Source organism: Paenibacillus tyrphae (assembly GCF_027925525.1).
Classification (GTDB): Bacteria; Bacillota; Bacilli; order Paenibacillales; family NBRC-103111; genus Paenibacillus_G; species Paenibacillus_G tyrfis_B.
The window spans coordinates 1-55,508 of the sequence record NZ_BSDJ01000007.1 but is presented as its reverse complement, the minus strand read 5'-3'; the positions used below and the strand labels follow the sequence as shown (position 1 = coordinate 55,508).

The window sequence follows — 55,508 nt, the reverse complement described above, 5'->3', positions numbered from 1 at the left end:
TAGGAACAAATATTGAAAGCGGTATTCCTATGCAGTATGCTACTATATAAACAACAACGGAAAGGGGAAACGCAATGACGAACGAGCAGGCGCAGCCGTTATTCCGCAAGAAGCTGAAGGCTGCCGAGCTGCCCGATTTTTTGCGTATGATTCGAACGCGCGGCCTGACGGCGGAAGATTTGGTGTTTCTGTGCATCGGCACAGACCGCTCCACGGGCGACGCTCTCGGACCGCTGGCCGGCACGATGCTGCAGGAGGCGGGGTATCCGCATGTGGTCGGTACGCTTGCCCATCCGTTCGATGCAAGCAACATGCGGGAGCGGCTGAATGAAATTCCGCAGGGGAAAACCGTGATTGCGATCGACGCTTGTCTCGGTCAGGCCGCCTCCTTAGCCTGGTACCAGGTGTCCAACCGGCCGTTGGAGCCGGGCAAGTCGGTCGGCAAGCAGCTTCCGCACGTCGGCGACTATTCGATTGCCGGGATCGTCAATGTGGATGCCGGGCAAAAATACGCCATTCTGCAAAGCACTTCCTTATTCCGGGTCATGAACATGGCCAGAGAAGTCGTGTCGGCCATCCGCAGCGTATTCCCGCCGAAGGAAGCGGCTTGTTCCCAGATCAGGGAAGAAGCATGAAAAGACCGGCCCCCGTCCGCACGGCCATTGTGCCATGCGCCGCCGAATTCCGTCCTGAAGCAATAGAGCCGCCGCTCCGTTCTTGGAGCAGCGGCTCTTTGCCGTTTGGCGTACGTCGTATGAGATTAGGCCGTTACCTTCAATCCCACGATGCCGCCGACGATGCACAGCAGGAAGAGTACACGCAGCAGATCGCGCGGCTCGCCCAGAAAAAACATCCCCACAAGTACCGTACCTAACGCGCCGATGCCGGTCCATATCGCGTAAGCCGTGCCGATCGGCAGCGTCTTGAGCGCTTGAGACAGAAAATAAAAGCTGACAATCATCCCTACGATCGTCACGACGCTCGGCCAAAGCCGAGTCCAGCCTTGCGTATATTTTAAGCCGATCGCCCATACGACCTCCATAACCCCTGCAATCGTCAAATAAACCCATGCCATACTCATCCACTCCCCTCTAGGATGTTCTGTCTTCCGCAATACCTTTCCAGTAGATTCCCCAAACGGCTGCCAGTCGATGCTCCCAGTCGTCTGGCCGGTAATAGAACTGCTGCAGGAACGAACCGTCCAGCAGGCAATAGAACGAGGCGATCAAATCCTCGGAACGCTCGCGTCGCAGTACGCCTGAAGCCATACCCTCCTCGAAAACCTTCTGCAGCAGCCCGGTAAGCTGCTCCTCCGATGCGGTAAACCGTTCGCGCAGCACCTCCTGCAGCGCATTCGGCGGGAACAGCATCGTCCGCTTAAGAAAGGTCGAGTATTCCTCGCTCAGCAAGTAGGTGCGGCACACGTCATACAGAATCGTCCGCAGCTTTTGCTCCGTGTCGAGCCCGGTCAGCTTCTCGGTCAATTGCCGGACACGGGAGGCGTGCTCGGCCAGGCAATCGTCGTAGACGGCCAGGAACAACTCTTCCTTGCTCTTGAAATGCGCGTAGAGCGAAGGTGTCTTGATCCCGACCTCCTTGGCGATTTCCGATAGCGGCACCGCATCGTAGCTGTTCTGCGCGAAGAGCCGCAGTGCGGAGGCCTTGATTTTGTGAACTGTCATAAACAAGCACCTTCCTAACTAACGATAATTAGGTTGAATTCATTATAGACCAACATTCCTCCCGGATCAACCTACTTTTTTAAAAAAATTACACATATCCCGGTTCGTCCGAATATATAATGGGTATTACCTTTTTAACGTTCAACGGAAAGGAGCATGCACATGAGAGAAGTGAGACATATCAATCTGAGTGATTCGGACGGCCGGGTGTACTGCTGTCTGCGGAATAGAGTCGTGAAGCTGGATGATGAGCAAAAACAAAATTTTTGCAGCGGCTGCCGCATGTATGCGGGGGAAGCGAGCGGGAAAGGCGTGGAATGTGTATGGGAGGACCTTCGTCCGGTGAGCGATCCGCATGTGGTCCGCGATCCGTACGCCGAGCTGACTAGCAATCAGAAGAGGCAAATTTGGCCGACGGATCATCTGTCCACCTGCATGGTGTTTGGCGGATGAGAAAAAGAGGGATTGGAAGGAAAATGTCGAATGCTATGCAGAGAGGTCGCAAGCCTGTTTTCCTCAGGCGTAACGACCTCTCTGCGGCGTTTATAGCATATCCCAGATTTGCTTTCCGATCAGGATGGCGGTAATTCCGATAAACAGCGGCTTCACGTACTTGGAGCCTTTACGGATGGCAACCTGCGAGCCGACAAGTGAGCCGGCGATCATGGCTAGGCCCATCGGCAGACCGTAGCCGAGATGCACCGACTTTAACCAGAAAAACGACGCCAAGGAAGCGACGTTGCTGGCAAAGTTGAGCACCTTGGCATTGGCCGAAGCGCCCACAAAATCAAAGCCCAGCATCAGAAACAGAAAAAGCAGGAACGAGCCGGCGCCAGGGCCGAAAAATCCGTCGTAAAAACCCAAAGCGAACGCGCATACCGCCGTCGCGAGTCCGCGGGCGAACGTGAACCGGACCTGCTGTCCCGAGCCGTCCCAGTTTTTTTTCAGCAGCGTATAGATGAGAATGACGATCAGCAGACCGACCACCAGCGGCTTCAGGAAGGTGGACGGCACCAGATGGATCGTATACGTGCCGAGAGCCGATCCGATGAAGGATAAAGGAAACAGGAGCAGCACTAGCTTGCCGTTAATTTTGCCGGAAAATAAAAAGGAGGCCGTGCTGGTTAACGAGGATAGCGTTCCCCCCAGCTTGTTCGTTCCGAGCACCATATTGGTCGGAAGTCCGGTGAACATCAGCGCGGGAACGGCGATGAGCCCCCCTCCTCCGACGACGGAATCGATGAAGGCTGCGGCGAACCCGACAATAACAAGAAACAAAATCATATCAAATGAGGGCAGTTCCACGAGCAATTTCTCCTTACGACGTCAAGTTAAATACTGGCGGACCGAAACAAATAATGCATTCTAAAGTATAAAAAAAAATACAGGTTTGTACAATGTTAATTTGTTGGGGACATTCCTTGGGAGAGAGGAGAGGGTCCATGATTCGCTTCATGCGGCCCCAGACGGTGAAGCAGCGTTTTCGTCTGTGGATTGCGCTGGCCATTCTCATGCTCGGGCTTTCGATCAACATCGCCTTTTATATATTGTATCAGCAGGAAGCTCAGGCAGAGGCGCTGCGCAATTTGTCGGACAAGCTGAATCTGCAGACGTTGTTCATCGACCGGTGGGTGCAGGAGCGAGAGCTGGATATGCGTCTGCTTACCGAGGATGAGGCCGTCAGAACGCTGAACAAGCCCTTGATGGAGGCAATTTTCCGCGATTTCACCATATTGCAGCGAGACTTTGCTTCGCTATCCTATGTGAACGCTGACGGTGTCACGGAAGTGGATACCTATTCGGCTATGGGCCTTCAGGTCAACGAGCGTGATTACTATTGGGCGGCGAAACAGGGCAAATCGTCGATGTCCAATGTCATCATCGGCAAAGCATCCGGCGAGCCGGTCATTATTTTCTCCGCCCCGACCTATGACGAAGGGGGACGATGGACGGGGCTGCTGCTCGGTTCGGTCAAGCTGGAGACGATTCAGCGAGTGGTAGGTTCCCTGCATTCCGGGGAGACGGCGGACTTTTACCTCCTCGACCGGGTCGGCGTACCGATGACGAAGCCGCGCTTTATCGACGACGTACGCCAGAACGCGCAGCCGATCTCGACGGACATTACGCGCCGGGCCTCGGTACAGGCGGTCTCGAAGGAGGCGTATGCCAACTACAAGGGAGACATCGTATTCGGTTCTTACCAGTGGATAGCCGGCCACCGCTGGCTGCTGATAGGCGAAGTGAGCAAGAAGGAACTGTATTCGAATTTGTACGGGCTGATGCTCGTTTTTATCGCCATAACGCTGGCCACGCTGATGCTAAGCTTCAGCGGCATCGTTATTCTTACGCGGCGGATCGAACGTCCGCTCGAATTTTTGCTGCAGGGCACTCGCATCATCAAGGAGGGTCAATACGGATACCGCATCGACCCGGCCGTCTTCAGGCACGCCCCTGCCGAGCTCCAGGAGCTGTGCGATACGTACAACCTGATGAGCCGTAAGCTGAAAACGACAGTCAAGCTGCTTGAGGAGTCGGCTATGATCGATCCGCTCACCGAACTGTACAACCGCCGGTATATGATGCAGAACGGCAACCAGCGTCTGCTTCGGGCCTTGGAAGCGGGGTATCCCTGCTCGGTGCTGCTAATCGACATCGATTATTTCAAGCAGGTCAACGACACGCATGGCCATTTGGTCGGAGACCGGGTGCTGCGGCATGTGGCGGGAGTGCTGCAGAGGCAGACGGGAGGCGACGAATTAGCTGCCCGGTATGGCGGAGAGGAATTTATGGTGCTTGCGCTGCGTTTGGACACCGTGCAGGCCAGAGCCTTGGCGGAGACAATCCGCCGGGCCGTCGCCGCGGAGCCCTATGAGGCAGACGGCATACGTATCGAGCTGACGGTTAGCATCGGCGGCGCAGTGTGCACAGATTTGGCCGAAGGGGCGGACGCGAAACTGCCGCTGGAGCAAATGATCGAAGAAGGGGACAAAGCGCTATACCGGGCCAAGCAGTTCGGCCGCAACCGGGTCGAATGGGAATCCGGCTCGCTGGGAGACGGCTGATCTGACGCCATGCGTTCAGGAGCGGGACCTGCCTTTTCACCTCCGGGCGAAAGCCTGCATATACTGGGTTCATCGGCCTTGAGGCGCTTAAGGAGGCAGGGACGCAGTGGAATGGGAGGAATATGAACGGGCAAGACGGGAGCGCATCGTGACCCGCCGGTTGACGAAGCCCCGACTTGACGTGAAATATCCGCAGGTGCTGGGACTTCAAAACCGGCTTGTCCAGCGAATCGTCAATCATTCGATTCTGGATGCCATCTACAAGCTGGTCCGCAAGCAGGACTACGTACAGGATCAGACCAGAACGGTATCGGGCAGCTATAAGGTCAAACTGCATAAAAACGGCCTGCTCAGCTTGCTGTACGACGTCTACGGATACTCTCAGGGAGCGGCGCACGGCCTCGCCTACCAGAGCTCGCAGACGTTTAATTTGCGGGACGGAAGGGAGTATCAATTAAAGGACTTGTTCAAGCCGGGAAGCGACTATGTCCGCCGGCTGTCGGCGATTATCCGCCGAAGGTTCAAAGAGCAGGACATTCCGATGATCGCGGAATTCCGTTCGATCCGTCCCGATCAAGATTTTTATTTGACGGACCGCGCCATTGGCATCTATTTTCAACTATACGAATATACGCCGTATGCCTACGGTTTTCCGACGTTTGAAATCCCTTTTACGGAAGTCGCGGACATTCTCGATCCGAACGGTCCGGTCGCTTTGCTGGCCTACCGTTGAACGGTTTTTAGGTCGCCGGCGCCGCTTCCGGGGGGTCGCCGGCTTTGTTGCTGCAATTCGATAACCTTAGGAAGGCGAGGCGAAACTATGGCCAAGCATGCCATCGTCGCAGGGAGCACAGGTCTTGTCGGACGCGAGCTGGTAAGCTTGCTTCTGGAGCATTCCGCTTACGACCGGGTGATCACATTGGTACGAACCGACTCGGGAATCCGGCATCCGAAGCTCGAACAACGCGTCATTTCCTTCGATCGTCTGGCTGACGAGGCGGCTGGCGGCTTCGAGGGCGCCGACGTGTTCTGTGCTCTCGGGACGACGATCAAGAAAGCGAAGACGCAGGAGCAGTTCCGCAAGGTCGATTACGGCTATCCGATGGAGCTCGGCCGGCTGGCGTCCGTGTCAGGCGCCGCGCAATTTCTCGTCGTTACGGCTATCGGATCGGACAAGCAGTCGGCCTTTTTTTATAGCCGGGTCAAAGGCGAAACCGAAGAGGGGCTCCGAGCGCTCGGGCTGCCGTCGCTGCATATTTTCCGTCCTTCGCTGCTGCTCGGCGAGCGGGAAGAGGTCCGCTTCGGGGAGCGCATGGCTGCGCTTCTGTCCCGAGTCGCAGGCTTTGCCATGCGTGGGCCGCTGCGGCCGTACAAGCCGATCGCCGCGCGAACGGTGGCTAAGGGCATGCTTGAAGCTGCGCTTCGCGGCACCCCGGGCACTCATGTGTACCCGTCGGACCGGATCGAAGCGCTGGCTTTCGAATTATGAAAAAGGCCGCGGATCGCGGCCTGAAAGGACTACTGGCCCGGCAGCTTCTTAGGCTTGCTGCCGAACCACTTCACGTATAACGCTTCGTACGTTCCGTCTTTGCCGAGAGCCTCGATTGCGCCGTTGATTCTCCCGAGATGCTTGTTTTTCTTTTTCGTGACAACGGCGTAGCTTTCTTTGTTCAACACTTCCCCGACCATCTTCACTTTGCCTTCCCCGTCGTTCTGCAGGAAATGGTGGACGTTGCGCTCGTCGAAAATGACCGCGTCCAGCTTTTTATTTTTCAAATCGGTGTAAGCATCCGAGATATCGGGATAGCCCCGGACCTCTTGGGTGCCTTGGATTCCGCCGGCATAAATATAAGAGGTCGAGCCGCTCTTGGTTCCGATGATTTTTCCTTTCAGATCGTCCTTGCTCTTGATCTCTTCGTTGTCCGAAGCGGTAAGCAGGACCAGTCCGGTCTGAAAATACGGATCGGAAAACGCAAAATTATCCTTGCGGGCTTTGTTGACGGTCATCCCCGCGATCGCCATGTCCACTTGGCCGGATTTCACGGCTTTGTTCAGCTCCCCTTGCGTCATCGGAACAAGCTCGTATGGCAAGTTCGCTTTTTGCGCGATCGCTCTCCACAGCTCCACTTCGAACCCTTTGCTCTCTCCGTTCTCGGTATACGTGAACGGGCGGAAATTGCTTTCTATCCCGACTTTGACAGGTTTTTCCCCGCCGCATCCCGCGATCAGGAGCGTCAAGAGGACGGCCAGCAGTCCGATTCCCCGTCCGCTGCGAATTGCGACATCCATTCCCTTCGTACCTCCTTTTCAGGTAAACAAAGGTATTGTTTGTCTTCCGAGGGACGGTTATGCAATCCGGCTGCCGGGCGCATAAAAAAAGAGGGGCCCGATTGGCATCAGCCCCCGAACGAGTCCCGGAACGCTTTGGCCAAAGCGTCCGATTCCACTTCCCACAAGGCGGCCACTTCGCCGCAGACGTTCTCGTCGAACCAATCGGCCAGCACCTTGCGATTATCCGCGTGTTCCGCAATATAAGGCAGGTTTAGCAGCACCTTTTTATAATACAGCTCCTCCGCCTGCGTTACCGCTTGCTGGGGGATGTAACGTCCCAGCTTTTTGCGGGCGCGGTAAAGCTCCCGGCTGCAGGTGCGGCGAATTTGCCGGGCGGACGGGTAAGGCCGACTGTGCTTCATTTGATTTGCTGGATTCATCGATGGCGGCATCTCCTTCCTGCCATTATGCTATGCGGAAGAAGGGCGGGCGGGTACTGCCGACAGCGGTTTTTGAACGTTACAGAAAGTTTAAGTTCGCTAAAGCATTAAAGCGGACTGCGACTTTCTGTACCAAGAAAAACTTCCGCTAAAAACGGTCTGGCTTCTTTGAATGGACTCCGATAAGGAGTTTTTCTTAAAAAGGGGCGGCGTCTACTCGTCGATGACCAGGTAGCCGACCATCGGTCCGTTGTGCGCCATGTCGGGATGGGTCAGGCAGATGATCCGGTAGACGCCCGGTTTGGAGGCGCGGAACGAAATGACGGTTTCTTTTCCTTTTTTTACCTCCCCCTTCATGTTAAGGCCTTCGATGATAAAAGGATGGCTGGCGCCGTTGACGCCGTAAATGCTGAGCCGGATGCGCTCGCCTTTCTTCATATAGATCGTTCCCGGGTCCCAGCGGTAAGCTTCGATCGTTTTGCCGTCCGATGTCGTCGATTTGAACTCGCCGGTCACGAGCTGGATCGTCCGTTCGGGTCCGACAGGGCTCATCGCGGCCCGAATCGTTTCGCGTTCCCAGAAGAGCAGTGCGGCACCGGCCAACAGTACGGCGGCGGCTCCGATTTTCAATCCCTTCAGTCCCTTTTGGCTCAGCACATATACCTTCGTCATCGGCATCCCCTTCGGTTTCGGATCGTTTGTACGAGTATATTCGGGTGCTTGTCTGAACATGCCGGATCGGTTTCAAACCGGGAAGCGCCGGGTAAAGGTTCTTAACTCGAACACCGGGGGAGGACGATCCATGATGCGCTTAAAAGGTAAGCTGGCCCTGCTGGGGCTGTGCCTCGTTCTGCTCATGCCGTACACAGCAGGAGCGCAGGCCGTGTCGACGCGGGAGGCCGCGGCAGAGCTGCGGGTCCGACTGGACGCTTTGTTTGGCGAGCATGCGCTGCTGGCTGTTTTTGCGATGCAAAAACGATACGACGGCGCGGCCGATCGCGAACAGGCCGCTGAGGAGCTCGGGAAAAATACCGAACGGCTGGCAGCCACGCTGCGGTCGACATACGGGGAAGAGGCCGCCAAAACCTTCGAGCCGCTTTGGTCGTCGTATGTCGAGGCTTTGCTCAACTATGCGCAAGCCGCTGCGGCAGGCAACGAGACGGCACGGACGCAGGCGGCGAACGGCTTGGAGGCCTACGCCAAGGAGCTGGCTTTGTTTTGGGCGCGGCTCCTTCCGGATCTGGGTGCAGCGGGGCTGGAGGAAGGAGCGAAGCGGCATACCGATCTGATGCTTCAGGCGTTCGATGCTTACGCGGACAAAAATTACGCGGCAGCGTATAAATCGATGCGCGAAGCTTACGCCCACGCAGTGGCAAGCTCCGATCTGCTGGCGGCGGGCATGGCTGCGCAATCGCCGGACCGGTTCGACGCATCTGGCATGAAGACCCGCAAGGCAGATCTGCGCACGGCACTCGGCCGCTTGCTTGGCGAGCATGCGCTGACAGCCGCATTTGCGATGCAGAAAAGCATCGACGGCGCAAGCGACTTCGATCAGGCGGCTGCGGCGCTGAATGAGAATGCGGAGGATCTGGCGGCCGCCGTCGCTTCCGTTTACGGGGAGCCATCAGGCGCCACGTTTCGAACGGCATGGACCTCCCGTACCGGCTATCTCTTGGATTACGCGAAGGCGGCAGCATCCAAAGACGAGTTGGCGCGGACAACCGCGGCAGGCAATCTGGAGAAGGCTCAGGCGGAGCTGGCGCAATTTTTCGCGGATGCGAACCCGCAGCACGGGAGCAAGCCGGAGCTGATGAACGGTCTGAACACGCAGATCGGGCAAGTGACCCTAGCCCTTGACCATGAGGTGCGGGGCGAGTACGCTGCCGCCTATGCCAATATGGAGACGGCCTATACCCAAATGCTCCCGATAGCCGACCTGCTTGCGCAAGGAATCTCGGACCAGTACCCCGACCGGTTCCCGGACGCTCCGGCCTCCGTACGGAAAACCGTAACGATGCAAGTCGGCGAAACGGAGCTGACCGTAAACGGCCAGACGGTCCGAATGGACGTTTCTCCCTCGCTTCAAGAGGGCGTCATCTATATTCCGCTGCGGGTCGTCGCAGAAGCTGTCGGCGCCACGGTGACATGGGACGCGGCGACGAATACGACGCAGTTAGCTTGGGACGGCAATCAGGCGTCTTTCCCGATCGGCTCGGATCAAGCGGAAGTCAACGGCAGGAAGAAATCGGGCGGAGGGGCTTCGACCATCATGCAGGACGGGCGAGTTATGGTGCCGATTGACGTTCTCTGCCAAATGACAGGCTGGAAAGCGGAGCTTGGAAAAGACGACGGGTCGATTCGCTTGACGACGACCGTTGAGGAACGTTCCTAGCCATCCGGCAAGCATGGATAAAAGAAGGATCGCCCTCCCGGCTTTCGGCCGAATAGAAGGCGATCCTTTTGGTGCAGGCAGCTGAACTGCGGCACACTATTATTTGCGCAGTGCGGCGGCTTGGGGCTTCTTGCCTTTGACCAGCGTACCCGAGACGTAGATGGCCAGAAACAGAAGCATCGCCAGCGCCGACAGCAGATACATCATGGAATAGCTTGTCCCCGAAGCGATGCCGCCGAGCAGCAGGGAGCCGAGCGCGATCCCGAGATCGATCGAGTTGTAGAACGTTCCGTTCGCCGTACCGCGCATTTCCGGGCTTACCTGCTTCACGGTCCAGGCTTGCAGCGAAGGCTGCAAAATGCCGTAGCCGATGCCGTAGCACAACGCCGAGGCAAGAAGTCCGGTCATGCTGGATGTATACGACAGCAAGACGAGTCCGACGGCCACCATGAGCGCTCCGGGAGGCAGGACGGCGAAATGGCCTTTTTTATCGAATATTTTACCGGCGACTGGGCGAACAAGCAGTACCGCCCCGGCATTGCATAGGAAGAACCAGCCGACGTTCCCGATATGCACTTCTTTGCCGAACAGCGCGAGGTAGCTGATCAAGCCGCCGTACGTAATCGAGAGCAGCATGTTCAGAAAACAGGGCAGCGCCACCTGTTTGTACGTCCCGCGCGTATCCGGAGCGGCGGCCGGTGAAGGGGCGGTCGCCGGCTTCGGAACCGACGGGGTGCTGCGGATCAGCAGCGACAGCGGGATGATCAGGATCGCGAGCAGCGTCGAGACGAGGATCAGCGTATCGAACCCGTAGCTGCCGAGCAGCCACAGCCCGATGACCGGCGCGGCCGACATCGACAGGCTCGTCGACAGGCCGAAGTAGCCCATCCCTTCGCCCATCCGCCGGATCGGAATGATATCGGACACCATCGTGCCGAACGCTGTGCTGGACACGCCGAAGCCGATGCCGTACAAGATGCGGATGAGCAGAAATAAAGCCAGCGTGCCGGCGGCGTAATAGCTGGCCGTTGCCAGCATATAGACGGTAAGGCCGACCAGCAGGATGAGAGCGGTTCGACCGCGTTTAAGCCAGGAGCCGGCGAAGAAGCGAGTGACGATGGCCGATAAAGCGAACAGGCTGATGACCAGACTGACCGTCCACTGGCCCGCCCCGAACCGTTCGGTGACATAGGCGGGCAGCGACGGAGTGATCATTTGCAGATTCAAATACAAAAATAAATTGCTGACCGTAAGCAGGACGAAGTCCCGGGTCCATAATTTGGAAGCAGGTATGTCTTGTTGTTCTTTCATGAAGCGATTCTCCTAGTCTTAAGGTTTCAGTAGAGTATCCAGATGGGCGATCAGCCGTAGATGAGTCTGTCGGAAAGCTTCGAGCTCCGATTCGGGCATCCAAGAGAAAATGTCTTCGATCGTTTGCCTTTCGATTGGCATCAGCACTTGGAGCTTATGCCGGCCTTGCTCCGTCAGATAGACGAGAAACGATCTCCGGTCCGTCTCGCTCGTTTGCTTGCGCACCAGTTCTTTGCGGATCAGACAGTCCAGGATACGTGCGGTCGTAGGCTGATCTTTCACCGTACGGTCGGCGATTTCTTTCTGACTGATGCCGTCCGATTCGTGCAGGCGGCACAGCACCGAAAATTGCTCCGGCGTCATGTCGTGCTCTTTCAGCCGCGAGGTCAAGACGTTCAGCATCTTCCGGTGCGTTTGGCCGATAATGAAGCCGATCGACCATTCGTGCAGGTTAGGATTCAATCGCAGCACTTCCTTTATTACGAATTAATTGTCACAACAATTATAAGTCTGACATGTAAAAAAGTAAACAGGTTTCGACAGCGGACGCAGAGGTCCGTGTCGAAACCTGTTTTTGTTTGTCGCCGCATCGGGTTTACAGCCAGCGCTGCGGATACGTGCGGCGGCATACCCGGTGGTAGCCCCAAGCGACAGCAACGATCAGCAGGGAGCCGAGCAGCACCGGGCTCCATAAGAAGCTCCAGGCGGAGCCGGCCGTCATGACGAGGAGCGGATCGGCGCCGGCAGGCGGATGCAGCGTACGCGTCCACTGCATCGCCACGATGGACAGCCCCAGGGCAAGCGCGGCGGACCAGGCGTGAAAGCCTGCCGTGTGCAGCACGACGAGCCCGATGGCGGTGCTTAGCAGATGGCCGCCGACGATGCTGCGTGGCTGGGCAAGCGGGCTATCGGGAATCGCGAAAGCGAGCACGCATGAGGCGCCGAAGGGAGCCATCAGGAGAGCGACCTCGCTCCATTGCCCGAGCAGCAGAGCGGCAAGCACGGCAAGGAACGCGCCGGCTCCCTGCAGCCCGTAGGCGATTCCTTTACGCAGCGCCGACAGCGTTGTTGAGGATGGGTTCATGGGGCATTCTCCTTTATCCAAATCGTATTGGCAAAATGATTAACGTTATGCTAGCATGAAAGCAATCCATTTGTGAAACGAATGTTATCGATGGTATTGATTTCATTTATCGATGCCTAAAATTCATTTGCCGTATTTTTCGTCCATCCATGAAACCTTGGGAAAAAGGAGCTCGTATAACGTATGATCGAGAAATTGGAAGGCCGTTTTTTAGTGACGTTTCTGGCCGTGCTGGAAGAGAAAAGCTTCAGTAAAGCCGCCGAGCGGCTCGGTTATGTGCAGTCCACGGTAACCTCGCAAATGCGTCAGCTGGAGGAAGCGGCAGGGCAGAAGCTGTTCGACCGGCTTCCCCGCGGTGTGGAGCTTACCGGAGCGGGCCGCAGGCTGGAGGTTTACGCACGCCGGTTTATGCAGCTCGGACGGGAGTTGGAGGAAGAAATGAACGAGGAAGGTGCTCCCCGGGGAATCGTACGGCTGCGGGTGCTGGAATCGTTCGCCGCGGCTGTCTTGTGGGGCCCGCTCCGGTCGTTCATGGAGACGTATCCGGACATCGATGTGCAGGTCGAAGCCGGCTTTCAAGCGGAAACGCTGGAAGCCGTCCGGTCGCGGCGGGCCGATATGGGGCTTGTTCCCGCAGACCCCTGCGCCGCGGATCTTACGTTCGATCCGCTGCTCGAAGACGAGATGCTGTGGATCGCCGCGCCGCGCGAGGCGGAGGCCGTCGGCCGAGAGGGCTGGAGCGCGATCCGTCGGATGCGCATCGCCGGCTTCGGCGAACGCTGCATGTACTCGCAGGCCGCCGAGGCTCAGCTTGCCGCGCAGCGTATGACTCCGGCCGGGCGGGCTGAATTCGCCTCGATGGACATGATCAAGCGCGCCGCCGGCAGCGGTTGGGCGCTTGCGCTTGTTCCACGTTCCGCCGTAGCGGCGGAGCTGTCGGCCGGCGTGCTGGCGGAGTGCGCGCCGCTCGGCAGGCAGCCGATCTGCCACGGCTTAATCCGCCACAAGTCGCGCGAGGCAAGCCGGGCGGCGCAGCTGCTGCACCGATATTTGCTGGGGTGCGGCATGGAAGAGGTTATGATAGAATAGGATAGGTTGAGAGAGAACGGACCAATACGTATTCGGAGAGGAAGAGGGCTGAGCAATGCTGCATGACTTGATTCAATCGGCGCTTCTATTTATCGAAGGGCTGGGCGTATGGGGAATTTTGCTGGGCTTGATGCTCGAAGTGATTCCGAGCGAAATTGTCCTCGCTTTCGGAGGGTACCTGGTTTCCCGCGGCGAAGTATCCATGATCGGCGCCATCGTGTTCGGCACGATCGGCTGCATGTTTCAACAAGTGATCTTGTATTGGATCGGGCGTTACGGCGGCCGGCCGGCCTTGAACAAATTTGGCAAGTTTCTCCATATAAAGAGCAAGCATTTCGATATTGCGGAGGGCTGGTTCAACAAGTACGGTCCCGGCATGGTGTTTCTGGCCCGATTCGTCCCCGTCCTGCGGCAGGCGATTTCCATCCCTGCGGGTATGGCGCGGATGCCCATGTGGAAGTTTTTGTTCTATACGCTTCTTGGCACAATTCCTTGGGCGATTCTGTTCGTTTACCTTGGACGGGCGCTTGGGGACAACTGGGAGCAGATTGACGAAGTGGCGGCTCCTTACACGAAGCCTGCTCTGATCGCGGTTGCGGTCATTACGGTGCTGTATGTGCTGTGGAAAGTGCTTACCCGCAAAAAGTCCGGTGGCAAAAAAGGCCACCGCGCCGACACGAACAACGGCTACGGCGTGGAAGGCGAGAAAAGCACAGCCCACCAGCTCAAATATATAGGCGCAGAATACCGCGTCCTGCATGGACGCCGCGTACATGCGGGCGGCGGCACGCAGGAATTCGACCATATCGTGGTCGGGCCTAACGGAGTGTTTCATATCGACTCGAAGCATTGGTCGGGGGACATCCATTTTACCGGCCAAGGGGTCGAACGTGTCAAATCGCGGTCCGACCGCGGAAAGCAGGAAGAGCCGCACAGCCAGGATCCGACGGCGCAGCTGTACCGGCACGAATACGTGCTGAAGGAGCTATTCAAGCAGCACCGGATACAGGCCGATTTGATCGGCATCGTATGTTTCACCCACCCGAACTGCCGTCTTGTCGGGACGAGCCCGGCTTTTGCGACGCTCAAGCTGGATCGCCTCGTCCATCACATCAAGACGTACAAGCCGAAGCGGACGTTAAGCGCCGCCGAGGTAGCGTCCATCGAAAAACTGATCAAAGACAACAGCAAATAGCGTGCCCGGTCCGTCTCCTTTTGATTGGAGCGGACTCTTTTTTTTGGTACAATGAACCATAGTGTGAACATTTCGAAGGAGGAGAAACGTTATGAGCAAAAACTTGAGCGCCAAGCTGCGCCAAGGCTTGTCCCCGCAGCAGTTTACGGACGGCATGACGAAAAATCAGGAGAAATTCAAAGAGTGGTACGATCTGTTCGTATGGGAAAGCGAAGAGGACAAGGAGTTTTTCGAATCGCTCAATAACCGCGACGATCTTCGCTGCCTGATCCTTGCGGCGGACTGGTGCGGCGACGTGGTGCGCAACGTTCCTGCCGTGTTCCGCGCGCTCGAAATCTCCGGCATCCCGACGGAGGTACTGATCAAGGAAGAGCACCCGGACGTGATGGCCCAGTTCCTGACCGGCGGCGGAGAAGCGATTCCGATCGTGATTTTTACCGATTTCAGCGGTTTCGTCCTCGGCCATTGGGGGCCGCGCCCGGCGAACGTGCAGGCGGTCATGACGAAGTTCAAACAGGAGAACCCGGACCGCGAAGCGCCGGATTATAACGATAAAATCCAGATCGCCCGCCAGGAAATGGTCAAGCAGTACGGCGAAGGAGCCGGCTACCAGACGGTGATCGTGAAAGAACTGCGCGAGCTGCTGTCCTCATTCTAGTCCGACACCCGACGTATTATGTAAAGGAGCTCGTCTACCGTATGGAAACGAAGCAAATCAAAATCGAAACCTTCTCGCTCGGGCCGCTGCAAACAAACGCTTATCTCGTCTCTCTGCCAGAGGAGAACCGCGGCTTCGTCATTGACCCCGGGATGGACCCGCAGCCGCTGCTCAAGCGGATCGCAGGTATGGAGATCGAAGCGATCGTCCTGACGCATGCTCATTTCGATCATATCGGAGGCGTGGACGCCGTGCGCCGTCTGAAGGGCTGTCCTGTGTACCTGCACGATGCGGAAGCGGACTGGCTGACGAATCCGAAGCGCAACGGCTCCGTGATGTGGCCGGAGCTGTGCGGACCGATCACGACCGACCCGGCGGAGTATGCGCTGGACGACGGTCAGGAGCTTAAGCTGCTCGACATCGTCTTCAAAGTGCTGCATACGCCTGGCCATTCTCCCGGAAGCGTCAGCTTGCTCTACGGAAATCATCTGTTCGGCGGCGACGTGCTGTTCCGGCTGTCGGTCGGGCGCACCGATCTGCCCGGCGGAGATGAGCAGGATCTGCTGGACTCGATTCATGACAAGCTGTTCAAGCTGCCGGATGAGACGATCGTCTACCCGGGGCACGGAAGCCGGACGACGATCGGCTACGAACGCGAGCACAACCCGTATCTATAAACCACAACGAAACGACTGTCCCGTTCCGGGCGGTCGTTTTTTTATTCTCTTCCGGACAAGCCTCGGTCAATGCCTTTGCGCGAATGGCAGCGGTCGGGGCAAGCGTCTAATTTTGCAAGGCTAGGTGAATACCGTGTTCCCTATGGGTGCTACACCATAGACTGATGGTGTGTTCGATAGGAACACGTAACCAGTCCAAGCGACTGCAAGTTGCAGGTACGGCGACGCTGCCGGCTTTGCAATTTGGGTAAATTTCACGGAGGTGTTCATCTGTATGGAAAAGTTTCAACCGAATGCGTTCCCTAAACAGAGCATGGTGTCGCCATTGTCGTCGAATTTTCCGCCTTCTCCAAGCGTATCGCCGTTTTCGGCGCCAGGGCCGAATATTGCTCCCTACTCGGCGCCGGGGCCGAATATCGCTCCCTACTCGGCTCCGATGCCGAATATAGCGCCGATGTCGAATATGCCTCCGATGCCGACATCCATCTCGCCTGCATACGTAGCTCCTACGTCGAACTATCCAGCGGCAAATGTTCACAACCTTAATGAGATCAACGTTTTCTTCCCGAAGAAGAAGAAAAAACACCACCATTTCTATCCTTGGTTCGGGTGCGGGACATCGACAGGCATTATTCTCGTCTTGTTTATTTTGTTGGTCATCGTCCTGCGCAGCAAGCACCGTCACCATTGCTGACGCGTAGCGCAGGCGGTCATGCTCGGTAGTTTTCTGCCGGCTCCACCGCCGCTATGCCAAGGCTCCCTGCAGTAACGCCCGGTCGTCCTCCGATCCGAGCACAGCTCGTTGATTGCCGCGCGTTACGACGGTTCGATCGCAATCGGCGAAACCGTCCCATCCCGCAAAGAGTGCAGGGAGCCTTGCGAGGGTGGAAAAAGATATTGACAGGACGAAATTTAGCGTGCTATTGTGTTAAACAAACGTTTAATTTAAATAAATGTTTAATTAAAATACATAACTAGAGGAGAGAACACACAATGCTTCAAGCTTTGCGCGCGTATTTGAAAAAGCCCGCGACGATCATCGGGATCGTTACGGCGATGATGTTCCAAATTATTTTCAGTCTCGTTTGGATGTCCGGTTATCGAGGAGTGAACGAGAACGTCAAGCAGCTCAAAATTGCCGTCGTTAACGAGGATCAAGGCGTCGGCAAGCGGGTGGAGGAGCAGCTTGTATCGTCGCTGCCGTTTCGCATGATCAGCGAGCCGTCGCTGAGTCGGGCTCAAGAGCAGCTGAACAACCGGGAGGTGCAGATGGTGCTGCATCTTCCGGCCGATTTTTCCAAGCAGCTGCAGGCGCAAGAACAGAAGGGACGGATCGATTATTTCATCAATGAATCCAATCCCGCGCTGATCAAAAGCATCATGCAGGGCGTCGCGAACGGGGTAACCGCTACGGTCGGCAAGGAAGCGGCGGCGATGGGTATGCAGGCTGTGCTGGTTCAAGCGAACATGCCCGCAGCCCAAGCGCAGAGCGTAGCACAAGGGATATCCGATAAGGTGCAGTCCAACATCGAGTCGATCAACCCGGTTTTAGGCATGCATAATCAAATGGTGCCGATGATGATGGTGCTCGCTTCCTTCGTCGGAGCGATGATCATGGGGATGAACGTGCAGCAGGCGACCGCGATGCTCGGCCCGAATTTCTCCCGATGGAGCAAGTTCGGCGCACGGGTCATCATCAACGTCGTATCCGCCGTGTTCATCGCGCTGATCGGCTCGTCACTGGTCATGGCGATGGGTGGTCAGACCGCTGCCGGCTTCGTATCGCTGTGGCTGTTCCAGGCGTTGTTCCTGATGACATTCATGTTCTTCTCGCAAATGTTCCTTATCGTCTTCGGAATGGCCGGCATGCTCTTCAATATTGCGATGCTGTCGATTCAACTGGTTTCGTCGGGGGCGATGGTGCCGAGGGAATTGCTCGGGGGCTTCTATCATACGTTCAGCGAATATTTGCCTGCCACTTATGCGGTGGACGGCGGTATGAACCTGCTGTTCGGCGGTCCGTCCGTATCGGCCGATGCGGGGGCACTCGTAGCCATCATGCTCTGCTGCCTCATTGTCGGCTTGGCCGCCACCGGACTGCGCAGAGAAGGGCGTGCCGTCGTGCAGCCCTCGGGGGCAGCGGCCGTTAACGCCTAATTCGGGCACAGCCATTTGCCGGAAGCTTGGGCGCAGTCCGCTCCGTCTTCCGGTTTTGTGGTACAATAATGAAACCTATAGTCAAACGGAAGGGGACGCATCAGTTGGCCCAGACGGAAACGGATATGAAAATGCGTATTTTATATGCCGCCAAGAAGCTGTTTTCCCGGCAAGGCTTCCAAGGGACGAGCGTCCGGCAAATCTGCGAGGAGGCGGGCGCGAATGTCGCCTTGGTTTCGTATTATTTCGGCGGCAAGGAAAAAGTGTTCCATGCCATTTTCGAACATTTTTTTCCGGGCCGGCACCTCTCCGAGCAAGAAAATTATTTCGTTCACCCGGTTCAGGGGCTTAGTCTCATTGTCCGGGAAATCGTCCGCTTCAGCCTCACCGACCGGGAGCTGAGCACGATTATTCAACAAGAAATGGTTCTGAATACGCCGCGTGCCGAGGTGGTCAACTCCTTTACCTCTCCCATCTGGAGCAGGGCCCGCATGTTGCTGGAACAAGGCCGGAAGGAAGGCTTGTTTCATTACGAATCGCTGGACCAAGCGTTATTGTTCGTCATGGGAGCGACGCTGGCCCACAAGCAAATCGGCTGCGGCCGGGAACTACTGTCACTGCCGAACCTGCTTGCAGACGAGACGGCGGAGCACACGCTGCATTTTATTTTGAAGGCGCTTGGGGCGCCCGGGTCACCCGCCTAAACCTTCCGGGCGCCTCTCCCATACATTAAAGCAACAGGAAGAAAAAACGAGAGGGGAGAGCGCAGGGTGAGCAAGCTGCCTACGGTATTCCGCAGCGTCAACGAAAGTTTGGATGAAATTTTGACCGCTTTCGACAAACTCAATTCGATCTACCAGTCGGCGAAGCAGATGTCCCCGGTGCTGAAGCAGGCGGCTAATCTGATTGCCGAGGCGAATGCGGCTGCAGCGGAGCAGCAAGTGAGGCTAAGCGAAGCGATGAAGACCGCAAGGAACAGGTCGGTCGGAGGAAAGCAAGGCAGAAGGGCACCGGTCCGGAAGCGGAGGCGGATGCTTTAAATCGAATCGGATGCCGGGCTCGGATGAGCCGGGCTTTTTTTGCGTGCAGACGCTTTTCCCGCTTCCGTTGCTTCCATAGCAGGTTTTCGTTGGCACAGTTTTGCCCGAAGCGGTATACTGGGTTTGGGAAATTACGGGATACGATTCGATACAACGGGAGGTAACTTTGCATGGCTTTTATCGATTGTCACTTTTTCTCCGAATCGCTGGGCCTGTCCACGTCGATGTACGTTTTATTGCCCCAGACGACGGTGGGTCAAATCGGCTTGAACAACCGCAGTACGGGAGGCAAGCACCCGGTGCTGTTTTTGCTGCACGGCCTCTCGGACGATCATACGATCTGGCTGCGCCGGACATCGATCGAACGCTACGCGGCCCCGCTCGGACTTGCGGTGGTCATGCCGGCTGTGCATCGCAGCTTTTACGCGGACATGGCGAGCGGCCCGAAGTACTGGACGTTCGTCAGCGAAGAGCTGCCCGCGCTTGCGAGGTCTTTCTTCCCGCTGGCAGAGGAGAGAGAACGCACCTTTGTAGCCGGCCTGTCGATGGGCGGATACGGCGCGCTGAAGCTGGCGCTCCGTCATCCCGAGCGGTTCGGGGCGGCCGCCAGCTTGTCCGGCGTAACGGATATCGAAGCGATGGCGCGGGAACGGCTGTCCCGGGAGGAAGCGGCGGCGATATTTGGGTCGGCGGACAGTCTGCGCGGCAGCGATAACGATTTGTTTGGGCTGGCGTCCGGATTGGCGCGTTCGGATGCGGAGCAGCCGAAGCTGTATCAATGCTGCGGCACGGAAGATTTCTTGTACGAGGACAATGTCCGTTTCCGCGATCATTGCCGGGAGCTCGGGCTAGAGCTTACTTACGAGGAAGAGCCCGGGGCGCATGATTGGGGCTATTGGGACCGTAAAATTCAAAGCGTGCTGAATTGGCTGCCGCTGGAAAATGGTCTGGCGAGCAACTAAAAAGGATTGGCTTATAGGCTTGGGTATGCTCCGTTTGGCGGGCGTATCCAAGCTTTTTTGTTGATTGTGCCTATAGGATAAGGAGGGCTCTGCCGGTTATCCGGGTATTCACAGGGATCTTATAGAAATTTACCCCTCTTTCTGGAGGAAATTATCCGTTACAACGTGGGAGCGATCCCTGATAATGGAAGCTAGAATGATGAGAGGAGGGATACCTGCCGATAACCGACGATGATGTCAGCCCGATGGTCAAGGACTGTATGCCGGAAAGTAAAACGTAAACAAAGGAGCTGTTGTAGTTAATGATGAAACGAAAAGCTTGGGCGCTGCTGCTGGTCGTCGTGCTGCTCGCCTCGCTGCTGCCGGCGGCTGCCTTCGCCGCTGCGGCTTGGGCGCCGAATACCTCGTACAAAGCCGGTGACATCGTCTCCTACGGAGGCTCGGATTACCAATGTATTCAACCCCACACCTCGCTTGTTGGATGGGAACCGCCGAACGTTCCCGCCCTGTGGAAGCAGCATAGCGGCGGCGGGACGGATACCCAGCCTCCTACCGCACCGGCCAATTTGAGCGTTGGCGGCAAAACATCGACCACCGTCAGCTTATCCTGGGGCGCATCGACCGATAACGTCGGCGTAACGGGCTATGACGTGTACCAAGGCGGTACGCTTGTTGGAAGCGCTGCCACGACTTCGTATACCGTGAACGGCCTGACGCCGTCGACTTCGTACACGTTTACGGTAAAAGCGAAGGACGCCGCCGGCAACGTATCGGCCGCCAGCAATGCCGTCACCGTCACGACGGACGGGGCTCCTACCGACACAACTCCTCCTACGGCGCCAACAGGTGTTAGCGCTTCCAACGTAACGTCGAGCAGCGTGACGTTAACTTGGACGGCATCGACCGATAACGTCGGCGTAACGGGCTACGACGTGTACCAAGGCAGCACGCTTGTTGGAAGCGTTGCCACGACTTCGTATACCGTGAGCGGCCTGACGCCGTCCACCTCGTATACGTTTACGGTAAAAGCGAAGGACGCTGCCGGCAACGTATCCGCTGCGAGCAATGCCGTATCCGTTAAGACGAACGGGACGTCGAACGACACAACCCCGCCTACGGCGCCAACAGGTGTTAGCGCTTCCAACGTAACGTCGAGCAGCGTGACGTTAACCTGGACGGCATCGACCGACAATGTAGGCGTAACGGGCTACGACGTGTACCAAGGCAGCACGCTTGTTGGAAGCGTTGCCACGACCTCGTACACCGTAACCGGTTTGACGGCTTCGACGTCGTATACGTTTACGGTGAAAGCCAAAGACGCTGCCGGCAACGTATCTGCTGCGAGCAATGCCGTTACGGTTACGACATCCGGCAACGGCGGCGGTGGCGGCAAGAAAATCGTCACGTATTACCCGGCTTGGGCGGTCTATGGTCGAAACTTCAAAGTACCGGAAATCGACGCTTCGAAGGTCACTCATATCAACTATGCATTTGCGGACATTTGCTGGAACGGCAAACACGGCAATCCGGATCCGACCGGACCGAACCCGCAAACCTGGGCTTGCGCCGATGAGAAGGGCAATATCAACGTACCGAACGGATCCATCGTTCAGGGCGATACTTGGGCCGATACCGGCATGTCGTATCCGGGAGATACATGGGATCAGCCGCTCAAGGGCAGCTTCAATCAATTGATCAAGCTGAAGAAGGCGAATCCGAACCTGAAGACGCTCATTTCCGTCGGCGGCTGGAGCTGGTCCAACCGGTTCTCGGACGTGGCGGCCGATCCGGCGACACGGTCTAATTTTGCCAAATCGGCAGTTGACTTCATCCGCAAATATCAGTTTGACGGCGTCGATCTCGACTGGGAGTATCCGGTCAGCGGCGGCCTGGCAGGCAACAGCAAACGTCCGGAAGATAAGCAAAACTTCACGCTGCTGCTGCAGGCGGTCAGAAGCGAGCTGAACGCCGCCGGTGCGGCCGACGGCAAGCAGTACTTGCTTACGATTGCTTCCGGGGCAGGCCCGAATTACGTGAACAACACGGAGCTGTCCAAGATCGCGCAAACGCTCGATTGGATCAACATCATGACGTACGATTTCCACGGCGGCTGGGAATCCAAGTCCGGGCACAACGCTCCGCTGTATTTCGACCCGGCGGATAACAGCGAAGATCCGGTCAACTTCAACGTCGACAAGGCGGTCGCGAATCATCTGAACGCCGGCGTGCCGGCTTCCAAGCTGGTGCTCGGTATCCCGTACTACGGCAAAGGCTGGCAGGGCTGCGCCTCGGCGAATAACGGCCAGTATCAACAATGCTCCGGCGTTTCCCAGAAAGGAACGTGGGAGAACGGATCGTTCGACTTCTACGATCTGGAAGCCAACTACATCAACAAAAACGGCTATACGCGCTACTGGAACAACGTAACCAAAACACCGTTCCTGTATCAGCCGAACGGCGGCATCTTCATCTCGTACGACGACGCTGAATCGATTCAGCACAAGGTCGATTACATCAAGTCCAAAGGACTTGCCGGCGCCATGACGTGGGAAGTGACGCAGGACCGCAACAAAACGCTGCAAACGATCGTGAAAAACGGTCTGAATCCGTAAAACACCCCGACAACAAGAGCACCGCACACGCTTCATGCCGCACTAATGATTTCCGGCCTTCGCCTTCATCGGGCGGAGGTCTTTTGTTTATCTTGTAGCGAAGGGTGCAGATACAGCAGCGAACCGGCCGTAGAAAGCAAGCCGCCCAGCAAAATGGTCCCCTGCGTCCCGAGCCGTTCGGCCAGCACGCCGGCTAAAAAAGCCGCGACCGGCATCAGCGTCCACGTCATAAACCGGCTCGTCGCCTGAACGCGTCCTAACAGCCGGTCGGGTGTCAACGTTTGCCGGATTGTCACGATGCACGGATTCATGGCGGACGCGGCGATCGTCCCGACTGCATTCGACAGCAGCAGCACAGCGTAAGTCTGCGACTGGCTGAAGACGACGACCGACAACCCGCCCAAACAGGAAGCGGCGAATAAAATGGTCCGGTAAGAGAATCGTTTTCGCAGCACGGCCGTCACCAGCGCTCCCCCGACCGCTCCCAGTCCTCCCGCAGACAAGAGCCAGCCGATGCGCCCGACAGGCAGCTGAATCGTTTCTTTAAGATGAAATACCATCATCGTCAGGAACAGGGTCGTTCCGAAGACGGATACGAGCATCGCCAGGTTCGTAAATAAAATCGGCTTCGTCCGCACGACAAACTGAAAGCCTTCTTTTAAATCTGCATACATGCCGTTTGCCTTCTGGGTATCCGCAGCCGACTTCCGGATGGGAAGGCTGAGAACTGTCAGAAACGAGATGATAAAAGTGGCGCTGTTGACGAGCACTGCATATCCGGGATTGTACAAGCCGATGACCATTCCTCCGAGACCGGGCGCTGCAAGAACGGCCAAGTTCGCAAAGCCCGAATTGACCGAATTCACCGTCTGAAGATCGCTTTTTCGGACGAGATTCGGCACGGAGGCGATTTGCGCCGTCGTATAGATTTGACCGAGCACGCCGGCGGTCAAGGCGCCGATGTATACGTGCCACATTTCCAGCGAATCCATGATAAACAGAAGGCCTAGCAGCCCCGTAATGACGCCTCTGCCGAGATCGCAGAGCAGCATCAGCGTTTTACGGTTCAACCGGTCGGACCAGATGCCGGTCAAGGGCTGTAACAGCACTGGCAGGCGTTCGAGCGCCGTAACGATTCCCATGCTGACCGGCGAGCCCGTAATCGCCAGAACGAGCAGGGGAATCGCGATAAGCTGAATTTGATCTCCGCAGTAGGAAATAAAGCTGCTTCCTACGAAGCGGAAGACCGGGTAATTTCTTTTGAATTCCGGCAGCGAAGGATCGTGGCTTCGTCCGGCAGCCGATGCTTCCATGTTCCGCCCACCTTTATTCGTCTTGTCGTAAATAATCGGCCAGCTCTTGGGCCAGCGTATCGATGGCTTTCGTCTTGATGCGGTACTTGGCATCGCGGATGTCGACCAGCCTTGCGGCGCGGAGCAGCTTCAAATGATGATGAATCGTCGATTTTCCGATATTCAGCCGATCCGTCAAATCTTGCAGGCTCCGGTCCTCTTCGGACAGCAGCTTGACGATGCGAAGCCGGATTTCGTCGCCGAGCGCCTTATGCTTAAGAACGAGCGAGGCGTCGGGCATGTATTTATCGGCAGGATGGATGCTTTCGCTGGCAACGGGATAATGAAATACCTTCGTCCCTTCGATATCCGCTTCGATGTTCCATGGCCGGTAAACGATTTGCGGGATAAGAAGCACCCGGTGAACGCTCGGCTCCGGCGAATACGCGACCCCGCCCGTGGCCCATTCGACTAGCTCTTCCGGGGTCGTCCTTTGCTGCATGCTGCGCTTGGCTTCGCCGTCTCTGGTCAAAACGGCAAGGAGCTGCTCCGCTTCCGGCTCGATAACCGCCTCGTACCAGCCTGACATTACTTCCACGAGATGACGTTTCAGCTCTGCCGGATCGGTTGTGCAGATAAAATCGATATAGGCCGGGAAAAACGGGTTCCCGTTTGCGAGTTCCTGCAGCTTTTGCATGGCCTTTCTATCGCCGGAAGCCGCTTGCTTGCGCGAGTTCTGGTGGTCTTTTCCCAGATAGGGAAGACAGATGCTTTTCAGCTCCTCCGGGGCCAAACGCTCGATATAAGCCAGAAAATCGGGCAGGAAAGCGAAAGCTTGCTGATGGAGCAACTGAAGCAAAGCTTTCCAAGTATTGTGCTTTTCTACAAAAGCCAAGTGCCCCAGCAGCTCTTTGGATAACGAGGATTTGAGTCGTTTCCAATCTTCCGTCGGCTTCTCCAACGTATGGAGAAGCGGCGTGTTCGTTACGGCAGCAATCCCCATCGCGCATTCCCACAGCAGCGAATATTCGAGCTGCACTTGATACGTCTCCCGCTTCCGTCCCGTGGCTTGAATGATGTCCAACCCAATCACCTCTGCGAATTAAATGATTCTAGTGTATTCTATAATATTGAAATTTTAAATTCAATATTTTTAGAATTCGAATTCAAAAAAAGACCGACGGTCTTCCCTTTAGAGGGAGACCGTCGGCCGGGTGAAACGTTATTTCGCTACCGTCTTGTTGTACTGTGCAAGCTTCGACGATATTTCTTTAGCTGCGCCGTCCAGCGCTTCTTTCGGAGACTTTTTGCCGTTCAGCACTTCTTCGATCGCGCCTTCGGTCAGCTGGCGGGCTTCCGGGAACACGCCCATAACTGCGCCCTGTGTCGCTTTGTTCGCTTTCGTTTGGTGCAACTGGTCGACTGCTGTTTTAAACTGCGGATACTTGGTCAGATTATCCTTGACGAGCTGCTCGTCATACGCTTTTTTCGTGATCGGGAAGTATCCCGTATTCACGTGCCAATAAGCTTGCTGCTTCGGATCGGTGAGGAATTTGATGAACTCCCAGGCGCCCTTCTGCTCCGCTTCGGAACGGTTGTTCAGGATGTACAAGCTCGCGCCGCCGACGATGACGCCGCCATCCTTCGCGTCCTTCGGCTTCGGCAGGAAGGCCGTGCCGACCTGGAACTTGCCTTCCGCTGCGCTGACAATCCCGCGCAAGGAAGCGGTCGTATCGAGTGTCATCGCGATTTGGCCGGCGGCGAACGCTTTTTTCGTATCGTCGGTTTTGCGGCCGAGGTTCAGCATCGTTTTGTCGTCGATCATTTGCTTCCACCAAGTCATCGTGTTGACGCCGGCATCGCTGCCAAGCAAAGATTCCGTTGCCGGGCTGGTGCGGCCGTTGCCGTTGTTCAGCAGCTCGGCGCCTTGGTTTGCGAAGAACTGCTCCATGAACCAGCCGTAGATGGCGAAGGAAGCACCGGCTTTGCCGTCTTTAGACAGCTTTTTGGCTGCTTCGGCGACTTCCTCGTAGGTGACGGGCGGCTTTTCCGGATCGAGACCGGCGGCTTTGAACGCATCTTTGTTGTAATACAGAATCGGGTTGGACGTGTTGAACGGCATCGAATTCAGCTTGCCGTCCACCGTATAGTAGTTCAAAATATTTTCTTCAAGCTGGGAGACATCGTATTTGTCAGCGTCGATAAATTTTTGCATCGGCGTGATCGCTTTGGAGTCAATCATGAAGCGGCTGCCGATTTCGTACACCTGAATGAGCGCCGGACCGCTTTTGGAATCCATGGACGCTTTCATTTTGTTCAAGCTTTCGTCGTAGGTGCCTTGGAATACGGCTTCGACAACGACGTTTTTCTGGGAGGCATTGAAATCGGCGACCAGTTTGTCCACCGCTTTGCCCAGCTCGCCGCTCATCGAGTGCCACCAGACGACCTTGACCGGCTCCCCGGCTTTTGGCGCTTCCTTATTCTCGGCGCCCCCGGCTGCAGGCTTGTCGCCGGCGTTGCCGTTTCCGCATGCCGCCATAAACATCATGACGAAAGCAAGCAGCAGAAGCAGCATGCTTTTTTTGTTCAGGTGCTTCATTTCGGTTGATCTCTCCCTTTAATTTGTTATTTATATATAGAGCGAGGAGGCGTTTGGAAACTCGTCGACTCCGTCATGCGGAGCGAGCCAAGAGCCGGTCCTCGCGCTATGTCTTACCCTTTGATCGCTCCGGCCGTCATCCCGCGGACGAGCTGCTTCAGACCGAGCAGCAGCAAAACAAGCGACGGCAGCAGCGCCGTCACGACACCCGCCAGCACGACGTTCCAATAGGTCAGCTCTTCGAATTGCAGCATGCTGATGCCGATCTGGACCGTGCGCATCGATTGCCCGTTCGTGACGAGCAGCGGCCACAAGTACATGTTCCAGTTGCTCAGGAACGAATATACGCCGAGCGTGGCGAGCGCGGGCTTGGCCAGCGGCAGCACGAGCCGGGCAAAGCTGCGCAGATGGCCGCAGCCGTCGATTTTGGCGGCCTCGAACAATTCGCGCGGGAGCTGCAGGAAAAACTGGCGCAGCAGAAACGTGCCGAAGGCGGTTGCCAGAAAAGGCACGATCAGTCCCTGGTAGCTGTCGAGCCAGCCCCAGCTTTTGACGGTCAAATAATTGGGAATGATCGTCACTTCCCATGGAATCATCATGGTGGACAGAAACAGCGCAAACAGGAAGCTTTTACCCGGAAATCTCATATATGCGAACGCATAGGCGGCCAGACTTGCCGTCACGAGCTGCCCCAGCATGATCGTGCCCGAGACAAGGAAGCTGTTGGCGATAAATTGGCCGACCGGAATTTGCTTGAGCACTTGAATATAGTTCTCCCAGTGCAGGCTGCTTGGCAGCAGCTTCGGCGGATACGAAGCCGATTCCGCGTTCGTCATGAACGAGGCTGCGACGGTATATAGGATCGGATACAATGTCAGCACCGCAGCGACGATGAGCACGGTGTACACGAACGTATTTTGCAAGCGCGAACTCATTGGTAATGCACCTTCCTTTCCAGAAAACGGTACTGGAGGAGGGTCAGAATCAGTACGATGGCGAACAGGATCAGCGCCTGCGCGCTGCCGATGCCGAACCGGAAGTTCACGAACGCATCTTGATAAATATTAAAGACGATGACGTCGGTGCTGTTCATTGGGCCGCCCTTGGTGAGAATGTGAATTTGTCCGAACGATTGGAACGCATGAATGACCGAGACGATCCCGACGAAAAAGAGCGTGGGAGATACGAGCGGCACCGTCAGCTGGAAAAAGGTACGCAGCGGTCCGGAGCCGTCGATTTTGGCGCTGTCGTAAATTTCCTCGGGCACGCTCTGCAAGCCGCTAAGCAGGACGATATAGTTGAAGCCGAGATTCATCCAAATCGTCATGATGGAGACGGAGACGAGCGCCCAAGCCGGATCGGTCAACCAACGGACCGGTTCCACGCCGAGCAGCGTCAAGAAATAATTGAGCGTGCCTAGCGTTGGGTGATACAGCATCATCCAGATGACCGAGCCGGTGCCGACGGAAATGGCGACAGGCAGCGAGAACACGAATTGGAATGATTTCATCCCCCGAAGCTTGCCTTGGGACAGCGCAGCGAGCAGCAGCGCAAGGGCAATGCCGACAGGGACGGTGAGAACCGTGAAGGACAGGGTGACTTTCAAGCTTTCATAAAATTTATCGGAGGTCAGCAGCTCGGTGAAGTTGTCGAGGCCGGCAAAAGCGGCGATGCGTCCCCGGGGGTCGGTCAAATGCAGGCTGAGGTAAACCGACTTCAAAAGAGGATAGAACAGAAAGATGCCGAACAGCAAAAGGGAAGGCAGCAGGAAAGCATAGGCAAGTGACGCTTCTTTCCACTGGATCACGCGCAGGCTTCGCCGGCCGGCGGCTGCCGCAGTTTGCCTCTTGGCTGAATTCGGGGCCGGACGAACCGCTGCGTTACGGTCGAGCAAGGTCATGCGGACGCTCCTTTCAGGGACTGGTCTGAACGAGCTAATTATAAAGCTGGGTTGTTATCCAAAGGTTAATTGTACGTTAAGATATTGTGGAGAACCGTTTGAAATTTACAAACTCTAAATAAACGGCGAAAATTCGGTTGTTGAAATTTTGGTAAAACTATGATAATTTATAAGCAATCTCATTACATTGTGCGGAAGAACCGCCTTATGTCATGCAATGTTTGCATGCGTAAGGCGGTTTTTTGTCGTTGTCTGCGAACGAAAGGCGGGGGAACGAAGTCATGCTGCATTACGGCTTACAACCAGGTCAGACGCTGACGGGGCGCTACCGGATCATGGCTCCTCTGGGGAGCGGCGGGATGAGCCGGGTGTTTCTGGCGGAAGATTTGAAGCTGAAGGGGAAGCGGTGGGCCGTTAAGGAGACGTATGTCGGGGACGACCCGTCCGCGGGGGAGAGCGGCCAGGAGGCGGCGCTGCGGCGGCACGTGCTGCTCAAGGAAGCGGAAACGATGAGCCGTTTGAGTCATCCGAATTTGCCGGACATCGTCGATTACGTTCCCGCCAACGCCCATGGTTTTCTGTATCTGGTCATGGATTATATCGAAGGCGAAACGCTGCTTCAGCGTTTTGAACGGCTGGGACGCCGCATGAGCGAGGGACAGGCGGCGGAAATTGCGCTGCAGCTTTGCGGGCTGCTCGATTATTTGCACTCGCTCCGTCCGGAGCCGATCATTCACCGCGATTTGAAGCCGTCCAACCTGATGCTGGACGTGGACGGACGGGTGCGCTTGATCGATTTTGGGACCGCCCGCAGCTTTAAAGCGGAGCAAGCCGCCGATACGGTGCTGCTCGGCACGGTCGGCTTTGCCGCGCCGGAGCAGTTCGACGGGCGGCAGAGCGATCCGCACACCGATCTGTACGGTCTCGGCGCGCTGCTTTATTTTTTGCTGAGCGGCGGCGCATATTACAATCCGCAAAGCCCTTACCGCGAAGCGGAAGCGGCGATCCCGCCCGGGCTCGCGCCGATCGTGCTCCGGCTGCTGCGCGCAAGCCCCGACGGCCGGTTCGCGGACGCGCGCGAAGCCGGCGCCGCGCTGGCGGGCTGGCTGGCTGCGCAGCAGCCGCAGCGGACGGCGGCGCAGGCCGGCGCGCCGCCACAGCCGGGAGCGGCGTGGACGCCGCCGCTCGTGGTGGCGGTCGGCGCCCTGTACCCGGGCGCCGGGGCCACCTTTGCCGCGCTCGCGCTCGCGCGGCAGCTTCACGATCTCGGCGTCCCGCACGCCGTGATCGAGCCGCCTGCTCCGCAGGCGGAGCTGTCCGCGCTGCTGTTCGCGGACAAGAACGCGCCGCCGGCGTATCGCTGCTACAACGCGGCGGGGCAAGGCGGCCGCCCGGACGAGCGGCCCTGGGCGGACGGCCACACGCTGTGGCTGCCCGCCGAAGAGCCCGCCCCTGGCGCGGGAGAACCGCAGCTTGACGCCGGAGGCTGGCTGAAGCTGTTTCACGCGGTCCGACGCCCGGTGTGCATCGTCGACGTCGGCGCGCAGTGGGAGCATCCCGCGGTGCGGGAGCTACTCGAAACCGCGACGGACGTCGTCTACGCCGTCGACCCTTTCGCGCATAAGCTGGAGCTTCCCGCGACGCGCCGCCGCCTGCGGCAGCTCGAAGCTTGGCTGGCGCCGGGACGGCGGCTGCACTGCTTCGCGGTGAAGGCGCTGAAGACGCCGCACACGGAAGCGTGGCTGCGTCTGCTCCCGCAGCGCCCCGCCTGCCTGCTGCCCGCGGTGGATCTGGCTGCGCTGGCCGAGGCCGGCTGGCAAGGACGGCTGCCGCACGACATGCCGCCGGTTCGGGACGCGCTTCGCGAGGCGATGCTGCCGTGGCTCAGGCGATGGCTGCCGGACGAAGTGATCCCCGCGCAGCGGGAGCGTAATCGTCTCGGTGCCGCGACCAAGCTGCTGCGGTTGTTCCAACCCAACAAATAACCCGTTTATCCAGAAAAACAGGAGGAGGTAGCGGTTTGCAGAAAGCATGGATCGTCATCACGCTGGGCTGCGTGCTGATGGCGGGATCGATATACGGATATTGGCAGTTCATGAAGCATACCGAAATTCAAGTCCGCACCATGACGACGGTCAAACCGGTAAGGATGCTGCAAAGCGGGGAAGTCGTCGAGGCTTCTATGCTCCGCAAAGCGGTCATTCCGCTGGCGGCTCACAGCTCCGAAGCCGTAACGGACCTTGAAGCGCTGATCGGCAAGACCGTGCTTGTGCCGATTGCGGACAGCGAGGAGTTGGTTTCGTGGAAATTGACCGACCGCAGTACGGTCCCCCGTACGGGAGAGCGTTATTTCAGTTTTAAGACGGATGCGGCCGTCAATGTCAACAATATGGTTCGGCGGGGCGACCGCGTCGACGTGTGGGTCGAATTTGAGACACCAAAGTTCGTCACGACCAGTTCCGGCGCGCTATGGAGCGTTGGCGCGGTCAAAATTATCGAGCAGCTCCCGGTCACGGCCGTCAAGACGGCCGAAGGGCTGGAGGTGACAGACGGAGCGACGATCGAAACGGTCGTTCAGCCGAACCAGATCCAATTGCAGAATGCCCGTTCCAAGCCGAACGGGAAGCCTGAGCTGAACACTTACATGATGAATGACGAGGTGTACGAAGCTTATGTGCTCGGCAGCATCGGCGGAAAGATTAAGCTGGCGCTGCCCGACCTGTCTGCACCGGCCGCCGTCTCGGGAACGGTTACGGGATTGTTTCAGGAGCTTAAGGAAGCGGATTTGTTCAGTAAAACCAAGCCCCAGGTTCAAGTGAAAGGCGAGCTGAATCGAAGCCAAGTCAGCGGTAAGGAAAAGGAGCCCGCCGCTGCGCAAGGGAACGGCAGCGCTTCGCCAGGACTCAAAGCAACGGAGGTGAAACCGGCATCATGAAGCTATTGTTCGCACACCCGCAGGCCGGCGCCGCTGACCTGCTGGGGTCGCAATTAAGCCGTTCCGGCCCGGATTCGGACGGCATCGTAACGGTACAGCACCGCGACCGGTTGTTCGCGCGGCTGGAAGAACCGTTCGACGTCGTTGCCGTCCATACCGGCCTGTTCTACGATTCGTATCCTTGGGATTGGATGCCGGAGATCCGGCGCAAGCAGCCTCAGGCCCGCGTCGTCGTAGCCCCGGACGAGGCCGTATACGATTCGTTCATGCTGGAGGCGCTGACGCGGCTGGCGGAGACGCTCGGTTTCGCCGTTTTGCCACTGGGCGGAACGGAGCAGGAGACGTTCGAGGCGCTCGCCGCTTCCGTCGAAGGGCGCAGCGTCCGCAGAGCGACGGGCGATAAGCGAAGCGGTATCGTGGTTGCCGTCTGGTCTGCGAGCAGCAAGGATGGGGCGACGACGGTCGCCGTCAATACGGCGCTTGCGCTGGCTTCGGCGAACCGGCTGCGCGTCGGGCTGATCGACGCGAATCTGCGCAATCCGGAAATTCGCTCGCAGTTAAATTTGACGGAGACGGACCGCAGCCAGTTCAAGCTGCGGCCGAAGCTGCAGACGCACACGCTGCAGCCGGAAGACTTGCTTGATTCCTGCATGACATATCGGAAGATGAACGGACTGCATATTTTGACCGGCTCGCCCCGCCGTGACACCGCGCTCGATATGACGCCGGAAATGATGGCGCATTTGCTGCAGACGGCCAGATCCGTATTCGACGTGACGCTGGTCGATCTGAACGCCTACCCGGATAACGCCGCGACGGTGTGTACCGTTCGCGGAGCCGACATCCGCTGGCTCGTTGCCCAAAACAATTATGCTTCCTACCGCACGAGTTGGCGGGAATGGTTTGACTGCTATTGGAAATATTGCGGCCTTACTCCGTCCGACATCTCGCTGATTCTCAACCGCACGTCGGCGGACGATAAGCCCGAACGGATCGCGGACGCGCTGCACATGTCTTTGGGCGCATCGATTCCGAATGTGCCCGGCGGTCTCGGCATGAAAGCCGTGCACGAAGGGGTACCCCTTTACTTGCTGCCGAAGGCGGAGCCGTTCACGGAAGCGATCGACGGGCTGGCGGCTTCGCTGACGAAGCGGGCGGAAGGAGACGTACAGGGAACGGAGCTTGCCCCAGGCCGGCGGCATAAACCGGGGTGGATCTCCAGATTGAGCGCCTTGTTCGGATAGGAGGGACGGATTTGTCATTACCGACAGCCCATCGAGGAGGCGGGCGGATGCGCCCGAGAATCCGATTCGACGCCGGGCAATATTTGAAGGATTTGATGCAGGCGGACCAGGCGCGTGAGCGTATGCCGGTCTCATGGTCGAGCCTGAACGCGGCCGGGCATAAAAAAGGAGTACAGCAGATGCCGCTTTCTGATGCGGTGAAGTTGGTGTACGAGCATTTAACCGAGCGCTCCAAGAAGGATCAGGCGCTGTACGAAGATATTTTGCAAGCCGGGCTTGGCGAGCCGCTAGCGCAAGTGCGGATGAAGGCGGTTATCGATACGCTGCTGACTGAATACCGCATCGATATCGAACCGGACACGCTGACGCCGCCGCTGACCCCGACGGAATGCGTATTTGCCGACACGTGCGGTGCCGGGTTGATCGAGGATTTGTACCGGCTGCCCGATGTGGAAGAGGTTCAGGTCATCGGCTGCGACATCTTTCTGCTTCGCGGCGGAGAGATGACGCGTCACGCACGCCGGTTCGCTTCGCTTGCCGACGTTTTGCTGCTGCAAGACCGTTTGGCGCTGTGCGGCAAAAAGCCGATCAACGAACGGCAGCCGTTCATCCAGTCCTATTTGTGGAACCGTTCGCGGCTCGTGATGACCCGGCCGCCTTATTCCGATGTCCCGAGCATTCATATCCGCAATTTCATCGTCAAGGACGTGACTCTTGAGCTGCTTGCCGATTTACATACATTGAACGAGTCGATGGCTCGTCTCCTGCGCCTGCTGGTCCGCTACCATGCCAGCTTTTTGATCGGCGGAGGCACGGCGACCGGCAAGACGACGTTTTTGTTCGCGCTAGCGCAGGAAATTCCGGAGAACGAACGGATTCGGACGCTGGAGAAAGAATTCGAGGTCGCGCTCCGCGAGCGGCTGCGGGGGAACCGGAACATTTTGGCCGTCCGGGAAGTGGATGAGATCGGGTTGAGCATGGAGGAATCATTCAAGCCGCTGCTTGTGATGAGCCCGCATTGGGTAATCGTCGGTGAAGCGAAAGGCTCTGAGGTGTCCCAGATGGTGCAGGGCGCGCTGCGCGGCCACGACATGATGGGCACGATGCATACGAAGTACCGCGATTCGTTTATCAGCGACGTCGTGGATATGATCAAGCAGGATGGGCGGCAGCATGACCAGACCGATACCGTTCGGCGCGTAGCCCGGGCGTTTAACCTTATTGTGTTTTTGCGGCTGGTGCGCATCGGCGGCAAGCCGGTTCGGGTAGCGACGGAAATTACGGAGCTTTCCGTGGATGAATGGCAAACGGTACATATTCGTCCGCTTGTCGAATGGGATTTTCAGCGGCAGACGTGGAGGTTTACCGGTGAGCGTTTCAGCCGTTCGCTGATGGACCATCTCGTGGCAAACGGAGCCAATCCCGACGAGTTTCGGGAATTGGGGGTATGGGGAGCATGAGCGTATCGGCACAGCTCATTCAAGGCAGTCTGAAGGGCCTGCTCTTCGGCTGTTGGATCGTCGGGTCGCTGCTGCTGGTGTTGTGGTTGCTGCGGATGACGGGGGCCGGGGCGGCCCGGCGCCTCCGCTACAGGTCGCTCGGGGGAGATCGCGGCCGTCGAACCTTGGGAGGCTCGCTCACCGGGCTTAAGCCTATCCGGCATCTGGCCGAGGAAATGGAAGTCGCCGAGCTCAAGATCGGGGTTGAGGTGATCGGCGCGATCATGCTGCTGTTGGCGTTTGTCGGATTTTTCGGCTCGGATGCAGCCGTGCAGATGATGCAGCAGCGTTTTGCCGTCGGCGCGGACCGGCTGCAGAGCTTCCACGTATGGACGCTCAGCGGCGCTATCGCTTTTTTGCTCGGTTCGTTTCCTTATTTTTATGTCCGTTTTCGCGTTCAGCGCAAGCGTCACCGGATTGCGAATCGCATGATCATGCTGGTACAGAACTTGATCGGCCATTACCGTCCCCGGCTGACGCTGGCCGAAGTGATCGTCAAAGCGTCAAAGACAATGCCGGACGAGGTCCAAAGCGAATGGAGACGCCTGGAGCTCGCGCTTCATATGAAATCGGTCGATGAAGCGATGTACGAGTTTGCGCGCCGAATTCAAAGCGAATGGGCCGACGATCTCGCGGATTTGCTGCTGATCGGCTCGCACTACGGGACCGACGTCACCGAATCGCTGCATCACTTGGTCGGTAAGATGCAGGCCGCCAAGCGGCACGAAGAGAACCGGCTTGCCATGATTACCGTTTACCGGCTCGGGACGACCTTTATGATCGGCTTCGCCTTCTTCGTTGTCGGCTTCAACATTTACGCGGACGGGGCGAACTACCGCCACTATTTCGTCGACCCGGTCGGCAAGTCGCTGCTGATCGTTTCCAGCGCCGTCATGTTTATTTCGATGATCATGGTCATCAAGTCGGGCCGAAAAGCGTTTTAAGCGAGCGATGGATTAGACGGTTGGCAAAACTTTTGTGGTGATGCAATATTCTGCATCCCGGAAAGGAGAATGGCTCATGGCAGGGATGGTTTCAAACGGTTGGATGCTGGCTTTTCAAGCGCTGTTTGCCCTGTTGTTCATAGCGGGCAGCGCGCTGCTGTGGTTCCCGCTTCTCGGACGCCTCCGCTTCGGAAGGGCCAGCCGTTTGGCGATGATGCTGGAATCTCTGAAGCGGCGGGAGCATCGGATGCTTGCCAAGGACCGGCAGGAGGAAGCGCTGAGTCCCAAGGCGCGCGCGTTTGACGAGAAAGCCCGACTGGCCGGTCTGCCTGCGGATTGGGGCTATCAGCGCTTTCGTCTGCTTCGCGCGGGGCTCGCTCTCCTGATGCTGCTGGTCGGCTTTATGGCTCAAGCGGCGGCAAGCCCCGATTTGCTTGCGAATTCGGGGCTCGGCCCACGGTTCGGATTGGGGCTCAAGCTGCTGCTTTGCACCGCTTTGGGCTGGTGGGTCCCGCCATTATTCGTCCATGTGGCGGCGGCGCAGAAGCGGACCGGGTATCTGCTCGAAATCGCCAAGCTGTCTCAGCGGCTGTCGATCTGTGTCAGCGAGAAGGCGGACATTCGGGAAATGCTGATTCGCGCCGGACGGCCGCTCAAGCTGTTGAAGCCGCATTTGCAGGAGTTGACGGTCATGTGGGGCAAAGACCAGCGGTCCGCCATTTGGCGCTTTAAGGAAGCGGTCGGCATCTCGGAGGTGTTCCCGCTCGTTAACGCATTGGATGCGGTCTGCCAAGCCGATACGAACGAAATGGCCAAGGTGCTCAAGGAGCAGACCGCCAGCATCGAAGCGACACTGACAGCGGATATTCAACGCAAACTGGAGAACGCGCCGATTTGGATCAGCTTTTATATCATGATTCCGTTCGCCGTTATCGTTCTGCTGTTTTTGTACCCATGGATCGTCACCATATCCGAGCAGCTGATGACAAGCTTCGAAGGTTAGCGCAGGGAAAGGCGGGACGTACATGTCCAAAATCGTAATTGCCATGCTGATGGCGGTGCTGCTGGGCGGCGCTACGCTGTATGTGCTTGGCGCGCAGATCGTTCCGGCGACAGGAACGGCGGGAACGAAGACGAACACGCAAATCAACCATGCGTTTCAATGAGACGATAACGATTGCAAAGGGGAGAGAGCCATGGGGAAGTTAGTCATTGCCTGCTTGTTGACCGTTCTGCTGGGCGGTGCGGCGATGTTCGTCGCAGGAACGAAGGTCGGTCCGGCAGTAGGGGATAAGGGAGGAAGGCTCAACACAAGCATCTCGGGAGCGCAGGTGGATGTACACAGCGGCTCCGTCAGCACGACCGCACCATAATCTAAACGACAGAAAAGGATGAGAGCCTGTGGGAAAACTGGTTATTGCCTGCTTATTGACGGTATTGCTCGGCGGAGCGGCTATGTTTGTAGCCGGATCGAAGGTTGGTCCTGCGGTAGGGGGCAAGGGAACGAAACTTTACGAGAGCGTGACCCAGGCAACGGTCAATCAAACAAGCGGCGAAGCTACCTTGAAGCAGCCTTGAACCATGAGCAAACTAATTACGTTATGTTTAGCGGTCGTACTCATTTTCGGCATTTCGATTTATATTTTTCAACCTGCCGGCGGCGCCGGTCTGAAGCAGCAGGTTCGCAACGGTCATACGACGGTTACGAATCAGGTGCGCAGCTTCGATTATGTCACAAATTGACGGTGATGTTGTAATGAAAAGCAAAATCGCTGCTTTTCTGCAGGACGAGCAGGGGATGGCCAACGTCCTCGTAACGCTCTTCTTAATGCCTGTGCTGCTATTTCTTTCGCTTGCGATCGTCCCGTTCTTCGTGTATACGATGAAGGCGGATCATCTGAATACGATTGCTAATCATGCGCTCAAGGAAATGGAAGCGGTCGGCTATTTAAGTCCGACGGTGGAGTCCAATATGAATGCCAGATTAGCCACGCTCGGAATGGGGGACGTGACGGTGAACGGTATGGCTTATCCGTCCTATATGGGGAGCACTCGGAGCAAAGTGCTTCGCGATGCCGCTGACCCGACGGTGAAGCTCGTCCTCAAGTATCCGGCACCGAATTTGAGCCGCATGCTGAACGCCATCGGGGGCGGAGGGAACGCATCGGCCCAAGAAGGGTTTTATTATTTGGTGCTTTACGGAAAAAGCGAGGCTTACGAATAACTCGCAGCAATTTTGCTGGAAAAGGAGGGAGATATGTGTGCGGCGGGCATGGCAGTGTCGGTTGAGAGCGGGAGTGTACGGGTTGCTGAAGGATGAAAAGGGGAGCGCGCATTTGCTGCTGTTTGGCTTGCTCGGCATGATTACAGCCGCCTTTATTTGGGTCATTGCGTTCAATTGGATGATGCAGACGTACGGCATGAACAAAACCAAACCGCTGCTTGACCGTGCCACGCATGCGGCCTCGTTGGATATCGTGCCGGAGGAGGCGGCGCTCGGCCGGCTCGTGTGGGACAGCACGAAGGGGACGGATGATTTTTACCGGTACCTTCGGCTGAACCTGAAGCTGGACAGCGATCTGACGCCGGAAGAGGGCAGCCATCTTCGCGAGGCTCCCGTTGTGCATCATTTGGAATTTGTCACCAGCCCCGCGTATCCTTATGTGCTTCAACGAACGGTTACCGTTCACACCGGCACTGCCAAGCAAACGACGCGCAGCATTCAGGTGACGATTTATGGGCCGTCCGTCGTCGCCATCGTCGAACTGAACCAGCCTTTGCTCGGTCTTTCCCGCAGTGAGCCGGCTGTGCTCAGCAGCGTCGCCAGCGTCCGATTCCGTTAACTTTCATGGACTGAGGCCTTTTTCGTTCAAGGCCCTCTTTGCATTTTCCAGTTGCGGCAGGTAATGTAGAGATACAGGATATCTGCCATAGGAGGTACTGAACATGCACGAATACGCACAACGCATCGGACGCTTGCAGGAGAAGCTGCAGGGCCATCAGCTTGACGGCATGATGATTACGCAAAATGTGGACTTGTATTATTTGACCGGTTCTATGCAGACCGGTTATCTGATCGTTCCTGCGGAAGGCGAGCCGCGCTTTTACGTTCGCCGCAGCGTCGCGCGTGCACAGGAGGAATCCGCAGTCGCAGTAGAGCCGCTTGGCTCATTCCGCGCCTTTGGCGCCCAACTGGCCCAGACGTTTCCGCAGCTTGCCTCCGGCTCAGCTGTGATGCTTGCCGCTGAATTCGACGTGCTGCCCGTGCAGCAATGGCAGCGGCTGCAAAGCGTGCTTCCGCATGTTGTGTGGAAGGACGGTTCTATGCTGATCCGGGAGACGCGTATGATTAAATCGCCGAACGAGATCTCTTGTATCCGTGAAGCTGCACAAATCATCGACGGCGCTCTTGAGAATGCGCTGGCGAGGCTTCAGCCGGGCATGACCGAATTGGAGCTGATGAGCGCCGTCGAGCACTATATCCGGCTGCACGGACATATCGGAGTAATGCGTTTGCGCGGATATAACCAAGAAGTACTTACGGGGGTGATCGGCGCAGGCGAAGCGGTTGCCAAGCCGACCTATTTTGACGGCCCTGGGGGCGGTCAAGGACTCGGTCCGGCAGTCCCGCAGAGCGTAAGCCGGCGGCCGATCGAGCGGAACGAGCCGATCTTGATCGATATCGGATGCTGCATCGACGGATATGTGATCGATCAGACCCGGACAGCCGTGATCGGCGATTTGCCGGACGACCTGCGGCAGGCATATGACGTATCCGAAGCGATCATCCGCAGCATCGAATCGATGCTGAAGCCCGGTACGTTGTGCGAGCAGCTCTACCTACACTCGCTTGTCATGGCCCAGGAAGCCGGGCTCGGCGACCATTATATGGGCTTCGGCGACGATCAGGTCAAATTTCTAGGACACGGTATCGGTCTGGAGGTCGACGAGCTGCCTGTGCTCGCCAAGGGCTTCCGGTATCCGCTGGAGCCGGGGATGGTTATTGCGATCGAACCGAAGTTCACCTTCCCCGGGCGAGGGGTTGTCGGGATCGAGAACAGCTACGCGGTGACGGACACCGGCTTCGAGAAGCTGACCGTATCACGCGAAGGGCTCATCCGGTTATAAGGCGTATGTGCGCCAAATGGTGCCGGCCGTGCCAAGCGTACAGCCCAATATTTTGATCCAGCCGGATGATGCCGTTGTCCGGATGACGAAATTCTCTTGCAAGCTCCTCATCCGAGAGTCCGCGCAGCAGCAATACCCATCGTTCGTGCAAGGCGTCCAGCAGCGCAAGCGATAACGCAACCGGGGCTTGCCGGGTATCCGGAAGCTCCGCCCAGCGTTCCTCCCGATACGGCTTGATCACGGGCACTTCCTCCGTCAATGCCAGCTTAAAGCGAATGAAGCTGTTCATATGGCTGTCCGCCATATGATGAACAACCTGCCTCACGGTCCATCCTCCTAGCCGGTACGGTGTATCAAGCTGTGTCTCACTGGCTGCTTGAACAGCCGTTCTCACCTGCTGCGGCAGCCGGGCAATATCATCGATCCAAGACGCAATCGTCTCCGCATCCGGCTTTGCCGGAGCTTCGTACTGTCCGATCGGAAACCTCAAATGGTCTGTCATGAATACCCCACACCTTTCCGCTTATTTGCTCTTTTTTTTCAAACGCACGCCATAGTAGGAACGCTATTTTCTTTTAATTACTTTAGCACAAAAAAGATAAAATTGAAGGCCAATCCCTTCCAAATCTAGCCTAGTAATCTATGTCTCTTTGATAGATTGACCGGAACAGCATCGTAGTCCTTCTGCCACTGACAAGCGGGATATTTTCGTTCGCACGGACGGGGCTTATCGCATTGCCTAACCCTCGAAAAGATGATAAAATTAATAGAATTCATCATAAACGCTCTGCGACCGTTGCAAGAGAGATTCATTGCGTCATACACAAATTCCTTACATTTATGCATCTAACTTTAATCAAGACAGCAAACAGAGCATGAATCCAAGGCAAGGGCCGGTTGACCAAGAGGGGGAACGTCCATGCTGCGTCTGGGACAGAAGATCGTAATTATTGGCGACAGCTTCGAACAAAATTTGCCGATCGGCGAATATGGATATATTATCGCGTACGACCGTAATGCGGACAATGTGTTCGATTACGTGGTTCGGATTCCGAAAGTGAACAAGCATTACTTCGTACCGGGCGCCGATGTCGAGCTTGAGGAAGTGCTCATTCAGCAGGAAGTGGATCGGCTGGAACGAGAAGCGCTGATCGATTTTGCGCTTGCGACGAAGAACGAAGAGCTGTTTCGCCGTGTAATGAATGGCGATACGGAAGAAGTCGTAGCGGAAACGAACAAAGAGGTGCAGTCCAAGGAAGACTTCATCAAGCAAGTCAATCTGAGGGCTTGGATTTGAAGCGTTCATTTAATAGAAACGTGATAGAGTTGACGCGAAAGAATCGGGTCGCGACCTCGAAAGGGTCGCTGCCGGTTCTTTTTCTTTTGGGCAAAATCACGCCGTTCCCAATTGAGTTCACCCCCTAACTCCGCTATAATAATAAGAATGATTGTCAGTAGAGTGAGGTGCAGGAATGAGCATAACCGTGAAGGATGTCGAACATGTGGCCGCTCTCGCCCGACTGGAGCTGAGTGACCGCGAGAAAGAACAGTTTACCGAGCAGTTGAACGCCATATTGAAATATGCCGGGCAGCTGGAGCAATTGAATACGGACGATGTCGAACCGACCAGCCACGCGATGCCGCTTGTCAATGTCATGCGCGAAGACGAGGTCAGACCGTCGCTGCCGATTGAGAAAGTGCTGCTTAACGCCCCGGATGAAGAAGACGGGCAGATCAAAGTGCCTGCCGTATTGGAATAAGAGTGGAATCTACCGAGGCGAACCTGAAGGGAGGACTTGTGCTTGTCTTTGTTTAATTTGCGCTTGCAGGAACTGCATAACAAGCTTCATGCGAAGGAAATCACCGTCTCCGATTTGGTGGACGAGTCGTATAAACGCATTGCCGCTGTCGACGGCAAAGTGAAGGCGTTTCTCACGTTGGACGAGGAGAACGCCCGGGCGAAGGCGAAGGAGTTGGACGCCAAGGCAGGCGGCAGCGAACCGCGCGGGCTGCTGTTCGGGCTGCCGATCGGCATCAAGGATAACATGGTGACCGAAGGTGTCACGACGACGTGCGCGAGCCAATTTTTACGCAACTACAACCCGATTTATGACGGAACAGCGGTTCGGAAGATTAAAGAAGCAGATGCGGTCAGCATCGGCAAGCTGAATATGGACGAGTTCGCGATGGGCGGCTCCAACGAAAACTCCAGCTTCCATCCGACGCACAATCCGTGGAACCTTGAATACGTTCCGGGTGGCTCCAGCGGCGGCTCCGCAGCGGCGGTAGCGGCCGGCGAAGTGTATTTCTCGCTCGGCTCCGACACCGGCGGTTCGATTCGCCAACCTGCGGCATACTGCGGCATTGTCGGCCTTAAGCCGACTTACGGGCTTGTTTCCCGCTTCGGCTTGGTCGCGTTCGCGTCCTCGCTCGACCAGATCGGTCCGCTCACCAAAAACGTCGAAGACAGCGCTTATTTGCTCCAGGCGATTGCTGGGCACGATCCGCTCGATTCCACGTCGCTTAACACGGAAATCCCGGATTACGTTAGCGCCTTGACGGGCGACGTTCAAGGGCTGCGGATTGCTGTCCCGAAGGAATATTTGGGCGAAGGCATCGACCCGAAAGTGAAGGATGCCGTCCTGACCGCTTTGAAGGTGCTGGAAGGTCAGGGTGCGATCGTCGAAGAAGTATCGCTGCCGCATACGGAATACGCGGTTGCGACTTATTATTTGCTCGCTTCCTCCGAAGCGTCCTCCAACCTGGCGCGCTTCGACGGCGTACGTTACGGCGTGCGCGCGGACAATCCGAAAAATTTGCTTGATATGTATGTCCAATCCCGCAGTCAGGGATTCGGCGACGAAGTGAAGCGCCGCATTATGCTCGGAACGTACGCGCTGAGCTCCGGTTATTACGACGCCTATTACTTGAAGGCGCAAAAGGTCCGTACGTTGATCAAGCGCGACTTCGAGCAGGTGTTCGAAAAATACGATGTGGTTATCGGACCGACGGCTCCGACGCCGGCCTTTAAGATCGGCGCGCAGTCGGACGACCCCCTGACCATGTATTTGAACGATATTTTGACGATTCCCGTCAGCCTTGCCGGCATTCCGGCCATCAACGTTCCTTGCGGATTTACCGACGGTCTTCCGATCGGATTGCAGATTATCGGCAAGGCGCTGGACGAATCGACGATTTTGCGCGTCGCTCACGCTTACGAGCAGCAAACCGACTTCCACAAGCAGCGTCCGCAGCTGTAATAGAAAGGAGCCACCTTTAGTGACAGCAGCAACCGACAAGAAATACGAGACGGTCATCGGGCTCGAGGTGCACGTTGAACTGCACACGAACTCCAAAATTTTCTGCGGCTGCTCCACCGCCTTCGGAGCTCCGCCGAACACCCATACGTGTCCGATCTGTCTCGGACATCCCGGCGTGCTTCCCGTGCTGAACAAGCAAGCGGTGGAGTACGCGATGAAAGCGTCGATGGCGCTCAACTGCCAGATTGCAACGGAGAGCAAATTCGACCGCAAAAACTATTTTTACCCCGATTCCCCGAAGGCGTACCAAATTTCGCAGTATGACAAGCCGGTCGGCGAGCATGGCTGGATCGAAATCGAGGTCAACGGCGAAACGAAGCGCATCGGCATTACGCGCGTGCATTTGGAGGAAGATGCGGGCAAGCTGACCCACGTGGAAGGAGGCCATGCCTCGCTCGTCGACTTCAACCGCGTCGGCACGCCGCTGATCGAGATCGTATCCGAGCCGGACCTCCGCTCCCCTGAGGAAGCGCGGGCGTATCTGGAGAAGCTGAAAGCGATCATGCAATATTGCGACGTTTCCGATGTGAAAATGGAAGAAGGCTCGCTGCGCTGCGATGCGAACATCAGCTTGCGTCCTTACGGACAACAGGAATTCGGCACCAAGGCCGAGCTGAAGAACATGAACTCGTTCCGTGGCGTACAGCGCGGACTGGAATACGAAGAATGGCGTCAGGCAGACGTGCTGGACAGCGGCGGCAAAGTCGTACAGGAAACGCGCCGTTGGGACGAAGCGCAGGGCAAGACGCTGACGATGCGGAGCAAGGAACAAGCGCACGATTATCGTTATTTTCCGGACCCGGATCTCGTAGCGCTGCACATCGACGACGCTTGGAAAGCGCGCGTTCGCGAATCGATTCCCGAGCTGCCGGACGCCCGCAAGAAGCGCTACGTCAGCGAATATGGCCTGCCGAGCTATGACGCAGAGGTCATCACGTCGTCGATCAAGCTGGCCGACTTTTTCGAGGAAAGCCTCAACTTCACCAAGGACGCCAAAGCCGTGTCCAACTGGATTATGGGCGATCTGCTCGGCTACTTGAACGCGAATAACCTGGAGCTGCAGGATGTCAAAGTGACCGGCAAAGGTCTAGGCGAAATGATCGGACTCATGGAGAAAGGGACGATCAGCAGCAAAATTGCAAAAACCGTCTTTAAAACGATGCTGGAAACGGGCAAAGCCCCGCAGACGATCGTTGAGGAGCAGGGGCTTGTGCAGATCAGCGACGAAGGTGCGATTTTGGCTGTCGTTGAGCAGATCGTTGCGGGCAATCCGCAATCGGTGGCAGACTTCAAAGCGGGCAAAGAGAAAGCCGTCGGCTTCCTGGTCGGTCAAGTAATGAAAGAGACGAAGGGGAAAGCCAACCCCGGATTGGTGAACAAATTGATTATCGAGGTCCTGAACCGTTAAGACTTTCCATAGCTGGAAAAAGCGGCAGAGGCTGTCCCAAGGGACAGCCTCTTTTGTTGTGAGACAACGTTTCGTTTGGTAAAATATAGGGCAATCTAAATGCCTCCGCTGTCAAATGAGGCTCGAAGGAGGCTGCATCCTCATGATCAGACCGATTGATTTAAACGATCAGAACGCCGTGCTGGAGCTGTTGTCGCTTCAGCAGGTCGCATACCGTATTGAAGCGGAGCTTGTCGGCTTCGAAGAGATTCCGCCGCTGCTCGATTCGCCGCTTACGCTCCAGGAATCGGGAGAAGCGTTTTTCGGCTTCTATTCGGATGAGCGGCTTGTCGGCGCGGCAGCCTGCAAGCAATCGCCCAAGGAAATGACCGTTTGCCGGATGATGGTACACCCCGACTGGTTCCGTCACGGGATTGCCAGCATGCTGCTGGAGCATATTGAGCAGCATGTCCCGCCGGGAACGTTGATCAAAGTCGCTACGGGCACGAACAATACGCCGGCCGTACGGCTTTACGAAAAGCACGGGTACGAGCCGGTACAGGTCCATTTGCTCGCGCCCGGCATTACGCTCACGCAATTTCAAAAAATCGTATAGTCGTCAAAGGCAATCGCCGCGCCGTCGATCGTACGCTGTACAACGTTTTCCCCGCGAACGGTCAGCTGCAAGCGGTGGCCGCGGCGAGTCGTATAAGCAGCCGACAAAGCTCCATCTCCGTCTTCGAAGACAGGCTGCTTGTCCGGAGAGCCTGCAAACGCACGCCAGTCGTCCAGCGTCAATACGCTGGACGCTTCCGCTTCCGCCGCTCCTATCGCTTCAACCACGATTGCGTTTCGCCCGTTAGAGAGCAGCGATGCTGCGGACAGGCGGTCGTTTTGTTCCTTCACGCTCAACGGCTGCATCAGATGGACCGCGACGAAGACCTGCCCGAGCTTTCCATAGGCGCTTCGTTCTTCGATGTGCCATTCGCCTTTTGGCAGGCATCCGACCAACGTATCGGCGGCCTCGGCGTCCGGCGGCACGTCCCAGGCGGCGATGACCGTATCTTTGTCCAGCAGCACCTGTCCGTAAGAGCTGGCGTGGCGGTCGTCGCCCGGCGTGTAATAGGCCCCGGGGTGGAAGAAGTACAGCTGATTTACGCCAATCGCGGCCGTTTCCGTATCCAGGGGCAGCGAGACATCCCAGCGCAGCTGTTCGTTGTCGAATTCGTCGCGCCGCTCCCAAATGCCCCCGAGGGCATAGTCGTTCCTCAAATAGGCATACGTATGAGCTTCGGACTCGACCGTCTCGTCGGCTCCGGCAAACCGGATCTTGCGCTTGAGCTCGCAAGGCGCTTGGCGGTTCATAGCCGCCTCCCGCACAGCCTCCGATACTTCATAGCTGAAGAGCGCCGCTCCCTCCAGACGCGGAAACGCCGTCGGCGCCGGGAAATCGCCGAACTGGATATAGTCATGCGGCGTATTCGTATCCTTCGGCGCATCGTGCGGCCAGATCCGGGACTGCGGCCCGACCCAAGCGCCGCGCAAATACGATTCCGCGCGAAGTCTCCACAAATAGTCGAGCAGCTCCTCCGCGACCTTATGCGCTTGTTCATCCCGGACGATTTCCCGTACGCAGGTGAAAGCTTGGATCCAATGCCAGTGCCAAGGGAGGCAGCCGTACTCCTTGAATCCGAACGTACGTACATGGTTCAGCAGGCGGCGAGCGCATGCCGTCCCTTCCCGAAGCAGCGCCTCGTCGGCGAATACGTGCCCGAGCAGCAGCTTTAATGCGGTATGCTTCGCCTCGTGATGGTGCATCGACGCCAGCGGATGGCGGTATACGGAGCTTTTGTAAATGTGCAGCAGAGCCGTTTGAAGCTCGCTGTCCAGTTCAGGAGGCAGCGCGTGCCGCATCCTTTCGTGGAACAGGATGAGCAGGCATCCCATCAGCTCCACCGGCAGTACATGCGGCTTCGCCGCGGCCGGATCGGCTCCCAGATTTAGCGGCCAATGCCCGTACATCGGGCTGTCTTGATTTTGATCCTGCAGCGTCAGCACTTGGCGAAGCATCCGGACCGACAGACCGGCCGCCGCTTTCCGGGTCTCCTCGCTCCAGCCGGGAGCACCTTCCGCTACATAGGCAAACAGATGGGAAGCAAAATAAAAGTTGTCGCGCAAATCTTTATGGAACCAATAGCCGCTCTCCAGCAGTGGCAGGGCAAGAGCCTGCTCGGCCGCAAGCTTGAGAACGAGATGTCTCCGTTCGTTCGTTTCCCTTTTCATTAAGCACCATTCCTCCAGTACTCGTCCCATGCTAATTTAAACGTTTCACTTCTTTAGTCTACCTGCAACTGTCCTGAAGTCAATGACTTTTCTGCGGAATATTTTTACCGGGCCTCCTTCAAAAGAGGATGACGTGTTACAATAGTCATCAATATCTTGTTGGCAAGGAGGCGGTTTGTTTGATGCACGATCCATGGACGATTGATACGCTTCATATTACGCTCAGACTGGTATTGTCGCTGCTGTTCGGCGGCTTGATCGGGATCGAGAGGGAGCAGAGCAGCCATGCCGCCGGACTGCGCACGCACATGCTCGTGTGCCTCGGTTCCACGCTAATTATGCTCTTATCCATGTACGGATTTTCCGAATTTTCCAAGCTGGACAACGTGCGGTTGGATCCGGCCCGTCTGGCGGCCCAAGTCATCAGCGGCATCGGATTTCTCGGCGCGGGGACCATTCTATATACAGGCAAGTCGATCACCGGCCTCACGACGGCCGCTTCCCTATGGGTGGTAGCCGCTATCGGCCTTGCGACGGGAGCAGGCTTTTATTATGCGGCCGCATTGAGCTGCGTGTTTGCCTTGATCAGTTTGTTTGTGCTTAACTTAGTGGAGAAAAAATACCTCCGCGCCAAAAAGCTGCGCCACATTCAGCTCAAAGCGCTGGATACGCCGAGTTTGATCGGCAAAGTTTCCGCTTTGCTCGCCAACAAAGGAAGCTTAATCCAGAAGCTTTCCGTCGAAGAGATTCCTTCGGAAGAAGAGGACTTGATTCACATCAGCCTTACGCTGAGGCTTGCCAAAGGCGACAATGTCAGCCAAACGGTCGAAGATCTGATGCGGCTGGAGGGCGTCCGTTCCGTTTCCTGCGATTAAAATAAATTTTTTTGAATGGTTTTGAAGGGGTTTGGGGGAGAAGCGGCGTCTAAGGTTTTAAGAGCGCAGATCAAGGCGGTGAGCAATGTGGAGAGCATGACGGATGAACAACTGGTCGACCTAATCCGTCAAGGTGATGAAGAAGCGTACCGGGTATTGATGGCACGTTATCAGGACTATATCTATACGCTGATTTATCGCATGACCTTACATCGCGAAACAGCCGAAGATTTGACTCAGGAAGTATTTATCAAGCTGTACCGTTCCCTGGCCAACTTTCGCGGCGACGCCAAGTTTAAAACCTGGCTTTATCGGATGACCGTCAATCTGGTCACCGACTACAGGCGTTCGCAGCGGCGCAAGCCGTACGAAGCGATTCTGGACAAAATTAAGGGCTGGTTCGGAGACCGCCGGGAAGAACCCGAAGCCCGTGCGCTGCAAAAGGAAGAGCAGGAAACGATGCAGCGGCTGCTTGCCGACCTGCCGGACAAATACCGGCTCATTCTGTATTTGTATCACTACAAACAGTTGTCGTATCAAGAAATTTCGGATGTGACCGGGCTGCCGATGAAAACGATTGAAACGAGACTGTATCGCGGAAAATCGCTGCTTAAAGAAAAATGGCTGGAGGTGCGGGGGCATGACCATCATGCATCCAAACGATCAAGAGCTGCTTCGCTTTCTGAATAAAAGCTGCTCTGAATTGGAATACCATCGGATTGCACGTCACATGAAGGTTTGCGCTCCATGCCGCGGGAGACTGTCCGACTTTTTGGACGTCGAGCTGATGTTGGATCAGCTTGCGGTCGAACAGGCGCCTGCGGAATTGACGGACCGCGTCATGTCCGCTTTGCGTTCGGGAAAAGAGTATGCGTCGTCGGACCGGCCGTTGCCGGATCACCCGGCGTTCGAGGCGCAAGCTTCCTCGCCCCGGCGCAAATGGAAGCCTTATTGGCGTACCGAACTGCTTCATGGCATGGTTGCCATGGCCGCTACGTTCCTGTTTATCGTTTCCGGCGTATTCGGAAAGCTGACGTCTCTGAATCCGAATCAATGGGAGGCCGATGTTCGTACCGGCGCCATTGAATTGTTCCATGTCGTCGAATCGGTATCGCGCCAATTGTTGTCATAAGGAGGGAATCTACGAATGCAGGACCAACCGAAAGGCCCGCACTATCATCGTGAGGATCGGGAAGACGAGTTTTTGCGGGAGCGAATGGAGCGGTGGGGGCAGTCCCAAAAACCGCCGTTCGATCCTTTTTTCAGACCGAAGCCTCATAAGAGCAAATGGCTAGCCGGGTTATTGTCGTTTTTTATTCCGGGCACCGGACAATTATATTTGGGTTTGATGCAGCGCGGCTTGGGGATCATGCTGCTGTTTATAATGAATATTGTCGCCATTGTATATTTCGCAACGGGAGGATCGGAAAACATTCCGCTGATCGTTTTGTTTTCGCTGCTTATGCCCGTCACTTACTTCTACAATATCTTCGATGCGCTGCAGCAGACGGATCGGGTTAACGGGTACGGACATCCGGCTTATTTTGATGAACCCCGGACGGAAGGGGATTCTCCGTTTACATCCGAGAAGCCTCTGCGCAAACTGCGCCAGGGGAACATATTCGGCTACGCGCTTATCGCAGCGGGCGCGCTGTTGTTTCTGGCCGGAGGCAAACCGCAGTGGCTCGAACGCGTATTTGACTTTGTCGGTTCGTCGTTTGGCGCCGTTATTTTGATTGCCATCGGGGTTTTCATGTTCTATAAAGAATCCAGGAAAAAATAAGGAGAGAATTCGCATGCATAAGGCAGGCCGTTACACGGCGGCAATTTTGCTCGTATGTGTCGGCGGCGCCGTAATAGCCGACAAGACGACAGGCACTCACCTGACTGCGCTGCTGGCGGATTGGTGGCCGCTGTTGTTTGTTTTGCTCGGAATTGAATATATTTTGTTCAATATCAAATTTGGAAACAGCGATCGTCAATTGAAGCTCGACATCGGCGGGATTATTTTCGCGGTGCTTATCGCCGCCATCGTCATTGTCAGCACCCAGAGCGGCGAGCTTCTGAAAAAATTCAGCGGCTGGACCGTTAACGGGACGATCGATATGATGGCCGAGGGAAAGGAATTCGATAAAGGCATTACCGCCATCGAGCTACCTGCTCCCGTCGACAACGTGAAGCTGGGCAATGAAAATGGCAACGTTGTTCTTAAGTCCGGGTCGGTCGACCAGCTTCAAGTCGATGTCAAGGTGTACGTTAAAGGTGTCAGTGAAGACGATGCGCAAGCGCTCGCGAACGAATCCAAACTGGAACACAGCGTAAGCGGCAATACGCTCAATATCCAGGCTGTCGCTAAAGAATACGAAGGTGTCGGCGCTCTGTTCGGAAACCGCAAGCCGCGGATGGATCTGGTCGTTACGCTGCCCGCGGAGCATAAAGTCAATGTGGAGCTGCAGATGCGCAATGGCAATATCGACGCCTCCGGACTGCCGATTAAGCAGCGTCTCTATGGGCATACGACGAATGGGGGAATCCGTCTTGAGAATCTGCAGGGCGAGTTGAATTTGGAGACTATCAACGGTAAAGTTCAATCGGAACGCACGGTAGGGCCGATGACGATCAAAAGCACCAACGGACAAATGCAGGTGAAGGACCATCAAGGGAATGCGACGCTGAAATCGACCAATGGGAAGCTGGACATCACCAATGTGACAGGGGAACTGCAGGCGGAAACGAGCAACGGCAGCGTCGTCGCTGAGGGGACGTTTAAAGGCGTAAAATTAAAATCGACCAATGGGTCCGTCGAAGTGAGCAGCACGGTTGTCGACGGCGACTGGGACGTGCGAACGACCAACGGCAAGGTGGAGGTCAAGCTTCCGCAAAAAGGCGACTACCGGATCGACGGCGAAGGAGGAGAGGGAAATATCAAAACCGATCTGCCTTTGTCCATTGAAGAAGATAGCGTCAAAGGCACGGTCGGAAGCGGCAAATACACAATTAAGCTGCATACCAACGACAGGCTTACCATACAGGGGTCCAATTGACAATTTGTTGAACATCCGGGTAAAATAAAGTGATACACTCTTTTCCCGGATTAGGCGGTGAACACGATGAACCATTCATTGGAGCAGGCACTTAACAAACTCAAAACGATGGGCATTCGGATGACTCCGCAACGGCATGCCATTTTATCTTATTTGATCAATACAATGTCTCATCCGACAGCGGATGAAATTTATAAAGCGTTGTCGCCGCTTTTTCCTAGCATGAGCGTGGCAACGGTATACAATAACCTTAAGGTATTTATCGAGAGCGGATTGGTACGGGAGATGACCTATGGCGACCATTCCAGCCGCTTTGACGCGGATTTGTCCGATCACTATCATGCGCTTTGCGAGGAATGCGGTAAGCTGGTCGACTTCGCTTACAAGCCGCTGGATGACCTGGAGCAGGCAGCCGGCGAAATGACCGGATTCCAGGTGAAAAGCCACCGGGTGGAAGTTTACGGCATCTGTTCGGACTGTGCCAAGCAGACGACATGATAGATTGGTAGAATTAAGGTATAATGGACGTGTCTGGATTCCCGCGGCTGCGGGTCGACGCGTCCTTTTTTTCTTTATTCATCAGCTTTGCCTCATCATGTGACGGGAGTGAAACCATGGAACCGACGTTCGAAGCGGGAGGCGGGTCGCGCCGCAAAAAAAGAAAGAAGACGACCTTTGTCCTGTTGTTTTTTGCCCTCCTATGCGGTCTTATTTTAGGTGCTTACTTATGGATCAAGTATGTCCCGAATTGGCAGCATGAACAGCCCGACTTTAAAGGCAACCTCAAACCGATTTTCTACGAAGGCGGAATGCTGGACCAACCCGCCGTAGGGCAGAAGGAAAGCTTGAAGCTTCCGTTCGAGATTGTGAAGGAACGGATCGATCCCACGCTTGTTTACGAGAAAGCGAGCGAGTCGACAATCATTACGACGCAAAACAAAGTGATCCGGCTTCGCACCAGCCAGTTGACCGGGATGGTCAATGAAAAGCCGTTTACGCTCAAATTTCCGCTCGAAAAGACGAACGGGGTATTGTATCTGCCGATCGATCCGCTGAAAGATTTATACAAGATCGATCTGCGGGAATCGCCGGATACGGGAGCCGTTTTGCTGTTTAAGGAAGGCGAGACGATTCACTGGTATAAGACGATCACTATTCCCGATAAGCCCGACAAAACGATTGCCATGCGGCGGGATCCGACGATCAAAGCTCCGATTTATGCCGATCTGAAACAGGGAGAGAGCTTGATCGTATGGGGCGAGGAAGGCGAATGGTACCGGGTGCAGCAGACGAACGGCTATATGGGACATGTTCGCAAGGATCAGTTGGTTCCCGACAAGGACGAAGTGATTCCGAAGAAAGAACCGGAGCCTCCGTTCGTGGCCAAAAAGCCCATCAGCGGCAAAATCAATATGACTTGGGAGCAGGTCGTAACGAAAAATCCGGACACCGGCAAAATTCCCGACATGCCGGGGCTGGATGTGGTCAGTCCGACGTGGTTTCATTTGGAGGACGGCGAGGGCAATCTCAAAAACTTGGCCGATCCTGCCTATGTCAAATGGGCTCACGACAGAGGATACCAAGTCTGGGGACTTTTCAGCAACGGCTTCGAGCAGAAGCGGACGACCCAAGCGCTCTCCACTTATGACAAACGAATGAAGATGATCAAGCAACTGCTTGCTTTTGCACAGATGTATTCACTGCAAGGAATCAACATCGATTTCGAGAACGTCAATTTGAAAGACAAGCAAAACCTGGTTCAATTCGTCCGGGAAATGGCGCCGCTCATGCATGAGCAAGGCCTCGTCGTTTCCATGGATGTCACCGCCAAATCGAGCAGCGAAGCGTGGTCCATGTTTTACGACCGGAAAACGCTGATCCAGTCGCTCGACTATATGATGCTGATGGCTTATGACGAGCATTGGGCGAGCAGTCCGAAGGCGGGTTCCGTCGCTTCGCTGCCATGGGTGGAGAAGTCGATTTCCGACCTGCTGAAAGAAGAGCAGATTCCGCCCTCCAAGCTGATTCTCAGCATTCCTTTCTATACGCGGGTATGGACCGAAACGAAAAAGAACGGCAAAACCAATGTGAGCTCAAAAGCCGTGTTTATGGATATGCCCCAGCGCATCATTAAGGAGAAAAAGCTTACTCCTGTATTTTCCCCGGAAACGGGACAAAATTACATCGAGTACACGGAAGACGGCAAGCTCAACAAAATTTGGATCGAAGACGAGACGTCGGTAAAAGCGCGCATCGAGCTCGTGAAAAAGTACGATTTGGCGGGCGTCGCATCGTGGCGGAGAGGCTTCGAGAATCCCGAGGCATGGAACTGGATCAGCACGTCATTAGAAGCACCGAAAAAATAACAATCAATACAAAATAAACCGGCTCGCCTCATCGAACGATAATGGCGGAGCCGGTTTATTTTATTCCGTTTATGGAGAAGTAGTTTCCCCGGCTTGATGCGTCGGGCTTGCTCCCGAATCGGCAGATGGAGCATATTTCGGATCGAGTGTCAGAATCGTTTTGCAGAACATGCAGCGGTCCGTTTTCCCTAACATCTTGGTCGGCTTTCCGCATTCCGGGCATTCGATCACCGTCGCGCTGGTCGACATCATGCCCGCGGCAAAATAAATTCCCATGCTCACCAGCATGGCAATGGCTCCGATGACCATACATACGGCGGCAATCATCCGGCCGGCGGCTCCCCATTCGAAGACGATCCCGGCAAGTCCTAGGATCATCAGAAGCATTCCGCCCATGGTCAGCAGGAGCCCCCATAGCCGGAATTCGTTTACTTTACTTGACTTGAATTTCATGTCTTTCACTTCTTTCTCGTAAGAATTGTGAGTGTCGTCACAAAAGAATGCAGGAAACGGCGGCTTCATGTAGAAATAACTATTCATGAAGAACGCATGTGGCTATCGTCAGGAGGCTTTCGCGATGGATTCCTTAAAAGCATATTGGGTAGAAAGGCTCCGTCAAGACGAGTCCGTTATCAGCGTAGCGGCCGTCGACAATCCTTCTTTGTTCTCGGCTGTCACAGACGGATTCGACATTGTGCTTCTGGTTGTCACCAGTAATAACGAACGTGCTCATCAACAAGTTCATTATATAAAAGACAACCGCCGTATACAAGAAAGATGGATAAGCCCGGATACTCTGGATGAACTGATTTTGCGCGGCGAGTATCGCAATGTTATTTATTGGATCTTAAAAGGGGAGATACTTTTGGATCGGGATATGTATTTGGAGACCCTGCGGCATAAAGTGCTTGAGTTCCCGCTACCGCTGAGAGAACACAAGCTGCTGATCGAGTTCTCCAAATTTTTGCGCTGCTATTCGCAAAGTAAAGAATACATCTTAGACGAGCATTTGCTCGATGCATACAACAATATATTGGAGGCCCTGCACCATTGGGCGCGAATCGTCATTATCGAGTCTGGCAATCATCCGGAGGTAACGATTTGGCGGCAGGTGAAGACGATCAATCCCGGCGTGTACAAGCTGTACGAGGAGCTGACATTAAGTAAAGAGACGTTAAAACAGCGCGTTCAACTGGTGCTGCTGGCCAGCGAATTTTCCGTTATGTCCAAGATGGAGCGCTGCTGCAGACCGCTGATCGAACTCCTCGCCAGCCGCGAGGAAGCGTGGAGCCTTCAGGAACTCCAGCAGCAGCCTGAGCTGGCGGACATTAAAGCGGATCTCCCGCTGCTCTTGAATAAGCTGGTCAAAAAATCATTGGCAAAAGAAATCGTCTTTACCCATGACCCGGAACTATCCGTGCTGGAGATGCGGTATAAGGATGTCAAAAGCTGACCGTTGTGTTATAATGGATTGGACAATCAAATAGCCACTAGGGGAGCTCCGACTTGCGGGGCTGAGAAAAAGAAGCATGTTCTTTGACCCTTGGAACCTGTTATGAAGTCTGCGTAGAGCAGGCATCACTGGATTATACCAGCGTAGGGAAGTGGACGAATGCCAGCAAGCTGCATATGAAGTATGCAGACAACATTCGGCCGGCCCGCCTCGGGTCGGCTTTTTTGCTTTTATCGGCAAAACGGCTGGAGGTGATAAGGATGCGCTTGACCGTGAACGGAGAGCAGAGAGAAGTGGACAACGCGGCTACCGTAGCCGAACTGCTCTCGGCGTTTAAACTGGACAATAAAATTTTGGTTGTTGAATTAAACCGGGAAATTATTGACCGTACCCGGTATGAGGAAGCCCGCCTGAACGATGGAGATCAGATCGAAATCGTTCATTTTGTCGGTGGAGGCTGAATAAAAACTATCGTTGAAGGAGCTACCAGCATGAGCGACACGTTAAAAATCGGACCTTACGAATTTCAATCCCGACTGCTGCTCGGGACAGGGAAGTTTTCAGATTTGAAGATTCAAAATCAGGCCGTTCAAGCTTCAGAAGCGGAAGTGTTGACTTTTGCCATCCGCCGTCTGCCGATCGACAATCCGGACGCGCCTAACTTTTTGGAAACAATAGATTTGAAAAAGTTCACGCTGCTTCCTAATACGGCCGGTGCCTATACCGTTGAGGAAGCTGTACGCATTGCGCGGCTGGCCAAAGCTTCCGGGCTTTGCGATATGATCAAAGTAGAAGTGATCGGAGATCCGAAAACGCTGCTTCCCGATCCGGTAGGAACGCTGGAGGCGACCAAAATTTTAGTAGAAGAAGGCTTTATCGTATTGCCTTATACTTCGGATGATCCGATATTGGCCCGCAAGCTGCAGGAAGCGGGGGCCGCGGCTGTTATGCCTGGAGCATCGCCGATCGGTTCCGGTCAAGGGATCGTTAATCCGAATAATTTGCGTTTTATTATCGAGGAAGCGAAAGTTCCAATTATCGTCGATGCAGGCATTGGTGGTCCTACGGATGCAGCTTTAGCTATGGAGCTTGGCGCGGATGGCGTGCTGTTGAATACGGCTGTTGCCGGTGCACAGGACCCTGTTCTGATGGCCGAAGCGTTCAAGCTGGCCGTGATCGCAGGACGCAAAGGCTTCTTGGCGGGTCGTATCCCCAAGAAGCGCTATGCGTCTGCCAGCAGCCCCGTCGAAGGTATGATAGAGTAGTAGAGTACAGTGATCTTCCGGCTGCTTTCGAGTGGCCGGATATTTTTATTTATTTTAAGGGTTGACTTTCAAACTTAAGATGTGTTAAATTAATTCTCGCCGCTAAAAACGGCCGCCTTTAAAAAACTTAATCAAGCCGCTTCAAAAAAATGGTTTTAAAAAAATGCTTGCATTAAGATAGGCGAATGTGATATATTATAAAAGTCGCCGCTAAACGAGGTGACAGCAACCGACAAAGCTTGAAATGCTTGACAGTATGGCTTTTGTTGGAGGAATTGCCCTTTGAAAACTGAACATCGAGTGAGTGTCATAAAGAGAATGAAAATTCTCGTCAGTAGTAAA

At 55.9% G+C, this 55,508-nt stretch carries 61 protein-coding genes, 1 pseudogene and 1 riboswitch; of the genes and pseudogenes, 45 read left to right on the top strand and 17 right to left on the bottom strand.

Annotated features, from left to right (window positions below):
* Positions 1-74: 74 nt before the first annotated feature.
* A complete protein-coding gene (gene yyaC / locus QMG93_RS10340; protein WP_281936042.1) occupies positions 75-635 on the top strand; it encodes a spore protease YyaC in 561 nt (186 codons plus the stop codon).
* A gap of 125 nt (positions 636-760) precedes the next feature.
* Here the strand turns inward: yyaC and sugE are convergent, their stop codons facing one another.
* Both sugE and QMG93_RS10330 read right to left on the bottom strand, forming a co-directional pair.
* Positions 761-1,075 (bottom strand): quaternary ammonium compound efflux SMR transporter SugE, encoded by a 315-nt coding sequence (gene sugE, locus QMG93_RS10335; RefSeq protein WP_281936370.1) that lies wholly within the window; start codon positions 1,073-1,075, stop codon positions 761-763.
* Positions 1,076-1,091: 16 nt separating this feature from the next.
* Positions 1,092-1,682, bottom strand: a complete 591-nt coding sequence (locus tag QMG93_RS10330) for a TetR/AcrR family transcriptional regulator (RefSeq protein ID WP_281936041.1) — start codon at positions 1,680-1,682, stop codon at positions 1,092-1,094.
* 162 nt (positions 1,683-1,844) lie between these two features.
* Here QMG93_RS10330 and QMG93_RS10325 point away from each other — a divergent pair, with 162 nt between their 5' ends.
* Complete coding sequence (locus tag QMG93_RS10325; RefSeq protein ID WP_281936040.1) at positions 1,845-2,135, top strand: hypothetical protein; 291 nt, start codon at positions 1,845-1,847, stop codon at positions 2,133-2,135.
* Between the two features lie 90 nt (positions 2,136-2,225).
* Here QMG93_RS10325 and QMG93_RS10320 read toward each other — a convergent pair whose 3' ends face one another.
* Positions 2,226-2,987: a sulfite exporter TauE/SafE family protein gene (locus QMG93_RS10320; protein WP_216792668.1), complete on the bottom strand. Its 762-nt coding sequence runs from the start codon at positions 2,985-2,987 to the stop codon at positions 2,226-2,228.
* A 137-nt stretch (positions 2,988-3,124) separates the two neighbouring features.
* Here QMG93_RS10320 and QMG93_RS10315 point away from each other — a divergent pair, with 137 nt between their 5' ends.
* From QMG93_RS10315 to QMG93_RS10305, 3 genes are all read left to right on the top strand, one after another.
* Entirely contained in the window at positions 3,125-4,744 is a 1,620-nt protein-coding gene (locus tag QMG93_RS10315; protein ID WP_281936039.1) for a diguanylate cyclase, read from the top strand.
* Positions 4,745-4,850: 106 nt separating this feature from the next.
* Positions 4,851-5,477, top strand: coding sequence for a DUF3298 and DUF4163 domain-containing protein (locus QMG93_RS10310; protein ID WP_281936038.1), 627 nt, complete (start codon positions 4,851-4,853; stop codon positions 5,475-5,477).
* An 87-nt stretch (positions 5,478-5,564) separates the two neighbouring features.
* Positions 5,565-6,233: an oxidoreductase gene (locus tag QMG93_RS10305; protein WP_281936037.1), complete on the top strand. Its 669-nt coding sequence runs from the start codon at positions 5,565-5,567 to the stop codon at positions 6,231-6,233.
* Between the two features lie 29 nt (positions 6,234-6,262).
* Here QMG93_RS10305 and QMG93_RS10300 read toward each other — a convergent pair whose 3' ends face one another.
* From QMG93_RS10300 to QMG93_RS10290, 3 genes are all read right to left on the bottom strand, one after another.
* On the bottom strand, positions 6,263-7,033 hold the full coding sequence (locus tag QMG93_RS10300; protein WP_281936036.1) for a substrate-binding periplasmic protein: 771 nt from the start codon (positions 7,031-7,033) through the stop codon (positions 6,263-6,265).
* Between the two features lie 107 nt (positions 7,034-7,140).
* Positions 7,141-7,455 carry a dehydrogenase gene (locus QMG93_RS10295; protein WP_281936035.1) on the bottom strand — a complete coding sequence of 105 codons (315 nt, stop codon included), beginning with the start codon at positions 7,453-7,455 and terminating at the stop codon, positions 7,141-7,143.
* Between the two features lie 213 nt (positions 7,456-7,668).
* On the bottom strand, positions 7,669-8,127 hold the full coding sequence (locus QMG93_RS10290) for a cupredoxin domain-containing protein (RefSeq protein WP_281936034.1): 459 nt from the start codon (positions 8,125-8,127) through the stop codon (positions 7,669-7,671).
* 130 nt (positions 8,128-8,257) lie between these two features.
* Between QMG93_RS10290 and QMG93_RS10285 the strand changes: the two genes are divergently transcribed.
* Positions 8,258-9,847, top strand: a complete 1,590-nt coding sequence (locus tag QMG93_RS10285; RefSeq protein ID WP_281936033.1) for a copper amine oxidase N-terminal domain-containing protein — start codon at positions 8,258-8,260, stop codon at positions 9,845-9,847.
* Positions 9,848-9,946: 99 nt separating this feature from the next.
* On the opposite strand, the gene QMG93_RS10280 is transcribed toward QMG93_RS10285, so the two are convergent.
* From QMG93_RS10280 to QMG93_RS10270, 3 genes are all read right to left on the bottom strand, one after another.
* Positions 9,947-11,158, bottom strand: coding sequence for an MFS transporter (locus QMG93_RS10280; protein WP_281936032.1), 1,212 nt, complete (start codon positions 11,156-11,158; stop codon positions 9,947-9,949).
* Between the two features lie 18 nt (positions 11,159-11,176).
* Positions 11,177-11,629 (bottom strand): MarR family winged helix-turn-helix transcriptional regulator, encoded by a 453-nt coding sequence (locus QMG93_RS10275; RefSeq protein WP_281936031.1) that lies wholly within the window; start codon positions 11,627-11,629, stop codon positions 11,177-11,179.
* A 124-nt stretch (positions 11,630-11,753) separates the two neighbouring features.
* Positions 11,754-12,242 (bottom strand): HPP family protein, encoded by a 489-nt coding sequence (locus QMG93_RS10270; RefSeq protein WP_281936030.1) that lies wholly within the window; start codon positions 12,240-12,242, stop codon positions 11,754-11,756.
* A gap of 183 nt (positions 12,243-12,425) precedes the next feature.
* Here QMG93_RS10270 and QMG93_RS10265 point away from each other — a divergent pair, with 183 nt between their 5' ends.
* From QMG93_RS10265 to QMG93_RS10215, 11 genes and pseudogenes are all read left to right on the top strand, one after another.
* Entirely contained in the window at positions 12,426-13,331 is a 906-nt protein-coding gene (locus QMG93_RS10265) for a LysR family transcriptional regulator (protein WP_281936028.1), read from the top strand.
* Between the two features lie 55 nt (positions 13,332-13,386).
* A pseudogene (locus tag QMG93_RS10260) lies at positions 13,387-13,983 on the top strand (DedA family protein); the annotation flags it as partial.
* Positions 13,960-14,526, top strand: coding sequence for a nuclease-related domain-containing protein (locus QMG93_RS10255; RefSeq protein WP_281936368.1), 567 nt, complete (start codon positions 13,960-13,962; stop codon positions 14,524-14,526). The pseudogene QMG93_RS10260 and the gene QMG93_RS10255, both read left to right, overlap by 24 nt.
* Before the next feature lie 91 nt (positions 14,527-14,617).
* The gene (locus tag QMG93_RS10250) at positions 14,618-15,184 is read left to right on the top strand and encodes a thioredoxin family protein (RefSeq protein WP_281936027.1); all 567 of its coding nucleotides are present in this window, start codon (positions 14,618-14,620) and stop codon (positions 15,182-15,184) included.
* A gap of 41 nt (positions 15,185-15,225) precedes the next feature.
* Positions 15,226-15,861, top strand: coding sequence for an MBL fold metallo-hydrolase (locus QMG93_RS10245; RefSeq protein ID WP_281936025.1), 636 nt, complete (start codon positions 15,226-15,228; stop codon positions 15,859-15,861).
* A gap of 274 nt (positions 15,862-16,135) precedes the next feature.
* Complete coding sequence (locus tag QMG93_RS10240; RefSeq protein WP_281936023.1) at positions 16,136-16,555, top strand: hypothetical protein; 420 nt, start codon at positions 16,136-16,138, stop codon at positions 16,553-16,555.
* A gap of 299 nt (positions 16,556-16,854) precedes the next feature.
* Positions 16,855-18,018 (top strand): YhgE/Pip domain-containing protein, encoded by a 1,164-nt coding sequence (locus QMG93_RS10235; protein ID WP_281936021.1) that lies wholly within the window; start codon positions 16,855-16,857, stop codon positions 18,016-18,018.
* A gap of 68 nt (positions 18,019-18,086) precedes the next feature.
* On the top strand, positions 18,087-18,722 hold the full coding sequence (locus tag QMG93_RS10230; RefSeq protein WP_281936019.1) for a TetR family transcriptional regulator: 636 nt from the start codon (positions 18,087-18,089) through the stop codon (positions 18,720-18,722).
* 66 nt (positions 18,723-18,788) lie between these two features.
* On the top strand, positions 18,789-19,058 hold the full coding sequence (locus tag QMG93_RS10225) for a hypothetical protein (protein WP_281936017.1): 270 nt from the start codon (positions 18,789-18,791) through the stop codon (positions 19,056-19,058).
* Positions 19,059-19,228: 170 nt separating this feature from the next.
* Entirely contained in the window at positions 19,229-20,020 is a 792-nt protein-coding gene (locus QMG93_RS10220; RefSeq protein ID WP_281936016.1) for an alpha/beta hydrolase, read from the top strand.
* Between the two features lie 302 nt (positions 20,021-20,322).
* A complete protein-coding gene (locus QMG93_RS10215) occupies positions 20,323-22,632 on the top strand; it encodes a glycosyl hydrolase family 18 protein (protein WP_281936014.1) in 2,310 nt (769 codons plus the stop codon).
* A gap of 65 nt (positions 22,633-22,697) precedes the next feature.
* On the opposite strand, the gene QMG93_RS10210 is transcribed toward QMG93_RS10215, so the two are convergent.
* The 5 genes from QMG93_RS10210 to QMG93_RS10190 form a co-directional block, all read right to left on the bottom strand.
* Positions 22,698-23,945, bottom strand: coding sequence for an MFS transporter (locus QMG93_RS10210; protein ID WP_281936012.1), 1,248 nt, complete (start codon positions 23,943-23,945; stop codon positions 22,698-22,700).
* Positions 23,946-23,958: 13 nt separating this feature from the next.
* Positions 23,959-25,008: an ArsR/SmtB family transcription factor gene (locus QMG93_RS10205; protein WP_281936010.1), complete on the bottom strand. Its 1,050-nt coding sequence runs from the start codon at positions 25,006-25,008 to the stop codon at positions 23,959-23,961.
* A gap of 138 nt (positions 25,009-25,146) precedes the next feature.
* The gene (locus tag QMG93_RS10200) at positions 25,147-26,523 is read right to left on the bottom strand and encodes an ABC transporter substrate-binding protein (RefSeq protein ID WP_281936008.1); all 1,377 of its coding nucleotides are present in this window, start codon (positions 26,521-26,523) and stop codon (positions 25,147-25,149) included.
* 113 nt (positions 26,524-26,636) lie between these two features.
* Complete coding sequence (locus QMG93_RS10195; RefSeq protein ID WP_281936006.1) at positions 26,637-27,458, bottom strand: carbohydrate ABC transporter permease; 822 nt, start codon at positions 27,456-27,458, stop codon at positions 26,637-26,639.
* Positions 27,455-28,423, bottom strand: a complete 969-nt coding sequence (locus QMG93_RS10190) for a carbohydrate ABC transporter permease (RefSeq protein WP_281936004.1) — start codon at positions 28,421-28,423, stop codon at positions 27,455-27,457. Before QMG93_RS10190 ends, QMG93_RS10195 begins: the two co-directional genes overlap by 4 nt.
* A 248-nt stretch (positions 28,424-28,671) precedes the next feature.
* On the opposite strand from QMG93_RS10190, the gene QMG93_RS10185 reads away from it, so the two are divergent.
* From QMG93_RS10185 to QMG93_RS10125, 13 genes are all read left to right on the top strand, one after another.
* Positions 28,672-30,408, top strand: a complete 1,737-nt coding sequence (locus QMG93_RS10185) for a serine/threonine-protein kinase (RefSeq protein WP_281936002.1) — start codon at positions 28,672-28,674, stop codon at positions 30,406-30,408.
* Between the two features lie 35 nt (positions 30,409-30,443).
* Positions 30,444-31,358, top strand: a complete 915-nt coding sequence (locus QMG93_RS10180) for a hypothetical protein (RefSeq protein WP_281936000.1) — start codon at positions 30,444-30,446, stop codon at positions 31,356-31,358.
* Positions 31,355-32,602 carry an AAA family ATPase gene (locus QMG93_RS10175; protein ID WP_281935998.1) on the top strand — a complete coding sequence of 416 codons (1,248 nt, stop codon included), beginning with the start codon at positions 31,355-31,357 and terminating at the stop codon, positions 32,600-32,602. The genes QMG93_RS10180 and QMG93_RS10175 overlap by 4 nt, the downstream gene beginning before the upstream one ends.
* Positions 32,603-32,649: 47 nt before the next feature.
* Entirely contained in the window at positions 32,650-34,062 is a 1,413-nt protein-coding gene (locus QMG93_RS10170; RefSeq protein ID WP_281935996.1) for an ATPase, T2SS/T4P/T4SS family, read from the top strand.
* Positions 34,059-35,045, top strand: coding sequence for a type II secretion system F family protein (locus QMG93_RS10165; RefSeq protein ID WP_281935994.1), 987 nt, complete (start codon positions 34,059-34,061; stop codon positions 35,043-35,045). The genes QMG93_RS10170 and QMG93_RS10165 overlap by 4 nt, the downstream gene beginning before the upstream one ends.
* A gap of 76 nt (positions 35,046-35,121) precedes the next feature.
* A complete protein-coding gene (locus QMG93_RS10160; protein ID WP_281935992.1) occupies positions 35,122-36,048 on the top strand; it encodes a hypothetical protein in 927 nt (308 codons plus the stop codon).
* 22 nt (positions 36,049-36,070) lie between these two features.
* The gene (locus tag QMG93_RS10155; protein ID WP_010502152.1) at positions 36,071-36,211 is read left to right on the top strand and encodes a hypothetical protein; all 141 of its coding nucleotides are present in this window, start codon (positions 36,071-36,073) and stop codon (positions 36,209-36,211) included.
* Positions 36,212-36,241: 30 nt separating this feature from the next.
* Positions 36,242-36,418 (top strand): hypothetical protein, encoded by a 177-nt coding sequence (locus tag QMG93_RS10150; protein WP_164824350.1) that lies wholly within the window; start codon positions 36,242-36,244, stop codon positions 36,416-36,418.
* A gap of 28 nt (positions 36,419-36,446) precedes the next feature.
* The gene (locus tag QMG93_RS10145) at positions 36,447-36,623 is read left to right on the top strand and encodes a hypothetical protein (protein WP_010502154.1); all 177 of its coding nucleotides are present in this window, start codon (positions 36,447-36,449) and stop codon (positions 36,621-36,623) included.
* A gap of 3 nt (positions 36,624-36,626) precedes the next feature.
* Positions 36,627-36,788 carry a hypothetical protein gene (locus QMG93_RS10140; RefSeq protein WP_010502157.1) on the top strand — a complete coding sequence of 54 codons (162 nt, stop codon included), beginning with the start codon at positions 36,627-36,629 and terminating at the stop codon, positions 36,786-36,788.
* 13 nt (positions 36,789-36,801) lie between these two features.
* Complete coding sequence (locus QMG93_RS10135) at positions 36,802-37,269, top strand: hypothetical protein (RefSeq protein ID WP_281935986.1); 468 nt, start codon at positions 36,802-36,804, stop codon at positions 37,267-37,269.
* A gap of 37 nt (positions 37,270-37,306) precedes the next feature.
* Complete coding sequence (locus QMG93_RS10130; protein ID WP_281935984.1) at positions 37,307-37,888, top strand: hypothetical protein; 582 nt, start codon at positions 37,307-37,309, stop codon at positions 37,886-37,888.
* A gap of 103 nt (positions 37,889-37,991) precedes the next feature.
* Positions 37,992-39,173 carry a M24 family metallopeptidase gene (locus tag QMG93_RS10125; protein WP_281935982.1) on the top strand — a complete coding sequence of 394 codons (1,182 nt, stop codon included), beginning with the start codon at positions 37,992-37,994 and terminating at the stop codon, positions 39,171-39,173.
* Here the strand turns inward: QMG93_RS10125 and QMG93_RS10120 are convergent.
* Entirely contained in the window at positions 39,160-39,675 is a 516-nt protein-coding gene (locus QMG93_RS10120; RefSeq protein ID WP_281935980.1) for a YfiT family bacillithiol transferase, read from the bottom strand. The genes QMG93_RS10125 and QMG93_RS10120 overlap by 14 nt on opposite strands.
* A gap of 417 nt (positions 39,676-40,092) precedes the next feature.
* Here QMG93_RS10120 and QMG93_RS10115 point away from each other — a divergent pair, with 417 nt between their 5' ends.
* The 5 genes from QMG93_RS10115 (at position 40,093) to QMG93_RS10095 (ending at position 44,496) form a co-directional block, all read left to right on the top strand.
* Entirely contained in the window at positions 40,093-40,470 is a 378-nt protein-coding gene (locus QMG93_RS10115; RefSeq protein WP_010502168.1) for a hypothetical protein, read from the top strand.
* Between the two features lie 175 nt (positions 40,471-40,645).
* Positions 40,646-40,933 carry an Asp-tRNA(Asn)/Glu-tRNA(Gln) amidotransferase subunit GatC gene (gene gatC, locus QMG93_RS10110; protein WP_036684822.1) on the top strand — a complete coding sequence of 96 codons (288 nt, stop codon included), beginning with the start codon at positions 40,646-40,648 and terminating at the stop codon, positions 40,931-40,933.
* A gap of 42 nt (positions 40,934-40,975) precedes the next feature.
* Entirely contained in the window at positions 40,976-42,433 is a 1,458-nt protein-coding gene (gatA, locus tag QMG93_RS10105; RefSeq protein ID WP_281935975.1) for an Asp-tRNA(Asn)/Glu-tRNA(Gln) amidotransferase subunit GatA, read from the top strand.
* 19 nt (positions 42,434-42,452) lie between these two features.
* The gene (gene gatB, locus QMG93_RS10100; RefSeq protein ID WP_281935973.1) at positions 42,453-43,901 is read left to right on the top strand and encodes an Asp-tRNA(Asn)/Glu-tRNA(Gln) amidotransferase subunit GatB; all 1,449 of its coding nucleotides are present in this window, start codon (positions 42,453-42,455) and stop codon (positions 43,899-43,901) included.
* Between the two features lie 142 nt (positions 43,902-44,043).
* The gene (locus QMG93_RS10095; RefSeq protein ID WP_281935971.1) at positions 44,044-44,496 is read left to right on the top strand and encodes a GNAT family N-acetyltransferase; all 453 of its coding nucleotides are present in this window, start codon (positions 44,044-44,046) and stop codon (positions 44,494-44,496) included.
* Here QMG93_RS10095 and QMG93_RS10090 read toward each other — a convergent pair.
* On the bottom strand, positions 44,481-46,163 hold the full coding sequence (locus QMG93_RS10090; protein ID WP_281935969.1) for a hypothetical protein: 1,683 nt from the start codon (positions 46,161-46,163) through the stop codon (positions 44,481-44,483). The genes QMG93_RS10095 and QMG93_RS10090 overlap by 16 nt on opposite strands.
* 182 nt (positions 46,164-46,345) lie before the next feature.
* Between QMG93_RS10090 and QMG93_RS10085 the strand changes: the two genes are divergently transcribed.
* The 7 genes from QMG93_RS10085 to QMG93_RS10055 all read left to right on the top strand — a co-directional run bounded on the left by QMG93_RS10085 (position 46,346) and on the right by QMG93_RS10055 (position 52,448).
* On the top strand, positions 46,346-47,038 hold the full coding sequence (locus QMG93_RS10085) for an MgtC/SapB family protein (protein WP_281935967.1): 693 nt from the start codon (positions 46,346-46,348) through the stop codon (positions 47,036-47,038).
* A 96-nt stretch (positions 47,039-47,134) separates the two neighbouring features.
* Complete coding sequence (locus tag QMG93_RS10080; protein ID WP_281936366.1) at positions 47,135-47,728, top strand: RNA polymerase sigma factor; 594 nt, start codon at positions 47,135-47,137, stop codon at positions 47,726-47,728.
* Positions 47,679-48,170 (top strand): hypothetical protein, encoded by a 492-nt coding sequence (locus tag QMG93_RS10075; RefSeq protein WP_281935965.1) that lies wholly within the window; start codon positions 47,679-47,681, stop codon positions 48,168-48,170. Before QMG93_RS10080 ends, QMG93_RS10075 begins: the two co-directional genes overlap by 50 nt.
* Positions 48,171-48,185: 15 nt before the next feature.
* The gene (locus QMG93_RS10070) at positions 48,186-48,821 is read left to right on the top strand and encodes a hypothetical protein (RefSeq protein WP_281935963.1); all 636 of its coding nucleotides are present in this window, start codon (positions 48,186-48,188) and stop codon (positions 48,819-48,821) included.
* A 13-nt stretch (positions 48,822-48,834) separates the two neighbouring features.
* Positions 48,835-50,082 (top strand): DUF4097 family beta strand repeat-containing protein, encoded by a 1,248-nt coding sequence (locus tag QMG93_RS10065; RefSeq protein ID WP_281935962.1) that lies wholly within the window; start codon positions 48,835-48,837, stop codon positions 50,080-50,082.
* A 66-nt stretch (positions 50,083-50,148) separates the two neighbouring features.
* Positions 50,149-50,580, top strand: a complete 432-nt coding sequence (gene perR / locus QMG93_RS10060) for a peroxide-responsive transcriptional repressor PerR (protein ID WP_036684799.1) — start codon at positions 50,149-50,151, stop codon at positions 50,578-50,580.
* A 116-nt stretch (positions 50,581-50,696) separates the two neighbouring features.
* Complete coding sequence (locus QMG93_RS10055; RefSeq protein ID WP_281935957.1) at positions 50,697-52,448, top strand: glycosyl hydrolase family 18 protein; 1,752 nt, start codon at positions 50,697-50,699, stop codon at positions 52,446-52,448.
* Between the two features lie 69 nt (positions 52,449-52,517).
* On the opposite strand, the gene QMG93_RS10050 is transcribed toward QMG93_RS10055, so the two are convergent.
* Complete coding sequence (locus QMG93_RS10050; protein ID WP_281935955.1) at positions 52,518-52,901, bottom strand: DUF2614 family zinc ribbon-containing protein; 384 nt, start codon at positions 52,899-52,901, stop codon at positions 52,518-52,520.
* 124 nt (positions 52,902-53,025) lie between these two features.
* Between QMG93_RS10050 and QMG93_RS10045 the strand changes: the two genes are divergently transcribed.
* The 3 genes from QMG93_RS10045 (at position 53,026) to QMG93_RS10035 (ending at position 55,166) form a co-directional block, all read left to right on the top strand.
* Complete coding sequence (locus QMG93_RS10045) at positions 53,026-53,901, top strand: nucleotidyltransferase-like protein (RefSeq protein ID WP_281935953.1); 876 nt, start codon at positions 53,026-53,028, stop codon at positions 53,899-53,901.
* Positions 53,902-53,930: 29 nt separating this feature from the next.
* Positions 53,931-54,068: riboswitch (TPP riboswitch) on the top strand.
* Between the two features lie 93 nt (positions 54,069-54,161).
* Positions 54,162-54,362: a sulfur carrier protein ThiS gene (gene thiS, locus QMG93_RS10040; RefSeq protein WP_281935951.1), complete on the top strand. Its 201-nt coding sequence runs from the start codon at positions 54,162-54,164 to the stop codon at positions 54,360-54,362.
* 30 nt (positions 54,363-54,392) lie between these two features.
* Entirely contained in the window at positions 54,393-55,166 is a 774-nt protein-coding gene (locus tag QMG93_RS10035; protein ID WP_281935949.1) for a thiazole synthase, read from the top strand.
* Positions 55,167-55,508: the final 342 nt, after the last annotated feature.

Bases quoted from the DNA above. Each gene is read 5' to 3' on its own strand.
- QMG93_RS10290 (WP_281936034.1), bottom strand. From the start codon at position 8,127: ATGACGAAGGTATATGTGCTGAGCCAAAAGGGACTGAAGGGATTGAAA.
- QMG93_RS10240 (WP_281936023.1), top strand. From the start codon at position 16,136: ATGGAAAAGTTTCAACCGAATGCGTTCCCTAAACAGAGCATGGTGTCG.
- QMG93_RS10160 (WP_281935992.1), top strand. From the start codon at position 35,122: ATGGCAGGGATGGTTTCAAACGGTTGGATGCTGGCTTTTCAAGCGCTG.
- QMG93_RS10200 (WP_281936008.1), bottom strand. From the start codon at position 26,523: ATGAAGCACCTGAACAAAAAAAGCATGCTGCTTCTGCTGCTTGCTTTC.
- QMG93_RS10125 (WP_281935982.1), top strand. From the start codon at position 37,992: ATGCACGAATACGCACAACGCATCGGACGCTTGCAGGAGAAGCTGCAG.
- QMG93_RS10330 (WP_281936041.1), bottom strand. From the start codon at position 1,682: ATGACAGTTCACAAAATCAAGGCCTCCGCACTGCGGCTCTTCGCGCAG.
- QMG93_RS10175 (WP_281935998.1), top strand. From the start codon at position 31,355: ATGAAGCTATTGTTCGCACACCCGCAGGCCGGCGCCGCTGACCTGCTG.
- QMG93_RS10195 (WP_281936006.1), bottom strand. From the start codon at position 27,458: ATGAGTTCGCGCTTGCAAAATACGTTCGTGTACACCGTGCTCATCGTC.
- QMG93_RS10220 (WP_281936016.1), top strand. From the start codon at position 19,229: ATGGCTTTTATCGATTGTCACTTTTTCTCCGAATCGCTGGGCCTGTCC.
- QMG93_RS10285 (WP_281936033.1), top strand. From the start codon at position 8,258: ATGATGCGCTTAAAAGGTAAGCTGGCCCTGCTGGGGCTGTGCCTCGTT.
- QMG93_RS10250 (WP_281936027.1), top strand. From the start codon at position 14,618: ATGAGCAAAAACTTGAGCGCCAAGCTGCGCCAAGGCTTGTCCCCGCAG.
- QMG93_RS10235 (WP_281936021.1), top strand. From the start codon at position 16,855: ATGCTTCAAGCTTTGCGCGCGTATTTGAAAAAGCCCGCGACGATCATC.
- QMG93_RS10165 (WP_281935994.1), top strand. From the start codon at position 34,059: ATGAGCGTATCGGCACAGCTCATTCAAGGCAGTCTGAAGGGCCTGCTC.
- QMG93_RS10295 (WP_281936035.1), bottom strand. From the start codon at position 7,455: ATGAATCCAGCAAATCAAATGAAGCACAGTCGGCCTTACCCGTCCGCC.
- QMG93_RS10265 (WP_281936028.1), top strand. From the start codon at position 12,426: ATGATCGAGAAATTGGAAGGCCGTTTTTTAGTGACGTTTCTGGCCGTG.
- sugE (WP_281936370.1), bottom strand. From the start codon at position 1,075: ATGGCATGGGTTTATTTGACGATTGCAGGGGTTATGGAGGTCGTATGG.
- QMG93_RS10035 (WP_281935949.1), top strand. From the start codon at position 54,393: ATGAGCGACACGTTAAAAATCGGACCTTACGAATTTCAATCCCGACTG.
- QMG93_RS10315 (WP_281936039.1), top strand. From the start codon at position 3,125: ATGATTCGCTTCATGCGGCCCCAGACGGTGAAGCAGCGTTTTCGTCTG.
- QMG93_RS10065 (WP_281935962.1), top strand. From the start codon at position 48,835: ATGCATAAGGCAGGCCGTTACACGGCGGCAATTTTGCTCGTATGTGTC.
- QMG93_RS10045 (WP_281935953.1), top strand. From the start codon at position 53,026: ATGGATTCCTTAAAAGCATATTGGGTAGAAAGGCTCCGTCAAGACGAG.
- QMG93_RS10055 (WP_281935957.1), top strand. From the start codon at position 50,697: ATGGAACCGACGTTCGAAGCGGGAGGCGGGTCGCGCCGCAAAAAAAGA.
- perR (WP_036684799.1), top strand. From the start codon at position 50,149: ATGAACCATTCATTGGAGCAGGCACTTAACAAACTCAAAACGATGGGC.
- thiS (WP_281935951.1), top strand. From the start codon at position 54,162: ATGCGCTTGACCGTGAACGGAGAGCAGAGAGAAGTGGACAACGCGGCT.
- QMG93_RS10050 (WP_281935955.1), bottom strand. From the start codon at position 52,901: ATGAAATTCAAGTCAAGTAAAGTAAACGAATTCCGGCTATGGGGGCTC.
- QMG93_RS10155 (WP_010502152.1), top strand. From the start codon at position 36,071: ATGTCCAAAATCGTAATTGCCATGCTGATGGCGGTGCTGCTGGGCGGC.
- QMG93_RS10210 (WP_281936012.1), bottom strand. From the start codon at position 23,945: ATGGAAGCATCGGCTGCCGGACGAAGCCACGATCCTTCGCTGCCGGAA.
- QMG93_RS10300 (WP_281936036.1), bottom strand. From the start codon at position 7,033: ATGGATGTCGCAATTCGCAGCGGACGGGGAATCGGACTGCTGGCCGTC.
- QMG93_RS10070 (WP_281935963.1), top strand. From the start codon at position 48,186: ATGCAGGACCAACCGAAAGGCCCGCACTATCATCGTGAGGATCGGGAA.
- QMG93_RS10095 (WP_281935971.1), top strand. From the start codon at position 44,044: ATGATCAGACCGATTGATTTAAACGATCAGAACGCCGTGCTGGAGCTG.
- QMG93_RS10080 (WP_281936366.1), top strand. From the start codon at position 47,135: ATGACGGATGAACAACTGGTCGACCTAATCCGTCAAGGTGATGAAGAA.
- QMG93_RS10245 (WP_281936025.1), top strand. From the start codon at position 15,226: ATGGAAACGAAGCAAATCAAAATCGAAACCTTCTCGCTCGGGCCGCTG.
- QMG93_RS10090 (WP_281935969.1), bottom strand. From the start codon at position 46,163: ATGAAAAGGGAAACGAACGAACGGAGACATCTCGTTCTCAAGCTTGCG.
- yyaC (WP_281936042.1), top strand. From the start codon at position 75: ATGACGAACGAGCAGGCGCAGCCGTTATTCCGCAAGAAGCTGAAGGCT.
- QMG93_RS10135 (WP_281935986.1), top strand. From the start codon at position 36,802: ATGAAAAGCAAAATCGCTGCTTTTCTGCAGGACGAGCAGGGGATGGCC.
- QMG93_RS10115 (WP_010502168.1), top strand. From the start codon at position 40,093: ATGCTGCGTCTGGGACAGAAGATCGTAATTATTGGCGACAGCTTCGAA.
- QMG93_RS10230 (WP_281936019.1), top strand. From the start codon at position 18,087: ATGAAACCTATAGTCAAACGGAAGGGGACGCATCAGTTGGCCCAGACG.
- QMG93_RS10075 (WP_281935965.1), top strand. From the start codon at position 47,679: ATGACCATCATGCATCCAAACGATCAAGAGCTGCTTCGCTTTCTGAAT.
- QMG93_RS10190 (WP_281936004.1), bottom strand. From the start codon at position 28,423: ATGACCTTGCTCGACCGTAACGCAGCGGTTCGTCCGGCCCCGAATTCA.
- QMG93_RS10305 (WP_281936037.1), top strand. From the start codon at position 5,565: ATGGCCAAGCATGCCATCGTCGCAGGGAGCACAGGTCTTGTCGGACGC.
- QMG93_RS10280 (WP_281936032.1), bottom strand. From the start codon at position 11,158: ATGAAAGAACAACAAGACATACCTGCTTCCAAATTATGGACCCGGGAC.
- QMG93_RS10085 (WP_281935967.1), top strand. From the start codon at position 46,346: ATGCACGATCCATGGACGATTGATACGCTTCATATTACGCTCAGACTG.
- QMG93_RS10270 (WP_281936030.1), bottom strand. From the start codon at position 12,242: ATGAACCCATCCTCAACAACGCTGTCGGCGCTGCGTAAAGGAATCGCC.
- QMG93_RS10140 (WP_010502157.1), top strand. From the start codon at position 36,627: ATGAGCAAACTAATTACGTTATGTTTAGCGGTCGTACTCATTTTCGGC.
- QMG93_RS10120 (WP_281935980.1), bottom strand. From the start codon at position 39,675: ATGACAGACCATTTGAGGTTTCCGATCGGACAGTACGAAGCTCCGGCA.
- gatC (WP_036684822.1), top strand. From the start codon at position 40,646: ATGAGCATAACCGTGAAGGATGTCGAACATGTGGCCGCTCTCGCCCGA.
- QMG93_RS10215 (WP_281936014.1), top strand. From the start codon at position 20,323: ATGATGAAACGAAAAGCTTGGGCGCTGCTGCTGGTCGTCGTGCTGCTC.
- QMG93_RS10325 (WP_281936040.1), top strand. From the start codon at position 1,845: ATGAGAGAAGTGAGACATATCAATCTGAGTGATTCGGACGGCCGGGTG.
- QMG93_RS10150 (WP_164824350.1), top strand. From the start codon at position 36,242: ATGGGGAAGTTAGTCATTGCCTGCTTGTTGACCGTTCTGCTGGGCGGT.
- QMG93_RS10170 (WP_281935996.1), top strand. From the start codon at position 32,650: ATGCGCCCGAGAATCCGATTCGACGCCGGGCAATATTTGAAGGATTTG.